Source organism: Rothia sp. HMSC066G02 (assembly GCF_001813145.1).
Lineage (GTDB): Bacteria > Actinomycetota > Actinomycetes > Actinomycetales > Micrococcaceae > Rothia.
The window spans coordinates 67,875-112,244 of the sequence record NZ_KV811586.1; the positions used below are offsets into that span (position 1 = coordinate 67,875).

The 44,370-nt window shown below is 58.4% G+C and carries 29 protein-coding genes and 1 riboswitch; of the genes, 14 read left to right on the top strand and 15 right to left on the bottom strand.

Annotation, left to right across the window (positions count from 1 at the left end; genetic code table 11):
- Together HMPREF2894_RS03035 and HMPREF2894_RS03040 are read left to right on the top strand one after the other, a co-directional pair.
- Positions 1 to 1,092: hypothetical protein (locus tag HMPREF2894_RS03035; RefSeq protein ID WP_210399395.1), on the top strand; the 1,092-nt coding region annotated here is incomplete at its 5' end.
- 2 nt (positions 1,093 to 1,094) lie between these two features.
- Complete coding sequence (locus HMPREF2894_RS03040) at positions 1,095 to 1,829, top strand: cobalamin biosynthesis protein CobN (RefSeq protein ID WP_070677738.1); 735 nt, start codon at positions 1,095 to 1,097, stop codon at positions 1,827 to 1,829.
- An 89-nt stretch (positions 1,830 to 1,918) separates the two neighbouring features.
- Here HMPREF2894_RS03040 and HMPREF2894_RS09210 read toward each other — a convergent pair whose 3' ends face one another.
- The 7 genes from HMPREF2894_RS09210 to HMPREF2894_RS03070 all read right to left on the bottom strand — a co-directional run bounded on the left by HMPREF2894_RS09210 (position 1,919) and on the right by HMPREF2894_RS03070 (position 14,803).
- Positions 1,919 to 2,728: a hypothetical protein gene (locus tag HMPREF2894_RS09210; RefSeq protein ID WP_246827002.1), complete on the bottom strand. Its 810-nt coding sequence runs from the start codon at positions 2,726 to 2,728 to the stop codon at positions 1,919 to 1,921.
- The gene (locus tag HMPREF2894_RS09215) at positions 2,715 to 3,944 is read right to left on the bottom strand and encodes a serine/threonine-protein kinase (protein ID WP_246827003.1); all 1,230 of its coding nucleotides are present in this window, start codon (positions 3,942 to 3,944) and stop codon (positions 2,715 to 2,717) included. Before HMPREF2894_RS09215 ends, HMPREF2894_RS09210 begins: the two co-directional genes overlap by 14 nt.
- A 117-nt stretch (positions 3,945 to 4,061) precedes the next feature.
- Complete coding sequence (locus tag HMPREF2894_RS03050; protein WP_070677740.1) at positions 4,062 to 8,450, bottom strand: FtsK/SpoIIIE domain-containing protein; 4,389 nt, start codon at positions 8,448 to 8,450, stop codon at positions 4,062 to 4,064.
- Between the two features lie 116 nt (positions 8,451 to 8,566).
- Positions 8,567 to 9,844 (bottom strand): type 1 periplasmic-binding domain-containing protein, encoded by a 1,278-nt coding sequence (locus HMPREF2894_RS03055; RefSeq protein WP_246827004.1) that lies wholly within the window; start codon positions 9,842 to 9,844, stop codon positions 8,567 to 8,569.
- A gap of 149 nt (positions 9,845 to 9,993) precedes the next feature.
- Positions 9,994 to 13,017 carry a chitinase gene (locus tag HMPREF2894_RS03060; RefSeq protein ID WP_070677744.1) on the bottom strand — a complete coding sequence of 1,008 codons (3,024 nt, stop codon included), beginning with the start codon at positions 13,015 to 13,017 and terminating at the stop codon, positions 9,994 to 9,996.
- 325 nt (positions 13,018 to 13,342) lie between these two features.
- The gene (locus HMPREF2894_RS03065) at positions 13,343 to 14,245 is read right to left on the bottom strand and encodes a hypothetical protein (protein WP_070677746.1); all 903 of its coding nucleotides are present in this window, start codon (positions 14,243 to 14,245) and stop codon (positions 13,343 to 13,345) included.
- A gap of 27 nt (positions 14,246 to 14,272) precedes the next feature.
- Positions 14,273 to 14,803: a hypothetical protein gene (locus HMPREF2894_RS03070; RefSeq protein WP_070677748.1), complete on the bottom strand. Its 531-nt coding sequence runs from the start codon at positions 14,801 to 14,803 to the stop codon at positions 14,273 to 14,275.
- Positions 14,804 to 15,168: 365 nt separating this feature from the next.
- Here HMPREF2894_RS03070 and HMPREF2894_RS03075 point away from each other — a divergent pair, with 365 nt between their 5' ends.
- From HMPREF2894_RS03075 to HMPREF2894_RS03085, 3 genes are all read left to right on the top strand, one after another.
- A complete protein-coding gene (locus HMPREF2894_RS03075; RefSeq protein ID WP_049345065.1) occupies positions 15,169 to 15,831 on the top strand; it encodes a hypothetical protein in 663 nt (220 codons plus the stop codon).
- 248 nt (positions 15,832 to 16,079) lie between these two features.
- A complete protein-coding gene (locus HMPREF2894_RS03080) occupies positions 16,080 to 16,319 on the top strand; it encodes a transcriptional initiation protein Tat (protein ID WP_070677750.1) in 240 nt (79 codons plus the stop codon).
- A gap of 127 nt (positions 16,320 to 16,446) precedes the next feature.
- Complete coding sequence (locus HMPREF2894_RS03085; protein WP_070677752.1) at positions 16,447 to 17,184, top strand: DUF6318 family protein; 738 nt, start codon at positions 16,447 to 16,449, stop codon at positions 17,182 to 17,184.
- Positions 17,185 to 17,303: 119 nt separating this feature from the next.
- Here the strand turns inward: HMPREF2894_RS03085 and HMPREF2894_RS03090 are convergent, their stop codons facing one another.
- From HMPREF2894_RS03090 to HMPREF2894_RS03105, 4 genes are all read right to left on the bottom strand, one after another.
- Positions 17,304 to 19,286 (bottom strand): M13 family metallopeptidase, encoded by a 1,983-nt coding sequence (locus HMPREF2894_RS03090; RefSeq protein ID WP_070677754.1) that lies wholly within the window; start codon positions 19,284 to 19,286, stop codon positions 17,304 to 17,306.
- A 107-nt stretch (positions 19,287 to 19,393) separates the two neighbouring features.
- On the bottom strand, positions 19,394 to 20,833 hold the full coding sequence (locus tag HMPREF2894_RS03095) for an MFS transporter (protein WP_070593833.1): 1,440 nt from the start codon (positions 20,831 to 20,833) through the stop codon (positions 19,394 to 19,396).
- Between the two features lie 516 nt (positions 20,834 to 21,349).
- Positions 21,350 to 23,677: a 5-methyltetrahydropteroyltriglutamate--homocysteine S-methyltransferase gene (gene metE / locus HMPREF2894_RS03100; RefSeq protein WP_070677756.1), complete on the bottom strand. Its 2,328-nt coding sequence runs from the start codon at positions 23,675 to 23,677 to the stop codon at positions 21,350 to 21,352.
- Positions 23,678 to 23,828: 151 nt separating this feature from the next.
- Positions 23,829 to 24,734, bottom strand: a complete 906-nt coding sequence (locus HMPREF2894_RS03105; RefSeq protein ID WP_049340837.1) for a methylenetetrahydrofolate reductase — start codon at positions 24,732 to 24,734, stop codon at positions 23,829 to 23,831.
- A 117-nt stretch (positions 24,735 to 24,851) separates the two neighbouring features.
- Positions 24,852 to 24,968: riboswitch (SAM riboswitch) on the bottom strand.
- 415 nt (positions 24,969 to 25,383) lie between these two features.
- On the opposite strand from HMPREF2894_RS03105, the gene HMPREF2894_RS03110 reads away from it, so the two are divergent.
- The 3 genes from HMPREF2894_RS03110 (at position 25,384) to HMPREF2894_RS03120 (ending at position 29,780) form a co-directional block, all read left to right on the top strand.
- The gene (locus tag HMPREF2894_RS03110) at positions 25,384 to 27,075 is read left to right on the top strand and encodes an ATP-binding cassette domain-containing protein (protein WP_246827005.1); all 1,692 of its coding nucleotides are present in this window, start codon (positions 25,384 to 25,386) and stop codon (positions 27,073 to 27,075) included.
- Positions 27,076 to 27,111: 36 nt separating this feature from the next.
- Complete coding sequence (locus HMPREF2894_RS03115) at positions 27,112 to 28,113, top strand: aldo/keto reductase (protein ID WP_070677757.1); 1,002 nt, start codon at positions 27,112 to 27,114, stop codon at positions 28,111 to 28,113.
- 224 nt (positions 28,114 to 28,337) lie between these two features.
- Positions 28,338 to 29,780 (top strand): sugar porter family MFS transporter, encoded by a 1,443-nt coding sequence (locus HMPREF2894_RS03120; RefSeq protein ID WP_070677759.1) that lies wholly within the window; start codon positions 28,338 to 28,340, stop codon positions 29,778 to 29,780.
- Positions 29,781 to 29,864: 84 nt separating this feature from the next.
- Here the strand turns inward: HMPREF2894_RS03120 and HMPREF2894_RS03125 are convergent, their stop codons facing one another.
- Positions 29,865 to 30,146: a type II toxin-antitoxin system prevent-host-death family antitoxin gene (locus HMPREF2894_RS03125; protein ID WP_005509047.1), complete on the bottom strand. Its 282-nt coding sequence runs from the start codon at positions 30,144 to 30,146 to the stop codon at positions 29,865 to 29,867.
- Positions 30,147 to 30,194: 48 nt separating this feature from the next.
- On the opposite strand from HMPREF2894_RS03125, the gene HMPREF2894_RS09220 reads away from it, so the two are divergent.
- Complete coding sequence (locus HMPREF2894_RS09220) at positions 30,195 to 30,344, top strand: type II toxin-antitoxin system RelE family toxin (protein ID WP_246827006.1); 150 nt, start codon at positions 30,195 to 30,197, stop codon at positions 30,342 to 30,344.
- Positions 30,345 to 30,563: 219 nt separating this feature from the next.
- Complete coding sequence (locus HMPREF2894_RS03130; protein WP_070593122.1) at positions 30,564 to 31,775, top strand: cytochrome P450; 1,212 nt, start codon at positions 30,564 to 30,566, stop codon at positions 31,773 to 31,775.
- Positions 31,776 to 31,962: 187 nt separating this feature from the next.
- On the opposite strand, the gene HMPREF2894_RS09225 is transcribed toward HMPREF2894_RS03130, so the two are convergent.
- The gene (locus HMPREF2894_RS09225; protein ID WP_070593120.1) at positions 31,963 to 32,847 is read right to left on the bottom strand and encodes a lytic transglycosylase domain-containing protein; all 885 of its coding nucleotides are present in this window, start codon (positions 32,845 to 32,847) and stop codon (positions 31,963 to 31,965) included.
- Positions 32,848 to 33,061: 214 nt separating this feature from the next.
- On the bottom strand, positions 33,062 to 35,962 hold the full coding sequence (locus tag HMPREF2894_RS03140) for a multicopper oxidase domain-containing protein (protein WP_070677761.1): 2,901 nt from the start codon (positions 35,960 to 35,962) through the stop codon (positions 33,062 to 33,064).
- A gap of 316 nt (positions 35,963 to 36,278) precedes the next feature.
- On the opposite strand from HMPREF2894_RS03140, the gene HMPREF2894_RS03145 reads away from it, so the two are divergent.
- On the top strand, positions 36,279 to 37,667 hold the full coding sequence (locus tag HMPREF2894_RS03145) for a glycosyltransferase 87 family protein (protein WP_070677763.1): 1,389 nt from the start codon (positions 36,279 to 36,281) through the stop codon (positions 37,665 to 37,667).
- A gap of 29 nt (positions 37,668 to 37,696) precedes the next feature.
- Positions 37,697 to 39,229, top strand: coding sequence for a glycosyltransferase 87 family protein (locus HMPREF2894_RS03150; RefSeq protein ID WP_070677893.1), 1,533 nt, complete (start codon positions 37,697 to 37,699; stop codon positions 39,227 to 39,229).
- A 206-nt stretch (positions 39,230 to 39,435) separates the two neighbouring features.
- On the opposite strand, the gene HMPREF2894_RS03155 is transcribed toward HMPREF2894_RS03150, so the two are convergent.
- On the bottom strand, positions 39,436 to 41,595 hold the full coding sequence (locus tag HMPREF2894_RS03155; RefSeq protein WP_070677765.1) for a hypothetical protein: 2,160 nt from the start codon (positions 41,593 to 41,595) through the stop codon (positions 39,436 to 39,438).
- A gap of 242 nt (positions 41,596 to 41,837) precedes the next feature.
- Here HMPREF2894_RS03155 and HMPREF2894_RS03160 point away from each other — a divergent pair, with 242 nt between their 5' ends.
- Both HMPREF2894_RS03160 and HMPREF2894_RS03165 read left to right on the top strand, forming a co-directional pair.
- The gene (locus HMPREF2894_RS03160; protein ID WP_070677767.1) at positions 41,838 to 42,818 is read left to right on the top strand and encodes a CPBP family intramembrane glutamic endopeptidase; all 981 of its coding nucleotides are present in this window, start codon (positions 41,838 to 41,840) and stop codon (positions 42,816 to 42,818) included.
- A 144-nt stretch (positions 42,819 to 42,962) separates the two neighbouring features.
- Positions 42,963 to 44,270 (top strand): M18 family aminopeptidase, encoded by a 1,308-nt coding sequence (locus tag HMPREF2894_RS03165; protein ID WP_070677769.1) that lies wholly within the window; start codon positions 42,963 to 42,965, stop codon positions 44,268 to 44,270.
- Positions 44,271 to 44,370: the final 100 nt, after the last annotated feature.

Consider the following 44,370-nt stretch of genomic DNA (forward strand, 5'->3'; position numbering starts at 1 on the left):
CCGTGGGGTTTGTCGCCGGTGTCGGTGGAGGATTTCAATAAGTTCCGTGAGGAGCGTATTCGGGATACAGTAACAAACATTATTAAGGGCGCACTTACTGTAGTTGGTGTAGTAGCTTCTGCCGCTGCCATTTTTGTAACGGGTGGAACACTTCTTATTGCACTGGGCGCTATCGCCGGTGGCACGTTAGCAGCAGCTAATGCTATCGATGAGAATAAAGACCCCAATACTGGAGAAGTTAATTGGATGAATGTCGGTATATCTGCTGGAGTTGGTGCTCTCTTCGGCGGCATCTCCGCTGGTATGGGCAAGTGGGTGAGTGGTCCTATGTCCAAAATGTTCACTGGACCCGCTAACGGCACCGGTAAGCTAATGGCATCTACTCCGGCACGTGTATGGCAGGCCACCAAGGTGCGTATGACCGTGGAAGGCGCTAAAAGCGGCGTGAGTAGCGCTATTGATGGTACTAAGGACGCGGTTTTGAGTGTTCTAACCGGTGGAAAGCATAAGTACTCGCCGCAGGAACATGCGTTTAAGGTTGCTTCTGGTATGGCTTTTGGTGGTCTGAATAGTATGATTAGCCCGGTATCGGGTTCTTTGTCGAAAACTAAGGTATCGCAGCTTGCCTCTAAGTACATTCCTGGCGTTAGCGAAAAGGGGATTCGTAAGAGTATTAGCGTATCGGCTGATACTGTTTCATCGATGGGACAGAGCGCCTTTGAATCCTGGGGTACCGGTAAGGAAGTGCGTGTCGAAGACCTTGTATGGAAGGGCGTGACGACGGCAACCAAGAAGAGTAAGGATTATGCGAAGAATGCCCCTACAGGTGATGTTGGGGCCCCGAGCACTCTGAAACAAATGGGTACTCGTCCTTATACGTATGGAACTTATTTGAATAGTAAGTCTCGGACTAAGAGCTTCCAAAAATATTTTGACCAGGAAGCACAAAAGTCTGTGACTAACCATGTGAATAAGAAGTACCACCTTAAGGATGCATACGATATCTATAAAAGCCGCCCGGGTTTTTTGGTGTGGAATGATAAGGATTTGAAAGCTGAGTCATCTGTAGCGGAGAAAGGGAAAGGAGAATAACGTTGAGCGCTGTTGAAGACGGAGCCCTCGGAGGGCTTCTCGTCGCCCTGGTACCGGGTATCCGCATTAAGCTCGGCAAACCCACGCTGAATAAGAGGCAGAAGAGGCCTATCGCAGCGTTTATCTTCTTCTGGCTTGTAACTATTCTCGGGTTTGTTGCATGGCCAGCATTCATAGCTTCTTATGGTCTTCTGACCGCTCCCGAATATGCGTCTCAGCGTACTGAAGCGATTGCCGCTCTTCTGATTGGTGTTTTAGGTATAGGCCTGCTGGGCGTTCTCCCGCTGAACCACTGCTACGCCTTCTACCTCGAACTGCGTGAGGACCACGTGCGGTGGCGTAATTGGCGGTGGAAGGAACGCACTTTCACCTACCCTTCGATTACGTTTGCCCACGTGGAGAACAACGGCAAGAACGGGTTCTTGCGCATTGGCAGTACTGAGATGGGTAAGCGTACTTGCAGCTTTGACCCCTACCAGTTCGATGCGACGATTCTTATGGCGCAGGTGCTGTACCGTGACGATCACGGACACTGGGCAGAAGAAGACGGCCTGGACGTGATGAGTGTGGTCGGGATGTATGGCTCTTCGCGCGATATTTATGCCCAGTTCTACGACTTGTGCGGCACCAAGTACATCGTTGGTCAGACGAAGAGTGAGCGTCAGAAGCGCCGCCGCCGTGCTGCTCGTAATGAGGCGCGTAGGCTGGAACGCCAGCAGGCTCGTGAAGAACAATAAGTTCTTACTGCACAAGCCCTGGGGCTGAGAGATATTCTCTCAGCCCCAGGGCTTTCTGCGTATAGCGGTAGCTTATCTGAGCACCACCGTTAGCGGGTGATGATTGCGAAGTCGCTGCTGGACAGGTTCGTGAAATTACCAATCTGCGCGTTCAGGCGGCACTTAGACGTCACCGACAGCGCCGTCACCACCCGCTGATCCTCAGACACCAACACATGCCCCGAACAACCATCCGAAAAACTAATCAACTGAGCATCCGGAGAAATCGCCTGAACCAGCGTCGAAAACTCACCCGTACGCGGCAAAACCATCAACGGATTCAACTCATCCGCACCACTGGGCCACACCGGAACCACCGTCACCGGCAAAACACTCTGATTCACCACACGAGAGGGAACCCGCAACTCAATCGAACGCAAACGCTGAATCGGGTACGCCGTCGAACGAACCTCCCGATCAGAAATAGCCTTCGACGTCTCAGAATCAATACGGTTCACCCACTCCTCAAAAGCACGCGAATCCTTAAACTCCGCAGACACATTCGCCCGAACCTGCACCACACCATTAGCCGGGATACTCACCCCAGACAGATTCCACGAACACGGAACATCCACCGCAGTCACACTCGACTGATTCTTCGACACCCCAGAAGACGCCTGACCCGCATCCCACGTCACCGAAGCACACGAACCACCCTCAACACCGGGAAGCACCTGCAAAATATCGCCCCGAAGAGCCGACTTCTGCGAAGAAAACTCAAACGTCAGGCGGGCACTCTTATCCCGCGGGTTATACGTACCCTCAATACGGGTACCCAAACCACTCGGCAAAGACGCCGAACTACGGCTCGAAGCAGACCACGACTCAGCCGTCTTAGACGCACCCTTACCGCCGCTCAAACCCACAAAAGCGGAGCATACCCACAAGGATTAGAGAACCCAGGATAGCGCCCCATACCAGCGGGCGGCGCAACGGCGAACGGGCAGGCTCCTCATCCTCAACAACCTCATCAGGAACATATACCGGCTGCTCCACCACAAAAGGAGCCCGGATAACCGTCTCATTCTGCGCCTGACCCAGCGACGGCATGCCCGCACCATACAGCTCCGTAACATTCTGCCCAGGCGCCGCAGAAACAGCAGGCTCAGCACCGTGAACCACCGTAGGCGTGTACCCCACAGCACCCGAAGACACCTCAACCCAGCGAGGAAGCACCGTATCAGCCGCGAAACCCTCAGCCAAAAGACGCAACTTAGCGGCAGCCTCAGCCGCACCAGGACGCTGAACCGGGTTCTCCGCCAACATCCCGTGAAGCACCTCAGCCACCTCAGCCGGAATCTGCGGCGACACCTGCACCGCACCACCACGCGCCGGAAGAGGACGCGCCGCCACCAACAACTCATGAAGAGTCACAGCGCACGCATAAACATCAACCGCCGGAGTAGCCACACCATGCGCAGAACGCTCCGGAGCCATATACCCCGGAGTACCAGAAAACGAACGAGAAGCCCCCGAACCCGCAGAGCCAGTAAAAGAAGCAATACCGAAATCAGCCACACGAACCTGCTGATCCAGAGACTCCCCCAAAACACCGCTCAGCAGAACATTCTCCGGCTTAATATCCAGATGCATCACGCCCTGACGGTGAGCAAACTCCACCGCATTCAGAACCTGCACCATCAGACTCAACGCCAAACGAACCGGCAACGGACCCTCAGAATCCAGCTTCTGACGCAACGAACCGCCATGCTGAAACTCCATCACCAGAGCCAGCACGCCACCCTCAACCACCATGTCCGTCAACGGCACAATATGAGGATGCGACAACGCCAACAACACCGAACGCTCACGCACAAAAGACTCAAGAACCACAGGGTTCTCCGCAAGCTCCGGACGCAAAACCTTCGCCGCATACAGAGCCCACGAGCCGCTCATCGTAGCAGCCCACACCTCACCGACCGCACCAGAACCCACCCGGCGCAGCAAACGATACGAAGAGCCAAGGGGAGCGCCCGCAACCAAGCCCCCCGCAGGCTGACCAGCAGCCTGCGAGGCAGGATGAGCATCACGGCGCTCCGAGCCGGAGTACTGCGGCGAACCAGCAGGTACAGTCACGGGCTAACTCCTTAACATCAACTTCACAACACGCAGGAAGACGCCCCAGACGGGGCGATCCCTACAGCAAAACAGTCGGTAAAGTTACACCATACCTCACCACACGCCGAACAAGCCCTACAGCCCGCCACGGTGCTGAGAATCCTCAGGGCTCATCAGCTGCACCAGAACCGGCGACCCGGCAAGGAACGCGTAGCCACGACCAACGCTCAGCTGAACCGGGGCGCGCCTCGGAATAGAACCGAACATGTCCATATCCGTATCAACATTCGGCTGAACCACAGCACCAGTGCGGAACTTGCGAATAGCCTTCGTCCAATGGCTATACAAAGGACGCAAATCAGTCGGCTTACCCGTGGCAATAATGTGAACGTCCGGGAAGTCACCCTTCACAATGGCATCAAAAACGTTCATCGGGTCATCCACACGGTCACCATCATCAATCAGCAACAGCACCGGGCCCGCGGCATCCTGCAAAGCCGCCTGCACCTGAGCAGAAGCATTCTTGCTCTCAAACACCCGGTCAAAAACACCCTCCGGCGCATTCACCAGACCGGAACGCTGATCAAATACAGCCCAAACCTCCGGAACCTCAGCGGCATCCATGCGTGCGTTCTCTGCCGCGATAGCGTCACCAGACGCCAATGCAGCAGACACCGCCTGCTCCGCCGCAGTCCTCGCCCGAGAAACCAGACGAGCAAATGCAACCAGCAGAGAAGACTTACCCGAACGCGGATTACCCGCAACCATGGCGTGCTCACCCTCATACAGCTCGAAAGCACACGCCTCTAACGTAGCCTCCGCAATACCCACAGGGATACGCCACAGGCTCGGAGAAAACTCGGCAGCAGGCATGCTCTCCCACGAAACCCACGTCGGCAGCTGACCAATCACATCACGCTTAGCAGGAGCCTGCGGGAAACGCTCACGAACCATAGAGACAGCCTCCTCCACGCCAACAGCGGGAGTAGCCACCTGCATCTGACGCAGACGCTTCGGGTCAACACAACGGCCGGGAACCGCAGCCGGAACATTCGTGCCGCGAATACCATGCGAGGAATAATCGTGGACATCGCTCAGCTGGAAGAACCACGTCTGCAACGAAGCATCAAGAATCTGCGAGGGAATATTCTTCGCACGGCTCGTCGACACCACACAGTGAATACCAACAGCAGGACCATCCGCATACACGCGGTAGAAATTCGCCAACAAGTCCATGCTCACAGCGTCAGAGAACTCATCACGCAGCGTCGCAAAACCATCCAAAACAATGAAAAGAGGCTTACGGCGTGCCGCGTCAGCACGGCGAGCATCAAGCTCCGACTTCACAAAACGCAAGAAGCGAGCCTGACGTTCCCTAGCGCCCTGACCGGTACCCACAGCAGAAACAACATGCGGCAAAGAACCTAATGGCAACAAGCCATCAGCGCCCATATCCACCAGAACAATATCGATGTCCTCCGGCGAATAATGCTGAGCCAAACCTAGCACCACCGACTGAATCGTCGTAGTCGTACCACTACCTGCAACACCCACCAACAGCAGGTTGCTCATCTCAATATTCCAGCCCATAGGCACCTGACGCTGTAGCTCAGGCTTATCACCCAAAGTGCACATCAGAACACCGTCCCGGACACCACCCACAGTGGGAAGATCCGGGTCAGGGAAGCCACGCACACCAAAATCAACCAAATCAACATACGAACCCAACGGCTCAGGCCACACCTTACGAGGAGCAACCGCACCACGAGCCGCATGAGCCGCCACAACAGCGTCAATCAGCAAATCCAGGTCATTCGCATCACTAGACGACACCTTCGGGCGCGCACGCTCCGAACGAGGAATACCGATACTATCGGTCGCACGAACCTCCAGAGAAGTTACCACCTCAGTGCCACTCTGACCCGTCACCAGGGCAGTCTGCACCGGCGAAATATCGTTCTGACCCAGCTTCACATAGGCGCGACCCATCTGCGAACGCGAAATCTCCGAAGCATCCGGAACACCAATCACGTTCGAAGAATCCTCACGACTCTGCACACGCAACGCCACACGCAAGTTCGTATTCGCCAGAATATCGTCATTCACCACACCGGCAGGACGCTGAGTCGCCAAAATCATGTGCACACCCAGGGTACGACCCACCGCACCAATACTCACCAGCGACGACAGGACATCCGGGAAGTCCTTCGCCAGCATCGCAAACTCGTCAATTACCAGCAGCAAGCGAGGCATCGGCTCCGGCGGGTTCGTCGCCAAATAATCCTTAATGTTGTCCACACCCTCGCCAGCAGCCGCAAACAGGCGCTGACGACGGTCCATCTCCGCCTCCAACGACTCAATAGCGCGGTGAGCCAACTGAGCATCCAAGTTGCTCAAAGTACCAATCGTATGCGGCAGACGCTCACACGTCTTAAATGCCGCACCACCCTTAAAGTCAACCAGGATAAAGTTCAAACGGCTCGGATCATGGTGAGCAGCCAAACCCGCCACCAACGAACGCAAAAACTCACTCTTACCCGAACCGGTGGTACCACCCACCAGACCGTGAGGACCGTCCTTCACCAAGTCCAGCGTGAACGCGCCAGAGTCGCCCACACCAATCTCAGTACTGAAACCATTAGCCTGCGACCAAAACGCCTCAATATCCTCAGCACCCGGAGGGGTCGGCAAACCAACCAGCTCAGGCAGCTTCACCAGCTGAGGCAAACCGCCGCCCAGAAGCAGACGCTCAGGGTCCTCATGATGCGCCAAAGTACGCGCCACATGAAGAGCATCCTCAGCACTCACACCGGCGAGCACACCGTCAGTGACCGTGTAACGGCGGCGAGGCTCCGAATAGGTCATAGAAGCCTCCTCACCAATCTCCACGACCGAAGTACACGACGCAGGAAGACGGTCAACAGAAGAAGCCAACACAATACCGGCAACACGGCGAGCACCCGCAGCAGCAGTCTTATTCGCCATCAGACGCACTTCATCGCCGTACGCCAAAAGGTCGCGTGCCGGCGACTCACGGCCCTCGGTGAGGGTATCCGAATCAACGACCACGCACAGGCCACGGGTCGGAAGAGACTCAATGTCGTTGTAAAGAGAGCGCAGCATCTGATCCGACTGCTCCTTACCAGAAGCAAACCAACGCATCTGCTGGTTCTGCGCCATATGCATGTGCGGAAGCCACGACGTCCACACCCAGTCCTGCGAGCGCGCCGAATCAGCGCAGACCGCAATCGTCATATCAGCAGGACCCGTGTGGGTCGCCGCCTGCAGCACCAGGCTACGCGCCAGGGCAAGAGACTGCTCACGCGGACCCACAATACCGATAGCGCCACCCTCACGCAGGTCAGCAACCAGCGGGGCATCCCACAGAGTATTGTGCTCAAGAATATGCTGAACCTCAGGCTCAGGATTGCTCGGCTTCGTCAGCTCAGGAGCCCAATGAATATGCCCAGTACCCACATGGAAAGTCAACAGGTCAGGGCTGGTGCTCCGGCGACGCCACAGCGTCATTGCAGGAAGAAGCGCCCGCAGCTGAACGGCATCTGGTGCCGGGGCAAGGTCGTGAAGACGCTCAATTTCCTCACGGTTACTCAGAGCGATACGTTCCTTGAACTTCTCCATTTCCTGCTCAAAACGCACACGCTCCTTCACCTTATCCTTAGCGTGACGACGTTTCTGCTCCACCCACATGCCAATACTCAGGATGGGGCTGAGCATCGCGAAAAGGGCGTAACGAATCTCCTGCATAATGGCGACCATTGCCGCCGCCATAATAATCGGGCCCACCGCCATCGCAATATTGAACTTCGGCGGGTCAGAGACGTTCTTGCGGGTAGGTGCCTCCACCTTCTCCGGGGCGCTCAACGCACCCTGACGCGGCGGACGGTTAAACGGTGCAGTACCCGACGCGCTCACATTCGGGGCGCTACCGGGGCGAGGCGCTGCCTTCTCCTGAGGAGCAGGCTGCAGAGTCAGCACACAATCACCAACGTGGATGGTGGTGCTCTCAGAAACAGTCAGACCCTCCTCGGGGATTTTCTGACCGTCCACAAAACTACCGTTCGTAGAACCCGGATCAGTGATGCGCACCTTCTGAGTGTTCGTCGACTCATCATGAACCACCTGCAGGTGCAGATGCTCCCACGAGGCGCTCGCCGTGGGCAGCACAATGTCGGCGTACGGGGAACGACCCGCCACCAGAGGACGCGAAGAAGGGATAGGGTGCGGCAGGGTAACCGTCGAACCGCCGCTCAAGCAGACGCTCCAGCCCTGCACCAGGGAAGGGTAGGAGAGCGGTGCTCTAGAGATGCGCATACCCTCCATCGGCTTGACCTCCGCCAGGGTGGAGGATGCCGTCACCGGGCGGTTATCGCAGTACAGCGGCTCGTCGGCGGGCAGGGAGGGGCCACCGGTCGCCTGGATGAGATCAGCGATGGTCGTCTCAGGCTGCCAGGAGTCTAGTTCATAGCTCCCGTTATGCTCTTCAAGTTCAAGGAAAAAGCGCATAAGGTGTTCTCCAAAATAGATAAATCGTGAGCCCCGCTGGTGGACGGACTAGAAGTAATACCCGAAAGCCGGGGTGTGATGGGCTGGCTCTGTACAGTAGGCTCCGTGTGGAAAGGCTAGTCGCGAGATTCTGAGGTGAACGTGCGAAGCATCCACACCGGCGGATTCACCGCATCCGTCGAGGAAGACCCGCCCTGAATCATCGAAGCTTCCGCGGTCGGGTAAAGAAGACCCACCTGCCCTCCAGCGGCGTAAGAAGACGAAAAATCCAACGGATACGCGACCGTAGAATCTTTAGCGTCCAAACGAAGGGTTCCTAGAACCCGTCGAACCGCCTCGGGAGTGTATTCACGAACCTGACTCGTGGCATACGCAAAAGCCAAAAGCGCGTTATGGGAGGGAGCATCCGCCCACGCTGCCGATTTCGAGAACGACTGTTCGCCTGACAAATCCTTGAGCGAAGAATCGTTCTTCATACGTTCCACAGTTGAGACAAACGCCGAAGAAGCACGACCGGCATCATCAGCACTCAACGCCGCAGCACGTGCCTGCACACGCCCCACAACGCGAATATTGTCAGTCAAGGAACCGCCGTTCTCCAGAAGAAGACGCATAAAAGGCTCCGTCAAAGCTTCCTCACCCGCAATCACCGGAGACGTAATACCCGCCCTCTGAAGAGAACGAAGCACCTTCGCCTGAGTCGACGCCGATCCCGTCAAAACCAGAACAGGAGAAGAGCCCGAATACTTGTCCCCCAGAAGGCGCGTCAGCTCCTTGAGAGTATCCTTCATGCTGTCTTCATCAGCAGAAACCTGAACGCGATGGGTATAAGGAAGGTCAGGCGCAGAACCCTCGCCCGCATCCAACAGGATGGTGCGCACACCATCAAGCTGCTGCGAAGAACCCGTGCTAGATACACCGGCAAGCGAACGAATAGCAGTCGTATAGACCTGCTTCTCCTGCTCAGGGTCCAGAGCAAAACTCCACACCCCATCGCCAGCATCTACCCGGTCATACGCCTCAATCACCGCAACATTGCGTTCCTTAGCAGCAGCCGTAGCACCCCGAAGATGCTCACCCCGAGAAGCAAGCACAATACCCAAAGCACCCTCAGACGAGAGCTTCTCAACCGCCTCACGGGCACCCTGCTCCGTTCCCTTATCGTTCGCATAAAGAACCTTCACAGAAGACTTACCCAAAGCCAGACGGTACTGCGCAACACGAGCACCCTGAGCATTCAGACGCCACGCAGACCCCTCAGCATCATCACCAAAAGTAGTAACAACACCAATAACAGGCTCACGACCAGACGCAGGAAGAGAAATAGCCTGCTGAACCGTCACCGCAGACGCAGGGTTCGTACCCGTACCAAGCGGCAAAGGCTGAGGAGTCACAGCGCGCACGCCATACCAGATCCCCACCACCGCAAGGCTAAACAGCACACACAGACTGACACACCACACCACGGTGCGCTGAGTGAGCCGCCTGCCCTCGCGGCGGTGAGGACCTGAATCAGAGCCCAAATGAGGGGAAAACCCCACGGCTAATCACCAATCTGGAAGGTGTACACCGTCTTCACCTCTGCACTGCCAGCATTCGACAGGTGGAAGGTCGGCAGCGAACGCAGACGCTGCAGGGACGCCTTGAACTGAGCCTGACGCTTCTGCAGAGCGGAAATATCCTCAGAACGGAGGTTCGTGTAACCCTGAGCATTCTGCATCGCCAAAGCAAGCTGGTAATCAGCCGCACCAGCCTTCGCGCTATTGCTCTTGAGCGCGCCCAAGAGGCCAGCGCCCTCAGCGTTGCTATCGCCCAAATCGAGCATGAGCTTCGACAGGTCGTTATTCAGCTGAACGGATGCACCAGCCAAATCTCGGGTAGCGTTCTCAGCGCGGGTGCTCAGAGCAACCAGCGAACGCTCAGTCACCGAATCCAGAGACTGACGCAGACCCTCAATACGATCATTCATATCCTTGTGCTGAACCTCGATAGACTCACCAGCCACCTGAACCACAGTATTCGCGGTATCAGTAATGCCAGCAATCGAAGCGGAGAACGCCTCCTTAGCAGCCGAAGCGCTAGAAGAACCATCGCTCGAAACCTTACGAATCTCCTCGCTAATCATGCCCGTCAGGCTCTCGCGAGTCTCATTGGCAGACTCCTTGAACGCTTCCTTAATAGCGGTGGAGAGGTCAGCCTGCATGTTCGTCATATCCTCCAGGTTCTTACCCAAAGCATTGACAGCATCCGAAGCTGAATGGATACGATCACGCAGAGAAACCTTAGCCTCCTCAGTAGGCTCTTCCTTCTTCTCCGCGTCCTGGTTCTGCGCGTTTGCGGCATCGTTCAGGGTCTTCTCAACCTCGCCCAGGGCACCATCTACCGCGTTCACAGCGTCGTTAAGGTCCTTGGCATCGCGGGCCAGGCCCTCCTTGGGGTCATCCATCGAAGTAGCGGCAAGAACCTCATCCCACGCAGCTACCGCGGCAGCAATACGCTGCTCCATCGGAGTACGTGCTGCCGGGGTGTTCGAAGTGTAGGTACGCTCGTTCGCGTTCTCCACCGTAATGACGCGAGTATTACCTTCCGTGGCAGTAGGCTCGGCGGAAGGCGCCTCAGAAGAGGGAGCGGCGGAAGGAGCCTCAACCTTCTTCGACGGCTCCTCAGAAGGAGCCACAGAAGCAGACTCAGACGGTGCAGGGCTAGGAGCCTCAGACGGCGCCTCAGAAGACGGGGAAGCAGACGGCGAAGCCGCGCCACCACAAGAAGAAGCCGTCAGGTATCCACGCAGATGCTCCACCTGCTCAGCAGACAGAGAACCGCCACGCTCAGTAGACAGAGCACAAAGCTGCTCCGCCAGTTCCTTATTCTGAGCGCTCATAGAACCAGAACCGTCCACCAGCTCCGCACGAGCAGAAGCCGCACGAGAATGAACGTTCTTGATGCTCTCAATCAGACGGCTCGACGTTTCCTTCATCTGATTCACGCTCTGACGAGCCGCACTAACCTTCTCACTCAAAGAACGCACAGCATCAGCATCAAGAGAAGACGGGTCCTTCTCCACCTGCTCAACAAGCTCATCCATCTGACGCTTCAATGCCGAATAGTTGTTGTTCGCACCCTTCAAATACTCCGGCTGCAGGTGATCCACAATCTTCTCACCAGTAGCAACCAGTGCAATCAGAGAGCTCTGCACCGTCACCGACGCACCGAACAGGGCGCAGGTCACCGAACCGTTAGAAGAACAAGTCTCAGCGGTCGGGTGTTCCGGGCCGACAATCTCACGAATCGAAGCCGTAAGATCCTGCTGGCAGTCCGAACTTGCCTCCGCATACGCATTCAGAACAGCAGACAGCTGAACCAAATTACCGTACACGCTACGGCTACTCGCACCCTCCTCACGATGCACAACACAACGACCGCCGCTATGCGAAACAGACACATTGGGGCGAGCCGTCGTATCACCCAGCATCGAGTGAAGAGCAGCAACAGTACGCTCCAACTGAGAAATCAGCTGAGAATTATTAGTACGCGAAGCCTCAGAAAGATCCTTCTGCAGGCTCTCAATATTCGCCTGCAGACCCTGCATAGTCTTCGTCAACGATTCATTCTGAGTCTTCAGATGCTCGGCAGTGTCCTTACCCAAGGTCGCAGACGTATCATCCAGGCTCTGACGCACCTGAGCAACCTGCGAACTAGCGCTAGTCAGCGTCGTATTAACCTCGTTGACCGTATCAATAGTGCGCTGCAGAAGCGCCACCTGAGACGCATCCTGAGAGGTGAAACCGTTAGTAATGATTCCCGCGCCAGACAAATCAGAAGCAAAACCAGGCTGCACCGAAATGTTGAAGGTAGGCGCACTAAAATCCTTCGCCTTGACCTTCAACACAAAAGAAGAAGAACTAGCAGTGACCGGAGGTGCCGAAATAGCACCCCACTGAACAACAGCCTTACCTTCATCGTTGGTGCTCACCACACCATTCGTCGACGAATCAGCAGCATCAGGGGTCGTAATAACCTGAGTAGGAGAACCCGAAAGAACAGTAGAAGCAGCAATAGAGAACGGAGTACCAACCGGTGCAGGGCTAGTACGGCTAGTACCGGACGCATCATAGGTGACATCCTCGGTCTTCACCGTCAGGTTCTCAACCGTAACCTTAATCGTGATTTCGCCGCTGTAGCCGTTCAAATCATTCAGGTTAGTGCCGCTACCGCGCTCAGTAGAATACTGCAGGCTCACACGCACAGGAAGGTCATTAACGACGTCCTTCGGCTTGAACTGCACATTGCTCGAGGAGCTCGTACGATCCTTGTCATTGACGTAAATGTTGGTCGACTCAATCGACGAAACCTCGCCATCACGACCCATCTGAATATTCACGTTCTGCAGAACATTAGTAGCGTTCTCTACCTGGCGGGGACTCTGAGAAGTAACAGTACCCTTATCGGAAGGGGCACTGTTATTGTTCGTGCCCGTGGAGCAGGAAGAGAAAATAAGTGCCGTCGTGACACCCAAAATCAAAGGGAAGCGGAGTAGACGCTGACGCGCTGTGGTGTGGTTGGTCATGATGATCTTTTCGTTGAGTTATATACCGTGCAGACACATAACAGCGGCAAGTCTGAAACGCCACTGTATAGTGCCCACCTGAGTGGAAAGGGTCAGGGGCAAAGCCGGAAAGAGAAAAAGCCCCGTACCACTTTATCAGTCCAATATGGGAAGGTTGATATTTTTTCCTCCTAGTCGGTGCCTCATCAGGATATTCAATTCAACCTTGAGGTGATAGTTAAAGGTATTTTTCATTTCGTTTCAAACTAGTGCACTTACCGAACTCTGTTTGACATAGAAAAACCCCGCGGCTGAGGTCATCTCTCAGCCCACGGGGTTCCACGGTTTAGCTGGCTGCAGGTTCCGCCTCCGGGTCCTCCTCGTCTTCCTTCTCGGGGATAGCAACACCCACGGTCAGGTACCTCTTCGCCAGCAGGTACGAGGCGATCACCGGCACCACATACACCAGCGACAAGCCGCTACCAGACTGCACAACATCCACGGCAAGACGGGCCGCCGCCAAGCATCCACCCAAACCCACCAGGGTGACGCAGAAGCCACGCAACACGCCGTACCCGGCAGCGCCCTCCTTAAAGGTCGCCGCCCACAGCTTGAACAGGGAGCGGCGCACAAAAATCAGGAAGACCGGCACCAGGCACAGCACCACCGAAACACCCACAGGCTCATAACCGGCAGTAGCGAACGAAACCACCGGAATCAGCAGGCAGAAGAGCGCCATCAGGGCACTCACACCCAGCACCACCAGGCGTACGTACCGGTTGATGCGCTCCATGCGTCGCAGGTTAGGGATCTCCTCGTTCGGCGCCGCGGCGTTGTAGAAGAACAGCAGAAGAACCAGCGCGGACACCGCCACATACCAGGGCGCGAAATTGATGCCGCCCGCCTGCGGGGTGAGGGCAACCTGCGGGACACCCGCCAGGGAGAGAGCAGCGAGCAGAGCAATTGCGGCAACGCAGAACGTGCCCACCGTCAGCAGAAAGTAATGGTACGCGCCGCCGTTCTTGGTGTTTTTCACGCACTGCTCATGCGTGCCGTCAATCGTCACGACCGAAAACAGCATGATCGAGATGGATAGGATGCTCCACGCGTATTCACCCGTCATGACGGGGACAAGCATGAGAAGAATGGATATAGAGAAAAGAATCCACAGGCATACTCGCTGCAGGGTCGGTGAGGAGGCGAGGGCCTCTCCAATAAAGTCGATAATAAATTCGCCGATAAAGCTCACGGTGGGATCCTTTCTGCAGGGGTGGGGTTACTCTTTGATCTCTTCAAAGCGGAGGACGCTGAAGTCGAATTCATCGTTGCGGGTATCGAAAGACTTGTACGCCCTATATTTCTTGCCCGTCTCAAAGTTCTGGAGGTATTTGCGGATGGGTATACCGTCAGGGGATTTGCTTGATCTGATGATTCCGCACTCCTCTGTTTCGAATTCGCCGGAGGTCCAGTAGGGGTCCTCATGTTCAACGATTTCGACGGAGGTGACAGTGCAGATAGCGGATTCGTTGCCCGGGTTGTAGCTGGTCATAAAATGTAAGGACGCAAGGAACCCTAGCATGACTGCCGCGAATATGATGACGTCGCGTGCATCCCACGCAGCTTTTGCCTTTTTGCGAAGATACTCTTTGAAGTCGACTTTATTCTTCTTTTTCTTGGTGTATCTCTTTTTGCGGGTCTTCTTTATAGCCCCAGTTTCGGTAATGTAATTTGCCTCTGGGTAACTATTTTTCTTCGAGGTGTTCCTTTTCTTTGAAACGTTCTTTTTCCTCGGGGAGTTTTTCTTCATTGCTCTTCACCTTCTTTCTGAGCTGCGGGCTGTTATTCTGTGCTGGGTTTCTAGGCTTTCGTTGCCTTGTGCGCTTCGCTGCTTACTTCGGTTGTACTCATGGTGTGTACGTCCTTGTGTGGTGGTTGGTGAATCGCGCTCGCCCCGGTGGTGGCGGGCACATTCTTAGCCTATCGCACCGTATCTGGACGGGAGGTTAACTCGACGCAATGCTCGGGTGAAGACTCGGCAACCACTTCGCAGATTGTCCGAATCCGTGCCTAACCACCCGATTTCCTCGGCTACTCTGAGAACGAACCCGCACCCTCCGCGTCATTGCTGGAAGGCTGCAGGTCACCGATAAACAGAAAGGTTAGTGAACGGCCATGATAATTACCTACACCATGACTGCTGTATGGGGCGTACTATGCCTTGGACTGATGTACAAAATCTGCCGCTCCGTTATCGCCCATGAAATGAGCCGCCACCACGACAAGAAGCTACGCGCCGAAAACATATACATCATCCGAGGCAAGCTTCGCATCATCATTCTGGCCAGCTTTGTAGCTCTCATATTTCCTACCGGAATGTTCCTAACGCACCTACTCGGCGACATGGGATTCCACCTTTTCTACGACATCGCAGCGTTCTGTGCTATGTGCATGGCTATCTGCTTCTTCTACGGACCTGTTGAGGATTACACCGAAATCTCGCCGGAAGGAATCGAAAGGGGCGAATCATTTCTAGATACGGTCTTCTACCCGCTCAACGCAATCGACGCAGTCTCATACAGCCAGGCCTCTGATAGCGACGAGTCAGACAGCGTTACTTTTAAAACAAAATCAGGCAAGACAATTACGAATTTCAGCCCCGGCGATGACGGTTACTACCTCCTCGCAATGACCCGATTCAAGATGGAAAACGACCGCTGGCCAGACATGAACAACCCCGAAGAAGCCGCCCAGGTCAAGGCGTGGATGAACTGGAGCTCCACCATCCCGCTCATTAAGGACAAGGAAATCACCGGCCTCGCCGAAGTAGACATGTAGCCCGCAATTCAGCCCGTATTGAGTGCGTGCACGGCGTGTTTCTCAACCAATATTTCTGCAATATTTCCGCAATTTTTCTGCCGAAAAAACGCCGACCAGCACCCACTCCCTAACCCTCAACTAGAAGGTGCACTCTGCACGTAAAAACATTAACGTTGAGGCTTACAATAAGAAATGGTCAATGCACAGCCGCACGCCGTGCACACACCACGTCACTTCACAGAAACACCGACCCCGAAAGGCACACCATGGCCACCAAGAAGCCCGCACGCCTCACCCGCCGCGCAGCACTCGCCGCCGCAGGCGCAGGCGCAGCAACCGCCCTCGGCGCACTGCTCACCCCCGCACAGGCAACCACCTACCGCCCCACCGTGCGCCGCACCCCCTACAACCGCTACTACTCCGACCGTTACGGCCGCCGCACCCGCATCGTCATCAGTGACTACTACGGTAGCTCCTACAGCAACTACTACTATTACGGCGGCTAAAAATACCAAGCCCAATAAACATATACTGGAAGACGGCACTACACTCACGTAGTGCCGTCTTCCCGTTAGATGCCGCAGGCATCACCCGCACCACGGTGCGGAAAACACACCACAGATAGAGAGAAAAATGAAGAACGTAACCCGCCGATCCGCCCTCGGCCTGTTTGTCGCTGCCGGTGGCGCAACCCTCCTGGCTGCATGCGGTTCGCAGTCTCAGGCATCCAGCGGCTCTGCATCCGAGAGTGCATCCAGCAATGCATCCGGTAGCGCATCTGCTTCCGCGTCGGCATCCAAGAGTGTTCGTAGCGACTACTCCGGTGTTGCAGTCCTGGAGGGCTACACCTCCAAGCCTTCCGACTACCAGCCCGCAACCCGCACCGAGCCGTCCAAGAACGCCCCCGTGCCGACCAAGCCCGCCGTCGCCAACGAGAACAGCGTGGAAGGTCTGTACCAGTCCATCGCGTTCTTCGGCGCAGCCATGGAATACTACATGCGTACCGGTAAGACCGAGCCCCTGCGTGAATGCGCACTCGACAAGTCTGAGCTGAAGAGTATGATTGAGCCGGAAAGGGGCACCCTTGGTGAGAAGCTGGTCAAGGGTGAAGCCTGGATGCACGATGCATCCGTTGTCATCACTATGCTTTCCGCGCAGCCCGAACGTGAGGGTGACACCTACAACTGGGATATTCGCATGACCATGGATCCCGGCGAGTTCATTGCAAGCAAGGACCGCGTGCAGGAAGCTCCTTCCGAATCGGAACGTAAGGACGAGGTGGAGCGTACCCTGCACGGTGTGTACGAGAACGGTGCGTGGAAGCTGACCGGTATGCGTGCTTCTTCTTCGTCCTCGTCTTCCGCTTCCTAAAAGCTTCAGTCTAGAAGCGCGTAGCTTCTACACCTAAAAGGCGCCCGCCCCGTGGAATAAACCCACGAGGCGGGCGCCTTTCTTATATGCGCAATAAAGCATATACCCTTATCGGTATGCTACCAGATGCGCACGCGCTCTTCCGGAGCCAGGTACAGTGCATCGCCCTCAGAGACACCAAACGCCTCGTAGAACTCATCAATATTGCGCACCACACCGTTCACACGGAACTCATCCGGCGAATGCGGATCCACCGAAATCATCACCTCAGCATGCTGCGGGCGGGACTTCGTGCACCAGCCGCGAGCATTCGAGAAGAAGAAACGCTGAATACCGGTCATACCGTCAATCACCGGCGCGTCAGCCAGCGACTCAATGCCCTGCTTCTTCAAAGCCAGACAGTACGCCTTCAACGCAATAGACATGCCAGCCAGGTCGCCAATGTTCTCGCCCAGAGTCAGCTCACCGTTCACGTGGAACTTCGGGTCCAGACCCACCGGAACGTACGCGTTGTACTGCTCCACCAGCGCGGAGGTGCGCTCCTTGAACTTCGCGTAATCCTCCTCAGTCCACCAGCTCTCCAGCTTGCCGTCACCGTCGTAGCGGGAACCCTGATCGTCAAAACCGTGACCAATCTCGTGGCCAATAATCATGCCGATATTGCCGTAGTTCGCCGCATCGTCAGCATCCGGGTTGAAGTACGGCGGCTGCAGAATCGCTGCCGGGAACACAATCTCATTCGCCGGCGGCATGTAGTACGCGTTCACGGTCTGCGGAGTCATCAGCCACTCCGACTTATCCACCGGCTGACCCTTACGGGCAATCAGCCAGTCAGCGTCAAACGCACCGGTACGGCGCAGGTTCTCGAACAGGTCACCGGGCGCCAGCTCCAGTGCGGAGAAGTCACGCCACTTATCGGGGTAACCAATCTTGGTGACGAACTTCGACAGCTTCTCCAGCGCCTTCTGGCGGGTTGCCTCAGTCATCCAGTCCAGCGACTCAATAGACTCGCGGTACGCCTCAAGGAGGTTGCCGACCAGAACCAGCATCTTCTCCTTGTGCGAAGGCGGGAAGTGCACAGCCACGTACTCCTGGCCAATTTCCTCACCCAGAGCCTTCTCGACAGCACCCACGCCGCGCTTCCAGCGCTCACGAATCTGCTGAGTACCGGAAAGGGTCTTGCCGTAGAAGTTGAAGCTCTCCTGAACCAGCTCGTCGTACATGAACGGTGCACGCGAACGTAGAACAGTCCACACAGCCCACAGCTTCCAGCTCATCAGCGGGATGGAAGTGAACAGCTTTGCCGCACCCTCAAAGAAGGACGGCTGAGCCACAATAACCTGACCCAGGGTCTCCGGGTCGGCGCCCAGAGCCAGCAGCCACTGCGAGAACGGGAAGCCGGGGAACTTCTCGTCCAGCTCGGTCGCCTGGTACGGGTTGTAGGTCGCCTCCGCGTCGCGGTTCTCCACGACGTTCCAGTGCAGACGAGCCAGCTCAGACTCGTGAGTGAACACCAGCTGAGCCGCCTGCTCCGGGGTGAGACCGAAGCCCTCAGCCAGACCGGTCAGCTGGAACATGCGGGCAATATGCTCAACATACGCCGCGCATGCAGCCTCGTGCTTTTCTTCACGGTAGTAGGATTCGTCCGGCAGACCCAGACCCGACTGGTACAGGAAGAACGTGTAATTCTTCGGATCCTTCGGGTCGTTGCTGGTGTACCAGGCGAACAGCTGCGGCAGACCCGCACGAGACAGCAGCGCCAGGGTCACGGCAAGGTGGGAGGGGGTTGCCGAGTTCAGAATCGGGGCGATTTCCTTCAGCAGCGGCTCCAGGCCGTCCGCCTCAATCTTCTCAACGTCCATGAAGGAGTTGTACAGCGCGCCAATACGGGACTCCGGCTGCTCCTTCGCGATCTTCTCCACCAGCTCACGCACGTGCTTCTCTGCGTTATCGCGGAGGGTGTACAGGCCGCCGTCCTTGGGGCGGTCCGCCGGGATTTCGTGGGTAGCAAGCCACTTACCGTTGACGTGGCGGAAGAAATCGTCGCCCGGCTTGACGGTTTCATCCACCCATTCTTTAGTGATTCCAGAGTTAGTAGTCATGGTTCCATTCTAGGTTCTTAACGTAAGAAGCCACACGATTACCGACAAGCCACCATATGGTGACTCACCAGCAAACGTGTGGCTTCCCTACACGAAAGACTGGGCAATTATGCCTGAGCCGCCAGCTTCTCTGCACGCTCAGCCATCAGACGCTTCTCAGCACCGTTAACCAGCCAGAGGAACAGAACCGCCAGACCCGAGCACACAATCATGAAGACGAACGCGGTGCCCCAACCCCAGTGGTCAACAATAATGCCGATACCGGCAGAAGCCAGGGTCGCACCCAACGCGTAACCGAACAGGCCGGTGAAGCCCGCAGCGGTACCCGCAACATGCGAGGGGGATAGGTCAATAGCCTGCAGACCAATCAGCATGACCGGGCCGTAAATCAGGCCACCAATCAGAGCCAACGCAACGTACGCAATCCACAGCGGCGCATCCGAAGAAGGCAGCCAGTACAGCAGAATCGCGCCAACGGTCGCAATCAGGAACAGGATACCCGCGGGGGAGCGGCGACCCTTGAACATGCGGTCAGAAACGTAACCGCACAGGACGGTACCACCAATACCGGCAAGCTCCAGAATCGAGAAGCCCGCAATACCACCCTCAAGGGAAGCGTGGCGCACATCGTGCAGGTACTTCGGTGCCCACACCAGCACGCCGTAACGCAGGGTGTACACGAACACGTTCGCCAGAGCCAGGTACACCATGGTCGAGTTGGTCAGCACGTGCTTACGGATGGTGGTCCAGGTGGACTCTGCACGATCCTCAGCGGTGGACTCAACCTTGTGCGGGTCGTTGCGGTACACATCAACGGTGGGCAGACCCTCAGCCTCGGGGTTGTCACGGATCAGCAGCCACGCCACGAACGCCAGAACGAAGCTGATAACTGCGGGGAACCAGAAAGCAACTTCCCAGGTCTTGCCGAACATGGAGAAGCCCCACGCAACCAGCAGGCCGGACAGCGCACCACCGACGTTGTGGGCGGTGTTCCACCACGAAACCTTCGCGCCGCGCTCGCTGGTGGAGAACCAGTTCACGAGCACGCGGCCCGAGGGCGGCCAGCCCATGCCCTGGAAGATGCCGTTGAAGACCATAATGGTCGCCATGATGGAGGCGATAGCGGCACCGTAGCCCGCCGCGCCCGCACCTTCACCCATGTAACCGGTCATAGCCAGCAGGATGTTGGCAACACCCGAGAGCACCAGACCGATGGGCAGGAACAGACGCGCGTTCGAGCGGTCAGAAATCATTGCGGTGAAGAACTTGCTGAAACCGTAAGCCAGCAGCAGCGCCGTAGACAGCGCGCCAATAGCCGCGTTGCTGAAGCCAAGTTCCTTGGTCAGAATCGGGGTGACCAGCGGGACGTTGTTACGAATCAGGTAGAAGGTCGCGTAACCGATGAAAATACCCATGAAAACCTGCAGACGCATGCGCGGGTACTTTGCATTAACTTCAGCCTCGCTCAGTTGAGGCTTGGGCGCCGGAATTGCGAGCCAGCGGGGTACAGAACCCTTCTTCTTCTTTGATGAAGTGGTAGTAGTCATGCTGGAATTCTAAAAACAGCGGCTTATAAAAATGCTAATCTGATGGGAATGTTTTCAGTAGAATGTTCACTATGGTGAACAGATATTCAGAGTGATTATTCTATTAATACTGTTTTTACCCTGGAATTACAGGGAAGTGCTAAATCTGTGTGATGTATATCTGTCTACTGGGCAACAGTGCCACAAGTGCTACAGTGAATATAAATACTTTCCTTGTTGAGTAAGTATGTGTTTTGGTCAGACCACACTTAAATTTAGAGTAATTTATACCCTAAGTTCAAAAAGAAAACCACTTGAACACCACAAAATCGGTGCCCAAAAACAGCACAGAAAACCCGCCCGCACGGTGCAGAAGAAAAACCGTACGGGCGGGCCTGTTATCTATCCCCAAAAGCTCGGCATACAGTCGGTACGCATACCGGCACGAAGCCGAACAGCCGCCACCTGCCGCAGGTTACCGCGAGCAAACCATCATCCGGTCAACCCGCAGCAGGCAGCGGAACCAATAGGCGCCTCCTAGAGGGATGCGCGAATCGCCTTGGTGGCGTCCACCAGGTGACGCAGAGACTGCTTGGTCTCCTCGTAATCACGAGTCTTCAGACCACAGTCAGGGTTCACCCACAGGTCAGCAATGGTGCCGTAACCAATCGCAGCCTTCAGCAGGGACTCAATCTCATCCTGAGAAGGAACACGCGGGGAGTGGATGTCCCACACGCCCGGGCCCAGACCGGAAACGAAGCTCTCCGGAATATCAGCCAGCAGCTCCATGTGCGAACGAGCCGCCTCAATGCTGGTCACGTCAGCGTTCAGAGCGTTAATCGAGTCGATAATCTCGTTGAACTCCGAGTAGCACAGGTGGGTGTGAATCTGGGTGGAATCCTTCACCGCGCTGGTTGCCAGGCGGAAGGAGTTCACCGACCAGTCCAGGTACTGCGGCTGCTCATCGCGGCGCAGGGGCAGCAGCTCGCGCAGAGCCGGCTCGTCCACCTGAATGATGCGGATGCCCGCCTCCTCCAGGTCGGCAATCTCGTCGGCAAGAGCCAGAGCCACCTGGTTAGCGGTCTCGCGGCGCGGCTGGTCGTCACGCACGAAGGACCAGGCCAGAATCGTCACCGGGCCGGTGAGCATGCCCTTGACCGGCTTGTCGCTCAGCGACTGTGCGTGGGAGCTCCACGGAACGGTGAACGCCTCACCGCGCAGGCCCTCACCGTGACGCTTCACGTCACCGAACAGGATCGAGGGGCGGGTGCAACGCGAACCGTAGGACTGAACCCAGCCGTGGCGGGTGGTTGCGAAACCGTCGAAGTTCTCAGCGAAGTACTGAACCATGTCGTTACGCTCAGCCTCACCGTGAACCAGAACGTCCAGGCCCAGCTCCTCCTGCAGCGCGATGACCGAGGCGATCTCGTCACGCAGGAAGCCGTTCAGCTCCTCAGTGGAAATCTTGCCCGCACGAGCCTCCGCACGGTGGCGGCGAATCTCAGCAGTCTGGGGGAAGGAACCGATGGTGGTGGTCGGCAGCTTCGGCAGGTTCAGGTCAGCCTGAGCCGCGCGGCGAACGTCAATAGTCGGACGGTCGAAGTCCTCGGCGGTTACAGCTGCGGCGCGGGCACGAATCTCGTCGTTGTGCTTGCGCGGGTCAGCGGCGAAGCGAGCCAGCGCCTCATCGGCAGCCTTCAGCTCCGGCTCAACAGCGGCCTCACCCTCAGCCAGGCCACGAGCCAGCAGTGCAATCTCGGCGACCTTCTGATCGGCGAACGCCAGGCCGTCCACGGGAACCTCGGCGGGGTCTTCCAGAGCCAGGTCGTGCGGCACGTGCTGCAGGGAGGTCGAGGAGGAAACCGACACGGCACCCTCGGATGCGCCGGGCAGCGCCTCCAGGGTCTTCAGGGCGGCGCGAACATCAGCACGCCACACGTTGCGGCCGTTCACAACACCGGCAACCAGGTGCACACCCGCGGCAGAAACAGACTCCAGCTCAGCCTTCGAGTACACGCCGTGCACCAGGTCAAGATGCAGAGCCTCAATGCCGGTACCCAGTAGCGCCGGCAGGTTCTCACGCAGGGAACCGTAGGGGCTGGTCACCAGAATCTGCGGGCGCTTCTCGCCTGCAGCCAGGGCACGGTAGGTGCGCTCGGCAAGCTCGGCAACCTTCGCGTTGTCGGCACGGTCCACGGTCAGGCCCGGCTCGTCCAGCTGAACCCACTCAACACCGCGCTCAGCCAGCTGCTCCAGCACCTGAGCGTAAGCGGCAACGAACTCATCCAGACGGTCGATGGGTGCGAAGTCCTCAGCGGAACCCTGCTCAGCCTTAGCGCCCAGTAGCAGGGTCAGCGGGCCAACAATCTGCGGGCGAACCTTCACGCCAGCCTGCTTTGCAACCTCAAGCTGCTCGTCAATAGCCTCAAGGTTCAGCTTAATCTCGGTGCCGGAACCAATCTCGGGCACCAGGTAGTGGTAGTTGGTGTCGAACCACTTAGTCATCTCCAGCGGAGGCAGAGTCTCGGTACCGCGCGCCAGTGCGAAGTAGCCGGGCAGATCCAGCAGACCGCGTGCATCCTTAGCCTCAGCCAGACGCTCGGGAACCAGGGTGAACAGGCGAACCACGTCAAGCACCTGGTCGTAGTAGGAGAAGGTTGCCGGAATCGAGTAGTTATCAGCCTTCAGGCCGGCGGCGGTCACGCGCTCGAAGTAGGTGCGCTGCACGTCAGCGGCGGTGTCCTGCAGCTCCTGCAGGGTTGCCTTGCCCTTCCAGAAAGCCTCCTGAGCCTTCTTCAGCTCGCGGAAGCGGCCCACGCGGGGGTAGCCAACAATGGTTGCGGCGGGGAATGCGGTGTTCGACATAATAATTTTTTCCTTTACTGGGGATAGATAGGGGAGTCAGTTCCGGTATTTCGCCACCCAGCGGTGGGCGGTGAAACGGAGGTTGTAACTCCCGGAATATTTGCGGGGGAGACAATGGGAACGCATCCGACAAGGAGCGTTACGGGTTGGGTTAGGCGTATTCCAGTTCGCTCAGCGGCTGAGAGAAACGGTTGCTGTATCGGGGTAGGTCCAGCTGGTCCAGAACGTCCAGCACCGCCGCATGCTCGTTGAAGGTGAAGAAGTGCAGGCCCGGTGCGCCCGCATCCATCACGGCGCGGCACTGGTTCAGCGCGTAATCCACGCCGATGCGGTGCAACTCTGCGTTGCTGGTCGCCGTCTCTAGGGCGTAGGCGAGGTCCGTCGGGACTTCCATGCCCGCCATCTGGCAGAGGTTCTGTAGGCGCTTCAGCGAGGTTACCGGCATGATGCCCGGAATAATCGGAATATCCACGCCTGCCAGGTGCGCCGAATCGACCAGGGCGCTATAGCGTTCATCCTCAAAGAACACCTGAGTAATCGCGAAATCCGCGCCGGCACGCTGCTTGGACAGCAGAATCTCAATATCCTGCAGCAGGGATGCGGACTCGGGGTGCTTCTGCGGGTATGCCGCCACACCAATCGACACCTTGCCAGCTGCCAGGTGGGCGAAATCTTCACGCTCCACGCGGCGAATGAGCTCTACCAGGTAGCGGGCGAAAGGAAGTTCAGAAACCTGACCTTCCTGAATATCACCGCGAAGAGCCAGGAAACCGCGCACACCCAGACCCAGAATCAGGCGGACTGCACGCTCCAGCTCGTGCACTGAATGGCCTGCGCAAATCAGGTGAGCCAGCGGGGTGAGGGAGGTTTCATGCACCAGGTGGTCGAGCAGCGCCAGGGTCTTCTGGCGGCGCTTCGCGTCACCGGCGTAGGTGACTGACACGTAGTCGGGGTTGGTGCCCTCAAGCTCGGCAATGGTGTGGAGTAGCGACTCGCAGCTTGCGTGTGAGCGGGGTGGGAATAGCTCAAAAGAAAGAGCCGGGTGAACTGTCGTCATAACCTTCCTTCGTGTTCACCCGATAGATACGCACCGGGAGGGTGCGTGAATTCTTCTGCAGGATGCGCTGTACCGGTTTGTGGGTACGACTCATCAAGGGGTGCCGAAGGGTATTCTTCTCTATCGGTTCTGGCGGGAGCACCTTGTCCGTACCCTGCACCGTGACGGTGGGGGATACTGGCGAGGTTGCTGCGACGTCTACGAGCCAGATCTCTCGGTCGCTCTTGATAGATAACGCTTTCACTCTACCCACTGCCTCCGAGGGTGCGCAAGGGATGCGGCGGTTGATGTCCTAATATTTCTGGACATGACATTGGGGAGAAATATGAACTTAATATGACTGACTATGACGAAGGGGGCTGGGGGCGTTGCGGGTAGAGCTGTCGGCTAACCCCTGGATGCCCGAAAATATCACAGATATATCTGCTTAATATTCTTGGACACGCACGAATATATGTGTTTTATATTTCAATGAGGAGTAGGGTAACTAATGAAGCACGGGTAGTGTTTCGACGTCCGCTCATCGAGGAGTTTCAGGGCTCAAAGATGAGTTCAATACGACTTTGTGAGCGTGGTGAGAATGAAAAAGCTATTTTCTTCTATACTCTGGTCTTTCCGCCTAGCCTGGAAAACCTGTCCTGGGACCCTAGTGAGCGTCGCCCTATCGCTAGCCGTCATAGCCTGCATTCCCCTGAGTCAGTCCCTGCTGATTGGTAATACAGTATCAGCCTTGAGCGGTTCAAATGGTGGTGCGGCCTGGATTTATATCGTTGCTCTTGCCCTTGTTGTCGGAATTAATATCATTGCTAAACGCTGGGTCATAAGTAACATGCTCATCCTCAAATCAAAGGTGAACTATCGGGTTCACTGCATGTTAAATAACAGGTTATCTACATTTCCGTTATCTGATATAGGTAGCACAAAATCACAGGAAGATATACGTGCTGCTAGAGAGGCAATATCGAAACAGGAATTGCAGGTTCACACCATGTCAGTTATGACACTGGTGAGTGCCTTCGCAATGGTGTTACTTCTCTGTCTTAATATCGCGAACGTCAGCATTGTGGCAGCAATTTTTGCGGCACTGTGTTCACTACCCCTATCTATTGCAATGGTGATTCTCGCTAAACGTGATTACGCTATCTACACCCTAATGTACGAGGATTATCGGGTAGAGAACTACTATCTAGACAATCTGATGGCTCAAAGTCGCGCCCAAGAACTTCACCTCATGAGAGCCTCCCGATTTTTCTCGCAACGCGTAGCGTCCTGGCGACGCCGGGCAGCCGGTAGGGAATTGAGCCTTGAAAGTGTTAGAGGAATCATCTCCGTAGTTGCAGGGCTACTCTGCTCTGTCTTACTTTTTGCGTCCCTGTACTTCCTTGTGGATTCAGGAGCCGATATATCGTATGTGGCCGGATCGCTGATTGGAATCATTGCCTGTGTTGACGCGACCCAAGAGGTGGGATATTCATTCGGTCAGATTATTAATGGAGCATTATCTGTTCAGCAATTCCGAAGGGTATGCGACTCTGATACTTACGACCATGCTTCTGAGATAAAAACTTCTAACCCTAACCATGAAAATATTTCAAAAATTATATGCAAAGATGTATCCGTTCAGTATGAGGGCGCGTCGTCTTTTGCGCTTAAAGATATTAATCTTGAGCTGATGAATAATCAAATGATTGCAGTAGTTGGTGCCTCGGGCGCGGGAAAAACAACGCTAATAAATGCAATTCTTGGAATTACACCAATTGCCCAGGGGAGCATAACGTATAAGGGTGCTTCTTCTGAGAGTAAATACAACATGTTGGCAAATGTTGGTTTGGTGAGTCAAGACTACGGCCGTTATGAACTGACTGTGCGTGAAAATCTTCTTCTGGGTTTGCCGCAGGAGGCTGTTGAGCGTCTTGGTGATGCTGATTTGTGGTCGGCTTTGTCGGTGGCTTGTGCTGATGATTTTGTGCGTGGTCTTGAGGGCGGTTTGGATGCTCAGTTGGGTGAGTCGTTTGGTGGTGTTGGTCTTTCGGGTGGTCAGTGGCAGCGTTTGGCGTTGGCGCGTGTGGTTCTTCGGGATGCGCCGGTGTGGGTGTTGGATGAGCCGACCAGTGCTGTGGATGCTGAGACTGAGGAGGAGATTTTTGCTCGGTTGAAGGTGGCTGCTGTTGGGCGTTTGGTGGTGTTGGTGTCTCATCGTGCGTGGACGTTGCGTGGTGTTGATTCTGTGGTGGTGTTGGATGGTGGGTGTGTGGTGGAGCAAGGAACCTACCAGGACCTAACGACCGACCCCACATCACGCTTCAGGAAGCTCTTCGCCTCCCAACTGGAGGGGAAATAACCTCTCAACATACCCGCACAACGTAGAGTTAAAAGCATGGAACGTATTGAATCTCCCGTCTACCGCAGGCTCGGCAACTCCGGCCTCGTCGTACCCAGCGTCGGCATCGGCTGCAACAACCTCGGCCGCCCCGGCACCCCCACCCGCACCCAAGAAGGCACCAACGAAGTCATCGCCGCCGCAGTCGACGCCGGCATCAGCTTCTTCGACATCGCCGACCTCTACGGCGCCGAACCCGGCCTCTCAGAAACCATGTTCGGCACCGCCCTCACCCAGCTCGGCCTCGACCGCGACGAACTGACCATCGTCACCAAATTCGGCCTGCCCATCGGCGACCTCAACGGCAACGACCGCAACGCCCGCGGATCCCGCCGCTACATCATGCGCGCCGTCGAAGGGTCCCTCCGCCGCCTCGGCACCGACTACATCGACCTGTACTTCTACCACAGCCCCGACCCCAACACCCCCATCGAAGAAACCCTCAGCGCCCTCGACCAGCTCGTACGCGACGGCAAAGTCCGCTACCTGGGCCACTCCAACTTCTCCGGCTGGCAGCTCGCCCACGCCGAACACTGCGCCCATGAACTCGGCACCGAACGGTTCATCGTCGCTGAAAACCACTACAACCTGCTCGACCGCCGCGCAGAACTCGAAATCCTGCCCGCCGCACGGCACTTCGGCATGGGTGTGCTGCCGTACTTCCCGCTCGCTAACGGCCTGCTGACCGGCAAGTACCGCCGCGACAACATTCCCGCCGGTTCGCGCCTGTCCCATTCCAAGAAGAACGTGCTCGACGCCGCCAACTGGGACCAGCTCGAAGCCTTCCACAGCTTCTGCACCGAGCGCGGTATCACCGAGGTGCAGGCGGCGTTCTCCTGGCTCGCACAGCAGTCGCCGGTCACCTCCGTCATTGCCGGTGCGACCAGCGCCGAACAGGTACGCGCCAACGCACAGGCTGCCTGCCTGCGCTTCGACGCTGAGGACCTCGCCGCCCTGGACGCCATCTTCCCGGCACCCGAGAAGATCGCGCTGTTCTAAACTCCGGCTCCCTCTCAAAAGGGGCACTCAGGCGGACGCACATGTCGGCCGTAATATACGCTGAAAAATGTCCGTGGTGAGAAATAAATATCACCCGCCGAACGTTTTCGCTAGGATTAGGTGAGGTGTGTCTAACCTGATGCACCTCACCTAGCCCACTGACAGTGCTGAAGAACCACCAATGTCGGTGTAATCTCACCTAACCCCTCGGCATAAAGGACACCATGAGCGCACAGAGCACCGCCTCCACCCTGCCCCCTCTGGGCACCGGGAAGCACAGTCGATACCTCGGTATCATTGCACTCATCGCCACCTTCGGCGGTCTGCTCTTCGGCTACGACACCGGAGTGATCAACGGCGCGCTCGAACCCATGAGCCGCGAACTCGGCATGGACTCCACCGCCCAAGGCTGGGTCACCGGATCGCTCGCTTTCGCCGCCGCTATTGGCGCACTCGGATGCGGCCGCATCTCTGACCGGTTCGGCCGCCGAACCACCATCATTGGGCTGTCCACCATCTTCTTCATTGGTGCCCTGGCGTGCGTCTTCGCACCCAACGTCGCCGTGCTCATCACCGGGCGCACCCTGCTCGGCCTGGCGGTCGGTGGCGCCTCCGCCGTGGTGCCCGTGTTCCTCGCAGAGCTCGCACCCTACGAAATTCGAGGCTCCCTCTCCGGCCGCAACGAGCTCATGGTCGTGGGCGGTCAGCTTGCCGCGTTCATCGTGAACGCCCTCATCGGCAACGTATGGGGTGAGCACGACGGCGTGTGGCGCTGGATGTTCGCCATCTGCACCCTGCCCGCCATCGGCCTGTTCGTCGGCATGCTGCGAGTGCCCGAGTCGCCGCGCTGGCTGCTGCGCGTCGGTCGGCGTGAACAGGCGCTTGAGGTGATGAAGCGCATCCGCTCCACCGAACGTGCCGAGGCTGAGATCGCCGATATTGAACGCACCCTGCAGGCGGAGGCAACCACCCAGAACAATGCGGCGGGTAAGGAAAGCGTGGGCGTGCGCGGCTGGTTCGTGCGCATCCTGCTCGTCGGTATTCTGGTCGGCGCGGGCCAGCAGCTGACCGGCATCAACTCGATCATGTACTACGGCATTAAGGTGCTCAAGGAAGCCGGTTTCAGCGAATCCGCGGCGCTCATCGCGAATATTGCGCCGGGTACGATCGCGGTGCTCGGCTCCATCCTGTCGCTGCGCCTGATGGAGCGTGTACCGCGCCGCGTCATGGTCATTACCGGCTATAGTTCGACCGCGTTTTTCCACGTGCTGATTGCGGGCGCATCCATGCTACTGCCCGCCGATAACGCGGCGCGTCCCTGGATTCTGCTGGTGCTCATCGTCTGCTTTGTGGGCGCGATGCAGACCTGCCTGAACGTGTCGACGTGGGTGATTATGAGTGAGCTGTTCCCGCTGCGTGTGCGTGCGGCGGGTATGGGCATTTCGGCGTTTAGCGGCTGGATGATGAATGGTGTGCTGTCGCTGGCGTTCCCCGTGATTCTGGGTGCGGTCGGTCTGACCGGCTCCTTCATCGGCTTTGCCGTGGTGAACGTGATTATTGCGCTGCTGATGTTCCGCAACCTGCCGGAGACTCGCGGCGTGAGCCTGGAGCAGGTGGAGCGCGGCGTGATGGACGGCAGTATCTACCCCTCCGCACGCGGGCGCTAAACCCCGGCGGTTTTTAGGCAAGAATGAGGCGGGCGGCCCCTCCCCGGTGGAGGTGCCGCCCGCCTTGCAATATGCGTTGAAAGACTAGTCTGCAGGGTTCTCTGCGAGGAACTCGTCGAGGCCGATGCGGTAGCCGTCATCTTCGGCGCGTGCCTTGCGAAGAGCCTCAATGTCGAGGAGCTCTTCGTACTCTTCCAGCAGCTTCAAATCTTCGTAGGAGATGAGCGCGGCAACAGTCTTACCATTGCGGCTGATGAGGGGACGTTCGCCGGAGAACACGGCTTCATTGACTTTGGTTCCGAGGTTGTCGCGGAGTTCTTTAAGAGTCGTGACATTGGAACGAGTCCGGTGAGTGGTGACAGTCATGACTGGTTCCTTTCTGGGGTTTGTCCGTTAGCTCCGAGGATAGTTCCTGTGCAGGTTCTATTCAAGGGGCCGCAGTGCGAAGAAGGGTACAGGGCACGAGTAGGGAATTACCGCATTCTGTACATCATTGATAACGGTGCGGTTGTTGTTGAGGTCTTCCGAGTTGGTCATCGGCGAGAAGTCTATCGTGGCCTGTAGAGTGAGCGCGGCGTGATGGGTTGTAGTGCTGCCGCGACCGCACTGTTCGTTGAAGGAGAAGCAAGGAACCCCTACCCTGCGCCACCAACCCATAAGTGATACGGTCAAAGAACAAGTAAAGGCTACACGTGCTGAAATGCACGCCCGACCCTGCCCACACGCATCGCCCGGACGCCCGCATCCAGCACGCCACAACTCTATAACGAACACGGGTGAACAATGACTGAGAACGTACACAACGACTGGGACCTCCGAAGCGAAGAGGTTCAGAAGGACCAGGTAGCTGCCTACGACGCAATGCGCCGCCGTTGCCCTGTCGCCCACGACGAATTCATGGGCTACTCCGTCTTCAAAAACGCCGATGTACAGCACGTACTCGACCACCCCGAAATCTACTCTAACGTCGTCTCCACCCGCCACATCGCCGTCCCCAACGGCATGGACGCACCCGAACACACCACCTTCCGCGCGGTCAACGACAAGTACTTCACCCCCGAACGCCTCGAAAAGTTCGCACCCGTCATCCGCGACGCCGTGAAGGCCCTCATCGCGGACCTGCCCCGCGGCGAAGAAGTAGACGTCATGCAGGGCTTCGGCCAGGCATACGCAATGCGCGTGCAGAACGCCTTCATGGGCTGGCCCGCATGCCTCGAGCAGCCCCTCACCGAATGGATCGAGAAGAACCGCGTCGCCACCCTGCGCCGTGACCGCGAAGAAATCGCTAAGGTCGCCCTCGAATTCGACGGCTACATCCGCCAGCTGCTCGACGAGCGCCGCGAGGACGCTGCCGCCGGCAATCCCAAGGACGTCACCGCCGAACTGCTCACCGACACCGTGCAGCTGCCCGGCGAAGAACCCCGCACCATGACCGACGAAGAAATCGTCAGCCTCATCCGCAACTGGACCGTGGGCGAGCTGTCCACCGTCTCCGCAACCGTGGGCGTCTTCGTGAACTTCCTGGCACGCAACCGCGCCGAGCAGGACCGCCTGCGCGCATCCCTCGCCGAGGGCAACGCACTCGACGACCGCAGCGAAATTGCCCTCGCCGTTGAAGAAATCATGCGACTCGAAGACACCCTCGTCACCAACCGCCGCATCACCGCCCAGGACACCGAACTCGGCGGCCGCACCCTGCCCGCCGGCTCCCGCGTGACCATCAACTGGGCAAGCGCCAACCGCGACGAGGACGCCTTCGAAGACGCCCTCACCTACAACCCGCACCGCGACCAGTCCCGCAACCTCGTGTACGGCGACGGCATCCACGTCTGCCCCGGCGCGCCCCTGGCACGCCTGGAACTGCGCATCCTGCTCGAGGAGCTGCTGCGCGGCACCGAGTCCATTGAGATCGCGGACGAGAGCGAGAAGCCCGCAACCGTGAACGCCGTGTACCCGGTCTCCGGCTACTCGGTCGTGCGCGCCATCTTCAACTAGGCACGATTCAGCCCTAAAAAGGGCGAGGCGCCGAACCCCTGAGAATGGGGGTCGGCGCCTCGCGCTGTTAAGAGTACATATAAGAGTGAATAGTAGGGTAGTGGTGGCCGGTATCAGCCGCGCACTATAGATAAAACGGAATATTCCAAGACGGCTATATAGCCTAGTGGGTTATCCAAAAATGAATTTAGCGGCCGGAACTCGTTGCCGAAGGTTTCACCGAAGAACCCGCAGAGCCGCTCGCAGACGCACGAGCCGAAGCACTCGCAGAAGCCTCCGCCGCAGCTGATGCCGACTCCTCCGGGGACAGAGCCGTACCATCCGCATGAACACCAGCCATCGCCGGAGTCACACCATTCACGAAGCTCAACTTCGCCTGCTTGAACTGGTACTCGGGAGAGCAGGTCAGCTTGTACTTCGAATTCGCCAGCTCGCGAATCGACTTCACATAATTCTGAGTCTCCTCATACGGGGGAACACCGCCGTACTTCTCCACAGAACCCGGACCCGCGTTATAACCGGCGAGAACCACATCCTGCAGCTCATCCTCATTGGAGGCGTACTTCGCCAAACGAGTACGCAACTCACCCAGGTAGCGTGCCTGCGCCGCAATCGCATCGTGCGGGTTCAGAACATTACCGCCATTGCCGAAGTTGTAGTGGCCGCCGCTCCACGCATCATCAGTGAACTGTGCAATACCCTTAGCGCCCTGGTGGGACACAACGCCCACACGCCAGTGGCTCTCAGTCTCAATCTGCGCCGCTAGCACGCCGGGACGGAAACCCGCCACCTTAGAGCCCTCCTCGAAATCGGGTCGGAGAGCCGCCGGAGCATACGAAAGCTCCGTCATACCGCAATAGTCGTCATAGGTGGCTGCCAGGCCGGCAACACCGCCACCCAAAAGAACCGCAGAGGCAATAATCTGCCAATGCGCAAGTGCCCCGGCGAGAAAGCGAAGCGGGAAAGCTTTACGCTGCCGAGGGGAAGTCTGTGCGTCCGCCGAAGCGGGGATGTGGTTGTTGGCGCCCGTAGCGCTGCGCTCGGAAGAGGCGCTCGAAGTGCTATCTGCCATTCCTATAGACTAGCGCACCATCGCCGTTTATGGTGAAAAAACTCCCCTCCGTTGAGGTGAAAACCATAGTCAGAGAGTTCTTGGCGCGTCTTTACCGGAGTCAACATCAAGTGCAGGTACAGACTCCGTGCACGTGAAGGATGACCCCACCCGGTACACCTTTGACAGGGAGTACCAGGCGGGGTCAATCCATGATGGGGAGCTTCAGGAGTCCCTAACGGTTCGTCACCACGATCTTGCCGGCGGCACCGCGTTCCATCTCCGAGAAGGAGTGATTCACGAACGTGTACGTGCCAGACTCTAGGAACTGCATCTCCACGAAGCCGCCCTGAGCGGGCGCCAAATCGAGTGCCTGGCTGTGGCCGTCACGGCTACCGAACGCATCTGCGCCGCGGCGCATCAGGTAGCCGCCCTCCTTGTAGACGGTGTCGAATTGCGAACCGACCACGTGGAAGCTCGTGCCGTGGTTCGGGCCCGCAGCCATCACCCAAACACGGATACGCTCGCCCTTCTTCACCTGCAGCGGCTTCGCCTTGTACTGGGTTGCGTGGCCGTTGAACATGGTCAGCGTGGGGGTGCCTGCCGCGATCAGCTCCGGCGAGTTCTCCGCCAGCTTGTTACCGTCGGAGGCGGTCTTGCCGGTGTCGTGCAGGTACGCCTCGCCCTGAACCATCACGTACTCGTGATCGACCGGGTCAAGGTCCGCCGGGTCAATGATGACCGCGCCGTACATGCCCTGGGTCATGTGCAGGCTCAGCGGGGCGGTGCCGCAGTGGTACAGCCATATGCCGGCGGCCTTCGCCTCAAAACGGTAGACGAGACGCTCACCGGGGGCGATGGTCTTCATCGTGTTATCGGGGGAGACCATGCCCGCGTGGAAGTCCAGCGAGTGGCCCATCGTGCCGTTATTGATGAGTGTAATTTCAAAAATGTCGCCGACCTTGCCGCGCAGAATCGGTGCCATGTTCTGCCCGTTGAACGTCCACATGTGAACAGTCACGCCGGGCGCCACCTCGCGGTCGACTTCCTCAACTTCCAGGGTGACCTTGCGGACGGTCTTGCCGTTCACCTGCGTGGCGGTGTTCGGCGCCGGGATGTTCGGGTCGCGGTACTTGTAGCCGCTGCCGGGCGCTGCGGACATGTCAATCCTGCTGTTCGCAACGGTCATGAGGGTCGGAGTGCTACCCGACGCGGCGTGGTTGTGGGTGCCCGTAGAACCGTGGTTGTGGCCACCCTGCGCCACCTGGTTTGCGGAGGCGCCGGTCGCCTTCACCTTGAACACCATGCCCAGGGAGCGGTGACCCGCCACGGAGCAGTAGCCTTCCTGGTCGGCGGTAATGACGCCGGCGTCAACGGTTTTCGTTTCGCCGGGGTTGATGGTGCCGGTGGTTGCGCCGTTGTCGAAGGTCAGGTCGTGGGTCATGCCCTCGTCGTCGTTGGTGACCTCGACGACCAGGCGGTTACCGGCGGGGACCTCCACCTCGGCGGGGGTGAAACGGTAGTTGCTGGTCGCCTTCACCTGCACGGTGGTGGTCTGACCGGTTGCAGCCACGGAACCCGCCGAGGAGAACGACGGCAGGTTCAACGCGGACGGGTTCACGGCGAAGCCCAGCAGGAACGCCATGGCAACCGCGAGTGCCGCCTGGAAGCTCTGCTTGGCGTGCGGGACGGGTTCGGGGGTGAGTGCCTCCTGATTGAAGACGGGCTTTTCGCCGCGGGCGCGTGCTGCCATCATTTCCTTGCGGGTGTTCACGGACGCCTTCACGCCGCGCACCATCAGCGGAATGAACGCCATGAGCGCCAGCGCACCCACGATAGCGACGGCAATCTTGATGGACTGGCCGACCACGGAGCCGGGCATCATGAAGATAACGAGCGCCAGGTTCACGGCGGTTACGCGTGCCGCCGCGAAACGGCTGAACTCCTTGTTGGAGGCGCGCACCACCGCCGGGCCGCCACCCATGCGCTGGGGGAGCAGGTAGCTCATCGCGCCGAGCAGCAGCTGCAGCAGGAAGCCGACCACAAAGATAGGGGTCACGGCGCGCATGTCCAGCTGCGCGAAGGGGACGGTCGCCACCAGGTAGGCGGTGGCCGCCACACCAACAATCAGCCAGAGGAAGCCCATACCTACGCTCATGGGCGGGTACTCGTTCGGGCGCTTGGTGCGCAGGGTACGCACCATCACCCAGGCGACAATCAGCAGGGCAACTAGGTAGACGACCAGGCCGGCTGCGGCGAGCGGACGCATCCCTAAAATCGCGCCGACAAGGGTCAACGCTAAGCCACCGCACATGAGGTACAGGGCGCGCAGGCTGTGGGTGAGCGCCTTATCCACCATCTTGGTGCGCAGCATGGTCGGCCAGAACGTCACCAGCGTACCCACCGCGGTAATACCGACGAAGCCGAGCACGTTCACTGCCTCGTGCGCGAGCAGGAACTGCGAATGCAGGGTGCCGGACAGGTTCGGGTAGGCAATCATGCCGCCAAACGCCGCACCGAGGGGCAGCAGCAGCGCCGCAACAATGTAGAAGCGAATGGTCACACCGAACCGCGACGGCAGAGCCTGACGCACCTGCTTCAGCAAGTAGATGCCGTGCCAGGCAACCATCGAACCGACAATGAGGGCGCCCACCACCGTGGCGGCGTAGAGCCCGGGCACGCTCAGCTGACCGACCATGCCGATCATGAGCACGAGAATACCGGCGTTCAGAATGAAGATGCGGCGCACCTGGGTTCCGCGGTGCTCGTCAGGAATCTTGATTTTCATGAGCGCTTCGGTGAAGTGCTGCGACCAAATCAGAATCGAGTTCGTAATCAGGCCGAGGGTGACAATGTGCACCATCAGCCAGCCGCTATTCGGGATAAACCTGTGCAGCAGAAGTACGCCGACAAGGGTAAACATCCAGTGGGAGACGGGCTTGGAGGCGCGACGATGCCACGTACCGCGACCGGATGCGCGGCGTGCAATCTCTTCGGGGGTGAGGTTTGCGCCGGGCACATCAGCCGGGCGCGCGCCAATGCTCAGGCCGGAGGAGCCGCCTCCGGAGACGTTTGCGCCTGCGGGCTTGCCGCTCGTGTTCTCACCTTCGGGTGGGGTGCCGAGATGTTCACTCACGTGATCACTGCTTTCACTGCTGGTTGTTCGTGGACGTCGGTGTGCGGGTCGGCACCCGGTACCCCTGCGGTGGGGTGGGTGCCAATAAGCCCATTATATTGCCCGGATAGTACCAATTTTGAAGACATGACGTGCATATGAAGGCGGCTCATATCGTGATAGTTGTGCCTGCGCGCTCGAGCGGTTCTCCCCCTGTGAACCTGCTCCCCAATGCACCTTTCACAGGTGCGCGCGATAAACTATTAGGATTCCAAAATCAGATGCCCGCCCACCCTACGCGCGCATCCGCCGGCACCAAGGTAAGGACAAGCACCTCGTGACAAGGACTGACTCCACCACCCCCATCTGGGGAAAAATCGCTATTGTGGCACTCATCCTCATTGTTGGCGGTGGATACGTCATCAAAATGCTCACCAACCCCTTCTCCGGTATGGACTTTTCCATCTACCGTCTGGGCGCAATGACCATTTTCGATAACGAGGGCTTTACCCAGGACCTATACTCCCCGACCCTGAACGATCACGGCGTCATCAAGCCGCCGTTCACGTACCCGCCGTTCGCGGCGATGCTGTTCTTGCCGTTCGCTTTTATTCCGCTGGAAGTCGGCAAAGTCATTATGGTCATCGGTTCGGCTGTGGTGGCGTGGTGGATTTCCACGATCATTTACAACTACGTGAATGCGCGCGGCCGCGAACTGCCCCTGCAGCAGTACTTTGGTCGTGCCGGCACGATTGCGATGCTGACCATTCTGGTGGTGGCGGCGGGCCCGTGGCAGCGCACCCTGGACCTGATTCAGATTAACCCGTTCATTACGGCGCTGATTCTTGCCGATTTTGTGCGTCCGGCGACCCGCGTGCCGCGCGGCGTGCTGATTGGTATTGCGGGCGGCGTGAAGCTGACCCCGCTCGTGTTTGGTCTGATTCTGCTGGTCCGTCGCGACTGGAAGGGCATTGCGACCCTGGGCGCGACGTTCTTCGGCACCATTGTGCTGGGTTTCATTCTGATGCCTAAGGACGCGCCGGAGTTCTGGTTCTCCGCGCTGACGAACCCCTCCCGTGTGGGTGGCCTGAACTTTGTGGATAACGTCTCGATTCAGGGTTGGCTGCTACACTTCGGTCTTTCTGAGAGCGCCGCGAAGCCCGTCTACTACGCCCTGGCGCTGGTCACGATTGTGCTGACCGCCGCGCTGCTGTACCAGCTGGAACGCCGCGGTGCCGCGCTGGCGCAGGTGGCGGTGACCGCCTCCTTGATGGTGGCGCTGTCGCCGATTAGCTGGTCGCACCACAACGTGCTGCTGCCCCTGCTGGCTGCCGTGTTCATCATGGACGCGTTCCCGACCTATTTTGCGGTTCAGCCGGCGTGGCTGCGGGTGACAGCGACCGTGTTCGCGGTGGTTGCGGTGTTGGGCCTGTACCTGTCGCCGATTAGGATTGCGTCCTGGTTCCACGGTAGCGCTGATGGTTTGGAGCAGCTGGCTCCGGGCGCGTTGGCGGTTTCGGCTATTCCCGCGTTCTGCCTGTGGGCGACGATGACGCTCTGGTCTGTTGCCGCTCTGAGCGCGCCGGTGCGTGGTGCGAAGGTTGAGCCCGTGCAGTACGGTTCCGTGCGTAGCGATGCGCCTCTGGGCTGGTGGGGCGCTCGCGCCCTGGTGTCCGAGAGCGCCCAGTCTGTGCGTGCCGCTGCTTCTCGTGAGGCAACCGCGTGAGCCGCGACAAGGAGCTAGAAAAGACCCCTGTGAATACTGATAAGAACACCGCGAAGAGCGTAGTGAAGACCGCGGAGAATACCGAGGCGGTAGCGCCCATCATCCCGTGGGCTTCGGCATCTTCGGCGGTTGCGGAACCGGCTGTTGAGAGTGCCGCAGAGGTGCCCGAAGCCTCGGCAACCCCTAAAGAAACCGTCGAGGGAACCACCAAGGAAACCGCTGCAGAGCCCACACAACCTGCGCGTCGCGGCTTCTTTGACCGCATCCCCGGCATGCGTAGCGGCGATCTCTGGGCGCACCTGCTGTTCATCCTGGTTGCCCTCTACGCCTTCGACTACGTGACGCACGCGGCGGCTGACGATATTTACGTGTACCGCCTGGGTGCTGTCTCCCTGGCGGACGGCCCGGACGGCTACCAGCTGTACACCTTCCGCACGCGCGGCCTGCCGTTCACCTACCCACCGTTTGCGGCGTTGCTCTTCTACCCGCTCGCGTTCCTCACCGAGCCGCAGAGCATGCTGCTGATTACCGCCATTATTTGCGCGCTCTGCTACTGGTGCGCGTACCTGTTGTACTCCTACGCGCGTAGCCGCTCGTGGCGTCTGCCGTTGCAGAAGCACCTGGGTCATTGGGGTATGGTGTCGCTGATTGCGGCGCTGATTTGGATGTGCGGCCCGTGGCGTTTGACCACGCATTTTGGGCAGATTAACGCCATCATTCTGATGCTGATTCTCGCCGATTTTATGCGCCCGGCAACCCGCGTTCCGCGCGGTGTGCTGCTGGGTATCGCGGCGGGTATTAAGCTGACCCCGCTCGCGTTCGGTCTGCTGCTGCTCATGCGTAAGGACTGGAAGGGCATCGCGACCCTGGGTGCTAGCTTCGCCGCGACCGTGGGTATCGGCTTCCTGGTGATCCGTGAGGAGTCGCTGACGTTCTGGTTCCATGCGGTGCATGACACTTCGCGTGTGGGCTGGTTCAGCTACTTCGATAACGTGTCGATTATGGGTACGCTGACCCACGCGGGCCTGCAGCATCACCTGACGGCTACCGCCCTGTCCGTGGTGCAGGTGGCGTTGACCCTGCTGATTGTGCTGGTCACCGCGGTTCTGCTGGTTCCGCTGATTCGTGCCCGCGCGCTCATGGCGCAGCTGGCGCTGACCGCGTTCATGATGTTGCAGATTTCGCCGATTAGCTGGTCGCACCACAACACCTGGTACCCGCTGATGCTCGCCGCCGTGGTTATGGAGATCTTCCCGCTCATGTACCAGCGGGTCAGCTCCTTTGTTTTCACACTGGCTGTTGTTTTGGCGACCGCGGCGCTGGTGGGCATGTACATTTCGCCGTTCTGGATTGTGCTGGCGTTCTCCCCGCACTTCAGCTCGGATCAGATTCTGATGGTGCCGGAAGGCTCCCTGGGCCTGATGGCTGGCACCATGCCGTACCAGCTGATGTACCTGTTTATTCTGGTGACGTTTTTTGTGTACCTGGCGAATCGTCAGCTGGTGGAGCGTGCAGCACGTGCCGCGGGCGCCGAACTGGCGGAGGCGAAGTACTCCCGCTAAAGAAACCGCCCGCTCACGGCGGCTGCCCGCTCGAGGCGGTCGCTCGCCCGCGGCGGCGGGCGCATCCAGCAGGGCGTAAGCCCACCGGACAGAACCTCAGAGCATAGCCTCCCGGCATAAAAACCGGCATAAAAATATCCCCCGCACCTATCACGGGTGCGGGGGATACTTTTATACCCAGCCTACTGACCTAGTCAGTCACGCTGTTAGTTAGTGCCGATGCTCCAAGTAATGTTGGAGTCGGTACGAACCTGCATGTAGCTCTTGTTGCTCTGAACCCACTGCATGCTGCTCTTCACGGTCGGAATGGTCGAGGAGAAGAACGGGTCGTTCTTGGTCGCGTTCAGAACGGTGAAGCCGCGGGTGGTCGGGCCGCTGGTCTGGAACTCCATGGTTGCCTCGGTGCCTTCGTAGGTGAAAGCGTAGTAGTTCATGGTGCTCTGGAACTTCTCACCCTTCTTGTAGTGGGGTGCGGAGTCTGCGTCGTAGACGCGGATGGTCCACTCGCCCTTACCGGTCAGATCCAGCTTGCGGGTGGGGGTGGAGTGGCCGCTCGCGTCAATCCATGCGGTGCCCTTGAGCTCCTTGCCGTCGCGGGTGGAGTCGAGAACGCTCAGACCTGCGGTGATGTTGCCCTTGTCGTCACGGCTGGTGATGAAGGCGTTAACCACACCGTCTGCGGGCTTGAACTCGTAGTAGAGCAGGCCTGCGGACACATCGCCCTTGATCTTCTCAATGTCGATGGTGTCCTTATTATCGGCGACGGTCTTCTTGTATTCCTTGAACTCACCCTCGGGCATCTTCGCTTCAGCAGCAGCAACCGGCGCTGCGGAAGAAGCGGAAGTACCTGCTGCCGCGCTCTCAGATGCGGGAGCGGAAGAAGCCTCAGAGGATGCTGCCGCGGAGGACGCCTCAGCGGAAGTAGCCGCCGCGCTCGATGCCGCCGCAGAATTGGAGGCGGGGTTCGAGTTACCGCGCGGAATCAGCATGACAATCGCCAGGATGATGACAATCAGCAGAGCCAACGCACCACCGATAACACCCCACAGCTTGGTGCCGGAGAGCAGGCCCTTCTTCTCGGAGCCGTCCTCGCCATTGCCCTGGTTGCCGGGCTCGGTCATGTAGGGGTTGCTGAGCGCCACGGTTGCCTGGTCCTGATCAGACACCTGACCCTGGTAGGGCTGCTGAGCGTTGTACGGCTGACCCTGGTAGGGGTTGCCCTGGTACTGACCGCCCTGAGCGTTCTGACCGTCCTGGAAGCCCTGACCCTGGTACTGGCCACCCTGGAAGTTCTGGCCCTGGAAGCCCTCACTCTGGAAACCATCAGCCTGGTTCGGCTGGAAGCCGTTCGGTGCCTGACCCGCCGGGATGAACGCCGCGTTCTGGCCGCCCTGCGCGTTCTGGCCGGGCTGCATGTTCTGACCGGGCTGTTCCGAGAGGTTCACGGTACGCTCGGACAGGTTGACGGTGCGCTCGGTTTCCGGGGTGTGGAACTCAACGAGCGGGGAGTTCTCGATGGTGTGGGGAACCTCTTCGGTGGAGGCGGGAGCCTCAGCAACAGGTGCCTCAGCCGCGAGAGCCGCAGCAACCGGCTCGACTGCCGGCTCAGCGGCAGCGAGTGCCTCGGGGGCAACCTCGGCGACGGGCTCTACAACAACGGGCTCTACAACGGGTTCTGCAACCGGCTCGGATGCAACAGGCTCAGAGAGCGCGGGCTCGGCAACCGGTGCCTCAACAACGTGCGCCTCAACGGGCTGCTCGGAAGCAGCCTGCTCAGCAACGGGAGCCTCAACTGCGGGCTCTTCAGCCACAGTCTCCTCAGCAGAAGCCTGCGGGGTCAGAACCTGCTCGGGCAGAGCGGTGCCGGTCAGCGGAACCTGAGTCAGGTGACGCATCGGCTTGGGCTCGGAGGACTCCTCAGCGGACTCAGCCTGGGACGCCTCAACGTGGGGCGCCTCTACCTGCTGTGCCTCAACGTGGGATGCCTCAGCCTGGGGTGCTGCCGCCTCCGGAACCTCGACGACCTGCTCACCTTCGAGCTCAGCGGCGAGCTGCTCCAGGTCAACGTCCTCAACGGTCAGCGGTGCTGCAGCTTCGGCGGGCTGCTCAGCCTCAACAGCAGGCTCAGCAACTACGGGCTCAGCAACCTGCTCAGCGGGAGCTGCCTCAGCAGCGGGCTCCTCGGGAATCAGCGGCTCAATAGTAGCCTCTTCAACCTGAATGGGTTCGGGCTCGGGCTCTTCGACCCACAGCTGCCAGCCTTCAGGAACGGGACCCCACGCGGGGTCGGGGCGCCACGTAGGAGTGGGGGCCCATCCAGCAGGAGGAGCGGGCCAGTTGGGCGGCGGATTGAAGACGAGTGCCATAAGAAAGCAGCCTTTCTGGTGCTGAAAAAACACCCCGGAAGAGCGGTCATCAGCGACTATGTATATGAGCGTATTATCGCTACAAATTATGGCATAGGTTCAGAAAATGAACCCCGTGAATGGTAGGTTTTTAGCCTTATTCACGGCTTTTTCAATGGTTTTGGAACATTCCGTATCAATCGGCACTTGAAGGTTTCCGTATGCCCGGTCACCATCGACCCCGCGGAGGCTAGGATTAAAGAATGAACACTACACCGCCTCCCGCACCCCCGCAGGTAGCCGCCGGAACCCCCGCTGCTCCTGCGCCTGTTGCAGGTCTTGCCTACCACCGTCTCTCCCACGCCGACCCGAAATCCCGCTGGTTCTCACCCCTGCTGGAAGGTCTGCTCGGTGTCGCCGTATTTATTGGCCTCAACCTGATCATTTCAGTTGCCCTGGCTGCGACGATTATGGGTTCGGGACTTTCCCTCCAGGATGTAGCTACGAACCGCGCCGTCATTATGGAACACCCGGCGCTGTTCGCGCTGACGTTCCTCTCCCTTATCGCGATTGTGCCTTCGCTCTTTCTGGCACGCCTGGTCGTGGGTCCGAAGCCCTGGGGTCTGATCCATTCGGTGGCGGGTCGTCTGCGCCGCTCGCTACTGCTTCCGTACCTGGGTTTGAGCTTCGCTGTCTACGGCATCTACTACGCCGTGATGCTGGCGTTGAGCGGTGAGAGCCTGCCCGAATACCGCTATTTTCAACCTCCACAGGTTGAATTTTGGGTTTATGTGGCGATGATGCTGCTCCTAGTGCCCGTGCAGTGCTACGCCGAAGAGCTCGCCTACCGCGGCTTCATGATGCAGATGCTGGGCCGCTGGCTCCGCACCCCCTGGCTGCCGATTGTGCTGCCCGCCGTGCTGTTCATGCTCTCCCACGCCTACGACCCCTGGGGTCAGAGCACGATTCTCGCGATGGGTATTTACGCGGGTTTCCTCTGCTGGTACACCGGCGGTCTGGAAGCCTCCATCAGCCTGCACGTGGCAAATAACGTGATTCTGATGCTGCTGTCCATGGTGGCTGGTCTGGATCCGTTCGCCTCCGAGGGCATGACCCCCGTGGATGCACTACAGGGCATCGCCCTGGAAGGCGTGTACGTGGTGCTCGCCTGCCTGATCTTCAATGCGCGCGCTCGCCGCGGCGAGGTTTCACGTGAAACACAACCGCTCAAGGTTGATAAATAGGCTATTTGGCGGGTTGTTCTAGCTCAGCTACCCCGGCCCGCCCGCCCCGCTCCATTCGAGCCTCACCAGGGCTCATACTTCACGCCGCGTGGACTACCAGCCCCGGTCACCCCATCAACACCCAAGAAAAGGTAGGGTTAAACCATGACTGTTGATGCTGTAAAAAATATTGAAGACCTCGCCGCATTCGTGGCGGAGTCGCCGGTCTCTTACCTCGCCGCGCGCACGGTAGCGCGCCGCCTGCAAGCAGCGGGCTTCACCGAGCTTGTAGAGACCGAAGCATGGGACCCGCAGATTGCAACCGGCCGCCACTTCGTCGTCCGTGACGGCGCGATTATCGCCTGGGCTGGCGGCGCGAAGGCGCAGAAGGCAAGCGGCTACCGCGTTCTGGGTGCGCACACCGACTCGCCCTCCCTGAAGGTCAAGCCTTCCTCCTCCATCACCACGAAGGGCTGGCACCAGATTGCCGTGGAGAACTATGGTGGTGCACTGCTGAACTCCTTCCTGGACCGCGAGCTGTGCGTGGCGGGTCGCCTCACCGTCCTGGAGGACGGCGAGCTGAAGGACCGCCTGGTGCGCACCGGCCCGATTGCGCGCATCCCGCAGCTGGCACCGCACCTGGACCACAAGCGCAACGAACTGGTGCTGGACAAGCAGTTCAACATGTACCCCGTGTGGGGCGTGGACCCGGCGGAGAACGACGTGCTCGGCTACATGGCGAAGCACGTGATTGACGGTGAGCCGGTCGACCCGGAAAGCATTGTGGGTTACGACCTGCTGTTTGCTGATTCGCAGCCGCCGCGCCGCTTCGGTGCAGATCAGGAGCTATTCTCTTCTGGCCGCTTGGATAACCTGTCTTCGGTGCATGCGGGTTTGACCGCCCTGGAGCGTTACGTTGCCGATAACGCGGATGAGCACGCCACCGAGACTGTGATGCTTGCGGCGTTTGACCATGAGGAGCTTGGTTCGGAGTCACGTAGTGGTGCGGCTGGCCCGTTCCTGGAGGATATTTTGGTGCGCCTCTCGGCTGCGCGCGGTGAGAGCACGGAGGAGTACCGCCGTTCGGTGGCGGCGTCGTTCTGCCTGTCGGCTGATGCCGGTCACCTGGTGCACCCGAATTATCAGGGTCACCACGACCCGACCGTGCAGCCGCTGCCTGGTGGTGGCCCGCTGCTGAAGATTAACGCGAACCAGCGTTACGCGACGGATTCGGTGGGTGCTGGCGTGTTTGCTGCGGCGTGTGCGAAGGCTGGTGTGCCGTATCAGGAGTTCGTGTCGAATAACAATATGCCGTGTGGTTCGACGATTGGCCCGATTACGGCGACTCGCCTGGGTATGCGCACCGTGGATGTGGGTATTGGCCTGCTGTCGATGCATTCGATGCGCGAGATGTGCCATGTGGACGATATGGCATACATGACGCGCGCGGTGGAAGGCTTCTTCCGCCTCTAAATTGAATCCCGCTGAGGTATGAACAGTGGGGGAGTGGGCGCCGGGAATGTATGGTTCCCGGCGCCCTTATTTTTTAAAAATTTTTCGGGGGGGGGGGGGG

Excerpts from the sequence above, each read along its gene's own strand:
- HMPREF2894_RS03050 (WP_070677740.1), bottom strand. The coding sequence starts at position 8,450 with ATGCGCTTTTTCCTTGAACTTGAAGAGCATAACGGGAGCTATGAACTA.
- HMPREF2894_RS03060 (WP_070677744.1), bottom strand. The coding sequence starts at position 13,017 with ATGACCAACCACACCACAGCGCGTCAGCGTCTACTCCGCTTCCCTTTG.
- HMPREF2894_RS03070 (WP_070677748.1), bottom strand. The coding sequence starts at position 14,803 with ATGAAGAAAAACTCCCCGAGGAAAAAGAACGTTTCAAAGAAAAGGAAC.
- HMPREF2894_RS03075 (WP_049345065.1), top strand. The coding sequence starts at position 15,169 with ATGATAATTACCTACACCATGACTGCTGTATGGGGCGTACTATGCCTT.
- HMPREF2894_RS03080 (WP_070677750.1), top strand. The coding sequence starts at position 16,080 with ATGGCCACCAAGAAGCCCGCACGCCTCACCCGCCGCGCAGCACTCGCC.
- HMPREF2894_RS03085 (WP_070677752.1), top strand. The coding sequence starts at position 16,447 with ATGAAGAACGTAACCCGCCGATCCGCCCTCGGCCTGTTTGTCGCTGCC.
- HMPREF2894_RS03090 (WP_070677754.1), bottom strand. The coding sequence starts at position 19,286 with ATGACTACTAACTCTGGAATCACTAAAGAATGGGTGGATGAAACCGTC.
- HMPREF2894_RS03095 (WP_070593833.1), bottom strand. The coding sequence starts at position 20,833 with ATGACTACTACCACTTCATCAAAGAAGAAGAAGGGTTCTGTACCCCGC.
- metE (WP_070677756.1), bottom strand. The coding sequence starts at position 23,677 with ATGTCGAACACCGCATTCCCCGCCGCAACCATTGTTGGCTACCCCCGC.
- HMPREF2894_RS03105 (WP_049340837.1), bottom strand. The coding sequence starts at position 24,734 with ATGACGACAGTTCACCCGGCTCTTTCTTTTGAGCTATTCCCACCCCGC.
- HMPREF2894_RS03115 (WP_070677757.1), top strand. The coding sequence starts at position 27,112 with ATGGAACGTATTGAATCTCCCGTCTACCGCAGGCTCGGCAACTCCGGC.
- HMPREF2894_RS03120 (WP_070677759.1), top strand. The coding sequence starts at position 28,338 with ATGAGCGCACAGAGCACCGCCTCCACCCTGCCCCCTCTGGGCACCGGG.
- HMPREF2894_RS03125 (WP_005509047.1), bottom strand. The coding sequence starts at position 30,146 with ATGACTGTCACCACTCACCGGACTCGTTCCAATGTCACGACTCTTAAA.
- HMPREF2894_RS03130 (WP_070593122.1), top strand. The coding sequence starts at position 30,564 with ATGACTGAGAACGTACACAACGACTGGGACCTCCGAAGCGAAGAGGTT.
- HMPREF2894_RS09225 (WP_070593120.1), bottom strand. The coding sequence starts at position 32,847 with ATGGCAGATAGCACTTCGAGCGCCTCTTCCGAGCGCAGCGCTACGGGC.
- HMPREF2894_RS03155 (WP_070677765.1), bottom strand. The coding sequence starts at position 41,595 with ATGGCACTCGTCTTCAATCCGCCGCCCAACTGGCCCGCTCCTCCTGCT.
- HMPREF2894_RS03160 (WP_070677767.1), top strand. The coding sequence starts at position 41,838 with ATGAACACTACACCGCCTCCCGCACCCCCGCAGGTAGCCGCCGGAACC.
- HMPREF2894_RS03165 (WP_070677769.1), top strand. The coding sequence starts at position 42,963 with ATGACTGTTGATGCTGTAAAAAATATTGAAGACCTCGCCGCATTCGTG.